Source organism: Pseudomonas sp. RL_5y_Pfl2_69, assembly GCF_963970465.1.
Taxonomy (GTDB): domain Bacteria; phylum Pseudomonadota; class Gammaproteobacteria; order Pseudomonadales; family Pseudomonadaceae; genus Aquipseudomonas.
The window spans coordinates 226121-281049 of sequence record NZ_CAXAOU010000006.1; the positions used below are offsets into that span (position 1 = coordinate 226121).

Genomic DNA, 54929 nt, shown 5'->3' on the forward strand with positions numbered 1-54929 from the left:
TTCATGTCGTCACCGACTTGACCAGAGAGGTAAACAGTACCGTTATGGGCAACGATCTGGCTCATGCGTTCATTGGTGAGCTGGCGCTGGATTGCCATGTTTTGCAGTCTCCTGGTGGTTGCCGTAGCGGGAAATATCAAGGCCTTCGGCGCTGATTTGTGGTGTCTTTCTGGCCATCACATCCGCAAGGAAGCGACCGGAGCCGCAGGCCATGGTCCAACCGAGCGTGCCATGACCGGTGTTCAGGAACAGGTTTTTGAACGGGGTCGCACCCACAATCGGCGTGCCGTCCGGCGTAGTAGGACGCAAGCCGGTCCAGAAGCTGGCCTGGCTCAAGTCACCGCCCTGAGGATAAAGGTCGTTGACGATCATCTCCAGGGTTTCGCGTCGGCGTGGGTTCAGCGACAGATCGAAGCCGGCGATTTCAGCCATGCCGCCAACGCGGATACGGTTGTCGAAACGGGTGATCGCGACCTTGTAGGTCTCGTCGAGAATAGTCGACGTCGGGGCCATGTCCGGATTGGTGATCGGGATGGTCAGCGAGTAACCCTTGAGCGGGTAAACCGGGGCCTTGATGCCCAGCGGCTTGAGCATCTGCGGCGAGTAGCTGCCCAGTGCCAGCACGTAGCGATCAGCGGTTTCGAGCTTGCCGTCGATCATTACGCCATTGATGCGGTCGCCTGCGTAGTCCAGACGCTGGATGTCCTGACCGAAGCGGAATTCAACACCCAGGTTCTTGGCCATTTCGGCCAGGCGGGTGGTAAACATCTGACAGTCGCCGGTCTGGTCATTGGGCAGACGCAGGGCGCCGGCCAGAATGTCGGTCACGTTGGCCAGTGCGGGTTCAACCCGGGCGATGCCTGCGCGGTCGAGCAGTTCGAACGGAACGCCGGACTCCTTGAGAACCGCGATGTCCTTGGCCGCGCCATCCAGTTGGGCCTGGGTGCGGAACAATTGAGTGGTGCCCAGGTTGCGAGCCTCGTAGGCGATGCCGGTTTCGGCGCGCAGCTCGTCGAGGCAGTCACGGCTGTACTCGGACAGGCGAACCATGCGCTCCTTGTTCACGGCATAGCGGCTGGCGGTGCAGTTGCGCAGCATTTGCGCCATCCACAGGTATTGGTCGATGTTGGCAGTGGCCTTGATTGCCAAGGGCGCGTGGCGCTCCAGCAGCCATTTGATTGCCTTCAGCGGCACACCCGGCGCTGCCCACGGGGAAGCGTAGCCTGGTGACACCTGGCCGGCGTTGGCAAAGCTGGTTTCCATTGCAACGGCTGGCTGACGGTCAACGACGACCACATCGAAACCGGCTCGGGCCAGATAATAGGCGCTGGCAGTACCAATAACGCCGCCACCCAATACCATAACTCGCATATTCATATCCCTCATCGCGGCCAGCCGCAGACGTTTATTGTTCAGAGCGAAGATGAGCGCAGTATATGAAGCATTGAGTAGTGGAATTCACTGTATAAGCAGCTATATTTGGCGACAATTCTCGGGCACAACCCTTTTCACGGAGGAGAATCTCCTATGCGTACAAATCACCAAACAAAACGTGAATTGGACAAGATTGACCGCAATATTTTGCGCATCCTTCAGGTCGATGGCCGCATCTCGTTTACCGAGCTGGGAGAGAAGGTCGGGCTGTCCACTACGCCCTGCACAGAACGGGTACGAAGGCTGGAACGTGAAGGCATCATCATGGGCTATAACGCCCGGCTCAACCCGCAGCACTTGCAGGGCAGCCTGCTGGTTTTTGTTGAGATCAGCCTGGACTACAAGTCTGGCGACACCTTTGATGAATTTCGCCGCGCGGTGCTGAAGTTACCTCACGTGCTGGAGTGCCATCTGGTGTCGGGGGATTTCGACTATCTGGTCAAGGCGCGGATCAGCGAGATGGCTTCATACCGCAAGTTGCTGGGCGACATCCTGCTCAAATTGCCCCACGTGCGTGAGTCCAAGAGCTATATCGTGATGGAAGAAGTGAAAGAGAGCCTGAACCTGCCGATTGCCGATTGAACCCTGCGGGCTTAAACCAGCACCTGGCGCGTACTGGCGATGTATTCATGCACCAGCTTCTCAGCGCTGGGATGAATCATTTCCACCGGGCGTCGGCCGTTGGGGCACGGCAGTGTGGGCGTGGTGCCGAACAGGCGACAGATCAATGGTCGCTCTTCATACACCGTGCAGCCATTGGGCCCCAGGTGCACGCAGTCAAGCTCGTCCATCGCGGCTTCCTGCTCGGCGGCAGTCTTGCGCGGCAAGCGGGCCATTTCTTCGGAGGAGGTGGTCACCGGTCCGCAGCAGTCATGGCAACCCGGCACGCAGTCAAACGAGGGGATTTGCTGCCTGAGAAAGCGGATCTTGTGACTGTTGCAGCTCATCCAGAACGTACCGATTTTGAAAAGGCCGCAAAGTCTGCCTGAAAACCCCGGCTCTAGACAGGGCCGTCCAGCTGTTCTTGCCCCGTGGGAATGGCCCGGCTTATGCTCCGTCAAATTTTCCAAACATCAATAATCAGGATTCGCCCATGAGCGCCCCGGTTCAGCGCAGCCAGCACACCGCCTCTTATTACGCCGCCAGCAGCCTGCCGCAGCCCGATCATCCGGTGCTGCAGGGGGATGTGGTGGCTGATGTGTGCGTGGTGGGCGGCGGCTTTTCCGGGCTCAACACCGCGTTGGAGCTTGCCGAGCGCGGCATGAGCGTCGTTTTGCTCGAGGCTCACAAGATCGGTTGGGGCGCCAGCGGGCGCAATGGCGGCCAATTGATTCGCGGTGTCGGCCATGGCCTTGAGCAGTTTGAAGGGGTTATCGGCAAAGACGGCGTACGGCAGATGAAGTTGATGGGGCTGGAGGCGGTGGAAATCGTTCGCCGTCGCGTAGAGCGCTTCAATATCGCCTGCGACCTGACATGGGGCTACTGCGATCTGGCCAACAAGCCGCGTGACCTTGAAGGTTTTGCCGAAGAAGCCCAGGAACTGCGGGGTTTGGGCTATCGCCACGAAATCCGTCTGCTGCAAGCCAGCGAGGTGCATAGCGTGGTGGGCTCGGATCGTTATGTCGGCGGCCTGATCGATATGGGCTCGGGGCATTTGCATCCACTCAACCTGGCGCTGGGCGAAGCGGCGGCAGCTGCGCAGCTGGGCGTGAAGCTATTTGAAAACTCCGCCGTGACCCGTATCGATTATGGCCCTGAAGTAAGGGTACACACGGCGCAGGGCTCGGTACGGGCCAAAAGCCTGGTGCTGGGCTGCAACGCCTATTTAAAAGACCTGAATCCGCAACTCAGTGGCAAGGTACTGCCTGCGGGCAGCTACATCATCGCCACCGAGCCGCTGAGCGAAGCCCAGGCCCACGCCTTGCTGCCGCAGAACATGGCGGTGTGTGATCAGCGGGTGGCGCTGGATTACTACAGGTTATCGGCGGATCGACGTTTGCTGTTTGGGGGGGCTTGTCACTATTCGGGTCGCGATCCTCAAGACATTGCGGCGTATATGCGGCCCAAAATGCTTGAGGTGTTCCCGCACCTCAACAACGTGAAAATCGATTACCAGTGGGGCGGCATGATCGGCATTGGCGCCAACCGCTTGCCACAGATCGGCCGCCTGCAAGAGCAGCCCAATGTGTATTACGCCCAGGCGTATTCAGGGCATGGGGTCAACGCGACTCACCTGGCGGGCAGATTGCTGGCCGAAGCCATCAGTGGTCAGCACAGCGACGGTTTTGATCTGTTCGCCAAAGTCCCGCACATCACCTTCCCTGGCGGCAAATACCTGCGCTCGCCGTTGCTGGCGCTGGGGATGCTGTGGCATCGGCTCAAAGAGCTGCGTTAAAACGGTGGGAGCGGACTTGCTCGCGATTCAGGCGCCGCAGTGCGCCTGATACAACGCGGCGCTTGAATCGCGAGCAAGCTCCCTTGCATACAGCGCAGTATTCACGAACGCCAAAAAGGTTTGCAGCCTTCGCGTCGGGCCATTTCGCGGCTCAGGCCCACGTCACGCAGTTGATTCTCGTCCAGGTTGAGCAGCACGCGGCGGCTGCGTGCGCGGTGCCAGAACAGGCTCCAGCGCCCCAGCGCTGCAGGGGCGTTAACGATTTCCCTGGCCTCGTGTTCGGCCAGTAATTGTTGGCTGTGCAGCGTCAGGCGGACATCGCTCAAACCATTCATCAGACAGCTCCTTTTGACTCGATTACCATGAGTCAGCATGATGGCCTTACGCTCAAAACCATGACAGATTCAGCAAAGTCATTTTATATACATACAGATACGGCCTTTTAGACGCTGAATCCTCGGTTTTCAGCTCATCTGTACTGGTCAGCACTCCTGGAGTCCGGCAATGTCCCTTTACGTCAATCTCGCTGACCTGCTCGGTACGCGCATCGAACAGGGCTTTTATCGTCCTGGCGACCGCTTGCCATCAGTGCGGGCGCTAAGCGCCGAGCATGGCGTGAGCCTGAGCACGGTGCAGCAGGCGTATCGGTTGCTGGAAGACAATGGGCTGGCTTCACCACGCCCCAAGTCCGGGTACTTCGTGCCAATGGAACGTGAGCTGCCTGCCTTGCCGGGCATGGGTAAACCGGCTCAGCGGCCGGTGGAAATTTCCCAGTGGGAACAAGTGCTGGAACTGGTGCGTTCCGTGCCGCAGAAGGACGTGATCCAGTTGGGACGGGGCATGCCTGACGTCACTACGCCAACCATCAAGCCGCTGTTGCGCAGCCTGGCGCAAATCAGTCGTCGCCTGGATTTGCCCGGTCTGTATTACGACAACGTGTACGGGGTGCTGGGCCTGCGTGAGCAGTTGGCGCGCCTGTTGCTCGATTCGGGCTGCCAGCTGGGTGCTGAAGACCTGGTGATCACTACCGGCTGCCATGAGGCGCTGTCGTGCAGTATTCGCGCGGTGTGTGAGCCGGGTGACATCGTGGCGGTCGATTCGCCGAGTTTTCATGGCGCCATGCAAACCCTCAAGGGGTTGGGCATGAAGGCGCTCGAGATCCCTACCGATCCGCTGACCGGCATCAGTCTCGAGGCGCTGGAGCTGGCGCTGGAGCAGTGGCCGATCAAGGCGATCCAGATTACGCCCAGCTGTAACAACCCGCTGGGCTACATCATGCCCGAGGCTCGCAAGCGGGCGCTGGTGACACTGGCTCAGCGTTTCGATGTGGCGATTATCGAAGACGATGTGTACGGCGAACTGGCTTATACCTATCCCCGTCCGCGTACGATCAAATCCTTCGACGATGATGGGCGGGTCTTGCTGTGCAGCTCATTTTCCAAAACCCTAGCCCCCGGCTTGCGCGTTGGCTGGGTTGCGCCGGGTCGTTATCTGGAGCGGGTGCTGCACATGAAATACATCAGCACCGGTTCCACAGCGCCACAGCCGCAACTGGCCATTGCCGACTTTTTAAAGAACGGCCATTTCGAGCCGCACCTGCGCAAAATGCGCAGCCAATATCAGCGCAATCGAGACCTGATGCTGGGCTGGATCAGTCGCTACTTTCCACCCGGCACTCGCGCCAGTCGGCCTCAAGGCAGTTTTATGCTCTGGCTGGAGCTGCCGGAAGGGTTTGACAGCTTGCGCCTCAACCGCGCGCTGCTGGATCAGGGGGTGCAGATTGCGGTGGGCAGTATTTTCTCTGCCTCGGGCAAATACCGTAACTGCTTGCGCATGAACTACGCTGCAAAGCCTACGCCTCAGGTTGAAGAGGCGGTGCGCAAGGTCGGGATGGCGGCCAGTAAACTGTTGGCAGAAGCTGTTTAATCACCCTGTGACGTCCGGCCCGAGGCTCTACACGTTGAAATCACTCTGTGCATTGTTTTTGGCTGTATTGCTGGGAGGTTGTGTCACTTTGGACGTGCCCCGTGAGCCAACCCAGGCGTTGCCAGCGGCAGACTCGGCCTTTGGCCGCTCCATCCAGGCCCAGGCCGCGCCCTATCAGGGCCGCTCCGGATTTCGCCTGCTGCCCAACAGCGGCGAAGCGTTCAGGGCCCGTGCAGAGCTGATCCGCAACGCGCAAAGCAGCCTCGACTTGCAGTACTACATCGTCCACGACGGGTTGAGTACGCGCATGCTGATTGATGAACTGCTCAAGGCGGCAGATCGCGGCGTGCGCGTGCGGATCCTGCTCGATGACACCGCCAGTGATGGCCTGGACGATATCCTGGCGACACTTGCGGCCCATCCCAATATCCAGATCCGGCTGTTCAATCCTCTGCAGTTGGGACGCAGCACGGGCGTGACCCGAGCCATGGGGCGGCTGTTCAACCTCTCGCGCCAGCACCGGCGCATGCACAACAAACTCTGGCTGGCCGATAACAGCGTGGCGATTGTGGGTGGGCGCAATCTGGGCGATGAGTATTTCGATGCCAAGCCCGAGCTGAACTTCACCGATATCGACTTGCTCAGCGTTGGCCCGGTAGCAGAACAATTGGGGCACGGTTTCGATCAATACTGGAACAGCGCCCTCAGCCAGCCGATTGGTGATTTTGTCTCGTCGAAACTGTCTGTGCATGAGTTGGGCAAGGCGCGTAAAAAACTCGAGGCCTCGCTCAAGCGGGCGCAGCAACGCAACCCGGCGCTTTATCAAGAGCTGGCATCCTATGAGACCAACCCGCAGCTGGATGTTTGGCGCAAAGAGCTGATCTGGGCCTGGAATCAGGCGCTGTGGGATGCGCCGAGCAAGGTGCTGGCCAGGGGGGAGCCAGACTCCCACTTGTTGCTGACCACGCAGTTGGCGCCGGAGCTGGCGGGAGTGAACCAGGAGCTGATCCTGATCTCGGCCTATTTTGTGCCGGGTGAAACCGGGTTGGTGTACCTGACGGGTCGAGCGGATGCGGGGGTCGATGTACGTTTATTGACCAACTCACTGGAAGCGACGGACGTACCCGCTGTTCACGGCGGCTACGCCCCTTACCGCAAAGCGTTGCTGGAGCACGGGGTCAAACTGTTTGAACTGCGTCGCCAGCCGGGTAGCAAGGGAGGCAGTGGACTGCACCTGTTCAAGCACGGGATGAGTTCGGATTCGAGCCTGCACAGCAAGGCGATGATTTTTGACCAGCAGAAATCATTTATTGGCTCTTTCAATTTCGACCCGCGTTCGGGGTTGTGGAACACCGAGGTCGGTGTGTTGGTGGACAGCCCGGAACTGGCCGCCGAAGCCCGCAAACTGGCCCTGCAAGGCATGGCTCCGGCCTTGAGCTATGAGCCACGGCTTGAGCAGGGCAAGCTTGTCTGGGTGACTGAAGACAACGGCCAGTTGCACACCTTGCATCGCGAGCCGGGCAACTGGTGGCGCCGGCTCAATGCCTGGTTCAGCAAGCGTGTGGGGCTGGAAAAGATGCTATGAAGCCGTTGCTTGCTCCGCGCCGAATGCTCCCTGGCGCAACACCAGAATCACCAGTACCAGCGCGCCTGCGGCCATGAACAGCGGCAAGGCGTGCCCGCTGATCCACTGGCTGCCCGCACCGGCGGCCAATGGCCCGATCAGGCAGCCGATACCCCACAGTTGCGCGACGTGGGCGTTGGCGCGCACCAGGGCATCGTCACGGTAGCGTTCGCCGATCAGGATCAGCGACAAGGTGAACAAGCCGCCGGCACTGGCACCGAAGATCACCCACAGCGGCCAGATCAGCAGGGTATTGAGCAAGAACGGCACCGCCAGGCTCGACAGCATCAGCAGGACTGCGCAGCCGGTAAACAGCGAACGGCGGGACAGACGGTCGGCCAGCGCTCCTATCGGCAATTGCAGCAGGGCATCACCCACCACAACGGTGCTGACCATCGCCAGCGCAATGTCAGCGGTAAAGCCCTGGCGCAGGCAGTAGATGGGCAGAAGCGTAAGAATCATCGCCTCAAAAGCAGCAAACAGCGCTACGGCCCACGCAATAGCCGGTAAGCCTCGACAGAATCCCAGTAAATCCTTGAAGGTCACGCTGCAGGATTCGGTGGTGGGTGCACCATCGCGACCCATGAGCAGTAAAGGCGCGAGCGTCAGCAATGCAACGCCGATCCAGAATCCGTAGTCATCTTCAGAGCCGACCAGGCCCAGCAGCAGTGGCCCGGACAATTGGCTCAAGGCATAGGCCGAGCCATACAGCGCGACCAGGCGGCCGCGCCATTGCTCGACCACCAACTGGTTGATCCAGCTTTCGCCGAGAATAAAGATAATCGTGAGTACCACGCCGATCAGCAGCCGCAGCACCAGCCACACCGGATAGCTGGGCAGTAACGCCAGCAGCCCGATGGACAGCGCCCCACACCACAGACACAGGCGCATCAGGGCGGGTGTGCCAAAGCGTGCAGCCAGCTTGCTTGCCAGGCTGGCGCCGACCAGTACACCTATCGCCGGCATGGCGGCCATGACGCCAATTGCGAACCCGCCATAACCCCAGCTTTCAAGCCTGAACGATACCAGCGGCATGCTCACGCCCAGTGCCAGGCCGACACTGAGAACCGAGGCCAGAACGGCGAAATACGTCGCCCAACGCATGTCTGTGCTCCAAATGTGTGGTGTAAAAACCAGTGTGGGAGCGGGCTTGGCCGCGATGAAGGCACCGGGGTCTGTCAGTCAGACCTCGATGCTGCCATCGCGGGCAAGCCCGCTCCCACAGGGTGTTGCGTTAAGGCTGTTACAGCTTGATCCAGGTGGATTTCAGCTCGGTGTATTTGTCGAACGCGTGCAACGACTTGTCACGCCCGTTGCCCGACTGTTTAAAGCCGCCAAACGGTGCGGTCATGTCGCCGCCATCGTACTGGTTGACCCACACGCTGCCGGCGCGCAGGGCTTTGGCGGTCAGGTGAGCCTTGGAGATGTCAGCTGTCCACACTGCTGCGGCCAGGCCGTAGGGCGTGTCGTTGGCGATCTGGATGGCTTCTTCGGCACTGTCGAAGGTGATCACCGACAGCACGGGACCGAAGATTTCTTCCTGGGCGATTTTCATCGCATTGCTCACACCATCGAAAATCGTCGGTTCAACGTAGGTGCCGCCGGTTTCCTGCAGGATTTGTTTGCCGCCTGCTACCAGTTTTGCGCCTTCGCTGTGGCCGGACTCGATGTACGACAGCACGGTGTTCATTTGCTGGGTATCAACCAGAGCGCCCACGGTGGTTTCCGGGTCCAGCGGGTTGCCGGGCTTCCAGCCTTTGAGGGCCTGGATCACCAGCGGCAGGAATTTGTCCTTGATCGAGCGCTCCACCAGCAGGCGCGAACCGGCTGTGCACACTTCACCCTGGTTGAAGGCAATGGCGCTGGCAGCGGATTCGGCCGCAGCCTGCAGGTCCGGTGCATCGGCGAAGACGATGTTCGGGCTCTTGCCACCCGCTTCAAGCCAGACGCGCTTCATGTTGGATTCGCCGGAATAGATCATCAGTTGCTTGGCGATCTTGGTCGAGCCGGTGAATACCAGGGTGTCGACATCCATGTGCAGGGCCAGGGCCTTGCCGACGGTATGGCCATAGCCTGGCAGCACGTTGAGCACGCCCGCAGGAATGCCGGCTTCAACGGCCAGAGCTGCGATACGGATGGCAGTCAGTGGGGATTTTTCAGACGGCTTGAGGATTACCGAGTTACCGGTCGACAGAGCCGGACCGAGTTTCCAGCAGGCCATCATCAACGGGAAGTTCCACGGTACGATCGCGGCGACAACGCCAACGGCTTCGCGGGTCACCAGGCCCAGTTGGTTGTGGGGGGTGGCAGCGACTTCGTCGTAGATTTTGTCGATGGCTTCACCGCTCCAGCTCAGCGCGCCGGCGGCACCTGGCACGTCGATGCCCAGGGAGTCACTGATCGGCTTGCCCATATCCAGGGTTTCAAGCAGGGCCAGTTCTTCGGCGTTTTGTTTCAGCAGGCCGGCAAAGCGGATCATCGTGGCCTTGCGCTTGGCCGGGGCCAGGCGGGACCAGACACCGGACTCAAACGTCTGGCGTGCATTGTCTACGGCTCTCTGGGCATCAGCGCTATCGCAGCTGGCAATTTTGCCCAGCAAACGGCCATCGACCGGGCTCAGACACTCGAACGTTTCATTGGAGACCGCATCGGTGTACTCACCATTGATGTAGGCGCGACCTTCGATTTTCAGCTCTTGGGCCCGTTGTTCCCAATCAGCACGCGTCAGGGTGGTCATTCGAGTGTCCTCCTCTTATTGAAATGGAAGCGTCACCCTAAACCAGTGGCCCAGGAACTTTCAATATATTTGACACATGAGTCGCAAACGGCATGGCTTGTTCGTTTTAATAAACATAGACTTTGGTTTTTCTGGCCACATACACCGCAATTTCGGGGGGACAAGAACCATGAGCATCGCAACCATCGTCGATTTCAGCACTGCCAACACCCAGGCTGACCGCTTCAGCCCGGCACCGGAAAAGGTGCTCAAGGGCGCTCCCGAACAAGTTATCCACAACCATTACAACAGTCCGTGCGGACAAATGAATGCGGGCGTGTGGGAAGGTGCTGTGGGTCAGTGGACGGTCAATTACACCGAGCATGAATACTGCGAGATTGTGCAGGGCGTTTCTGTCTTGCGTGACCATGAGGGTAACGCCAAGACCCTCCGGGCCGGTGATCGTTTTGTCATCCCGGCAGGGTTTCGCGGGACGTGGGAAGTGCTTGAACCATGTCGGAAGATTTACGTGGTGTTTGAACAGAAGGTTTGAAAGCACTGATCCAGAGCGCTTTAAGAGCCCTGCCTGATATTGAAGGCGGGGCTTTTTTATGGGCATTTGCCGCACCTTGAAAGACAAACCAGGAAACACGTCGCCGCGGATGCGGGCGTCAAAGTGAGCCAGTCTTTGGAGGGCAGGGAATTGCGGTGCCAAACACTCATGGACGAGCAGGCACTGTCAGCCCCCGCACTCACAATGGATTTTTTAACAAGGATGAATCATGTCGAAGACTACTGTTTCCAAAAGTGCCGCGCTGGCGGCAAGCATGATGCTCGCAGCGTTTTCACTGCCTGCGATGGCTGCTGAAGAGGGCCTGTGCGATAAGAATCTGGCGCTCAACTATGTGGTTGCACCAGAAGTGACGCCGCAGTTGGTGGAGTTGTGGCGCAACACTTACGGCGCTCGGGAGGTCCGCGTGGAGGTCCCTGGCAAGGGCTATACCAAGGAGTTCAACATCTATCGCCTTAGGGTGTTGGTCAATGAAGGCAACAAGCTCAGCTCGCTGAGCTGTGGTTGAACAGGGTGCGGTAACGGTGCGTAAGTGCAGCTAAACCGCAGGCAACAAAAAAGGCCCGTATCGTGAGATATGGGCCTTTTTTGTAAGAAGAAAAACCAATTACTTGATTTTGGCTTCTTTGTAGATCACGTGCTTGCGAACCCGCGGATCGAATTTTTTGATTTCGATTTTGTCCGGAGTGGTGCGCTTGTTCTTATCAGTGGTGTAGAAATGGCCTGTACCAGCGCTCGACACCAAACGGATCAATTCACGCATGATTAGCTCCCTTAGATCTTGCCAGCACGGCGGATTTCGGCCAGCACGACAGTAATGCCACGCTTGTCGATGATACGCATGCCTTTAGCAGATACGCGCAGACGAACAAAACGTTTCTCTTCTTCAACCCAGAAGCGGTGATGCTGCAGGTTCGGCAGGAAACGACGACGGGTTTTGTTATTTGCGTGGGAAATGTTATTCCCAGTCACCGGACCCTTACCGGTAACTTGACAGACTCTCGACATGCCTCAGCCCTCTAAAACCACATGCCCAACCCGGCATGGGTTGGCCGCTTAATCTCTCAGTCATGGCGCCAGGCGCCGCGTTTCTTTAAGGGTCTTACCGGCTACACCTACAAACGCAGGAACCGGGCCCCTAGAAAAGAGCGCTGCTTTATACCAGAAAGACTAAAGAGCAACAACAGGCAGTGTGATTTGCTGTAATTAATGAAGCCGCCATTTTAACGCCAATCCACGCGGCGTCTATGCCTTAAAGCGTTTTACCGCTCGTCGCGGGGAGAAGATTTTCAGGCGAAGTGTGTACCTGTAGTGGCTGCCGAAGGCTGCGTAAAGGTCCGTACAGACCCGGGAAAACGGGTTGCTTCGCAACCCTTCGCAGCCTTCGGCAGCGACTACGGGGCTTCAAACGCTATTAAAAAGTAGTCATTTGAGTAGCGGAACACTAGGGTAGGACTTTTCCAGACTGCACTTGCAGATGGGCCTCATCGACTTGTAAAGGAAACAGATCATGCGCCTCGCTGCCGTCCCCTTTTTGCTCACCTTTTGCCTGACCCCCCTGGTACAGGCGGCCACTTTGAGCGTTTGCACCGAGGCCAGCCCCGAAGGGTTCGATGTGGTGCAGTACAACTCGCTCAGTACCACCAATGCCTCGGCAGACGTGCTGATGAACCGCCTGGTGGACTTTGACGCCCAAGCAGCCAAGCTGGTGCCGGGTTTGGCGCAAAGCTGGTCAGTGTCCCCTGATGGCCTTGTGTACGACTTTAAGCTGCGTCCTGGCGTCAAGTTTCACAGCACGCCCTATTTCACCCCGAGCCGGGCGTTGAATGCCGATGACGTGCGTTTCAGCTTCGAGCGCATGCTCGACCCTGCTAATCCGTGGCACAAGGTGGCTCAAAGCGGTTTCCCCCATGCCCAGTCCTTGCAGTTGCCTGAGCTGATAAAAAAGATCGAAACGCCGGACCCGCTGACGGTTCGTTTCACTCTCAGCCGTCCTGACTCCACCTTTCTGCCAGCACTGAGCATGGGGTTTGCGTCGATCTACTCGGCCGAATACGCCGACAAACTGATGAAAGCCGGCACTCCGGAGCTGATGAACAGTCAGCCGATCGGCACCGGGCCTTTTATATTCAGCCGTTTCCAGAAAGATGCGGTAGTGCGTTACAAGGCCAATCCTGACTACTTCGCAGGCAAACCCGCTGTGGATGGGCTGATTTTTGCCATCACGCCGGACGCCAACGTGCGGCTACAAAAATTGCGCCGCAATGAGTGCCAGATTGCGCTATCGCCCAAGCCACTGGACGTGGCGGCAGCGATCAAAGACCCCGCGTTGTCGGTCACGCAAACCCCTGCCTTCATGACCGCGTTTGTGGCCATCAACAGCCAGCATCCGCCTCTGGACAAGCCTGAGGTGCGCCAGGCCATAAACCTGGCTTTCGACAAGGACACTTATCTCAAGGCCGTGTTTGAAAACAGCGCCCAGGCGGCCAACGGTATTTACCCGGCCACAACCTGGAGCTTCGCCAAGGATTTGCCGGGGTATGCCCACGACCCTCAAAAAGCCCGCGAACTCCTGGCCAAGGCTGGCTTCAAGGACGGTTTTAAAACCACCATCTGGACGCGTCCGACGGGCAGCGTGCTCAATCCGAACCCAAGTCTGGGGGCGCAGTTGTTGCAGGCCGATCTGGCCAAGATCGGTATCCAGGCCGACATTCGAGTGATCGAGTGGGGTGAGCTGATTCGCCGCGCCAAGGCGGGTGAGCACGACCTGCTGTTTATGGGCTGGGCCGGTGATAACGGCGACCCTGACAATTTCCTGACGCCACAGTTTTCATGTGCGGCGGTGAAGTCCGGGACCAACTTTGCCCGTTATTGCGACAAGGCTCTGGACAGTTTGATCAGCGAAGGCAAAACCCTGACCGATCAGGACAAACGCAGTGCCTTGTATCAAAAGGCCCAGGCGCAGATCCAGCAGCAGGCGCTGTGGCTGCCGCTGGCGCATCCGACAGCCTACGCACTCACCCGTAAAGACGTTCAGGGCTATCAGGTGAGTCCTTTTGGGCGTCAGGACTTTTCGACGGTCAGCGTTAAGCCTTGAACGCTACATCCAGCCGTGTTCAACCATTGAAAGGGGTTGGCCGTCGCCGATAATGAAATGATCCAGCACCCGCACTTCGATCAGATCCAGCGCCTGGATCAAGCGTTTGGTCAACGTGCGGTCGGCCTGGCTGGGCTCGCTGATGCCTGAAGGGTGGTTGTGGCAAAAAATTACCGCTGCCGCGTTGTGTGTGAGGGCCCGCTTGACCACTTGGCGCGGGTAAACACTGGCGCTGTCGATTGAGCCTCTGAAGAGCACTTCGAAGGCGAGCATGCGGTGTTTGGAGTCCAGAAACAGGCAGCCAAAGACCTCATGAGGCTCATGGCGCAGCAGCGATTTCAGATAATCCCGTACCGCTTGCGGGCTCTCCAGGGCGCTGTCCCGGCGCAGGCGTTCTGCCAGGTGGCGACGGCTCATTTCGAGTACCGCCTGCAACTGGCTGAACTTGGCGGGCCCCAGCCCGAGATGGCGGCAGAATCCGCGAAGGTCGGCTTCCAGCAAGGCCCGCAAACTGCCGAATTCAGTGAGTAAATGACGGGCCAGGTCGACTGCGCTTTTGCCTGAAACCCCCGTGCGCAAGAAAATGGCCAGCAACTCGGCGTCGGAAAGACTGGATGAGCCGTGCTCCAAAAGTTTCTCTCGCGGGCGCTCCGCCGCAGGCCAATTACGAATGCTCATAACACCTCCTTGTGAGTGGGCGCCGCTGTTCCCTGGCAGGCGCTGTGTTATCTTAGCCCATCATTTTTGCGTGGCATTTGGCCATTTTCCACGCAGTCATCATCGAACTAAAAGGCAGGCCTATGCAGCGGCTGTATCGAAAACGCATTGTTTTGGGCGTCGGCGGCGGCATCGCGGCTTACAAGAGTGCAGAGCTGGTTCGTCGTCTGCTGGACCAAGGCGCAGAAGTACGGGTTGTCATGACCCGCGGCGGCAGCGAATTCATTACGCCTCTGACCATGCAGGCGTTATCCGGGCACCCCGTTCATCTGGATTTGCTCGACCCTGCGGCTGAAGCAGCCATGGGCCACATCGAGCTGGCCAAGTGGGCCGATCTGGTGCTGATTGCACCTGCGACCGCTGACCTGATCGCCCGCCTTGCCCAAGGCCTGGCGAATGACCTGTTGACTACGCTGGTGCTCGCCACTGATGCAACGGTGGCCATTGCGCCTGCGATGAACCAGGCCATGTGGCGTGATCCGGCCACCCAGGCCAATACACGGCTGCTTGAAAGCCGTGGTCTGCGTGTGTTTGGCCCAGCCTCCGGGAGCCAGGCCTGTGGCGATGTGGGCTTTGGCCGCATGCTCGAAGCCGATGATCTGGTGCACTGCGCCGCCGAGTGTTTCCAGCGTCAGCTGCTGACCGGCAGGCACGTACTGATTACCGCAGGCCCGACCCAGGAAAACATCGACCCGGTGCGTTACATCACCAACCACAGCTCCGGGAAAATGGGCTTTGCCCTGGCCGAAGCGGCGGTTGAAGCGGGTGCCCGCGTGACCCTGATTACCGGCCCGGTTCATTTGCCGACCCCTGATCGGGTCAGCCGCATCGACGTGGTCAGTGCCCGTGACATGCTCGCTGCCTGTGAGGCGGCGATTCCTTGTGACGTGTTTATCGCTTCTGCTGCTGTTGCGGACTACCGACCGGAAGTAGTCGCCCCGCAAAAACTCAAGAAAGACCCTACCAAGGGCGACGGCCTGTTGCTGCAGATGGTGCGCAATCCAGACATTCTGGCCACCATCGCTTCGCGTCCTGATCGCCCTTTTAGTGTTGGCTTCGCCGCAGAAACCGAGCATCTGCTCGATTACGCTGCCCGCAAGCTCAAAGACAAAAACCTCGACCTGATTGTTGCCAACGATGTGGCTAACCCCAGCATTGGCTTCAATAGTGAGGAGAACGCGTGCAGCGTGATTGACCGCGAACTGCACGCCACTGTGTTTGCCCAGACCAGCAAGGGCAAGATTGCCCGCCAGCTGATCACTTTTATCGCCGAACGTCTGAACCAGGTTTAACTCGTATGCACGCTTTGCAAGCCAAGATCCTCGATCCACGCATTGGTAACGAATTCCCGCTGCCGCAGTACGCCACTCCCGGCTCCGCAGGCCTGGACCTGCGCGCCATGCTTAAACAAGACACCGTTCTGGAGCCAGGCCAGACCCTGCTGATCCCGACGGGCCTGTCGGTCTATATCGGCGATCCCGGCCTTGCCGCACTGATCCTTCCGCGCTCGGGCCTGGGCCACAAGCATGGCATCGTGCTGGGCAACCTGGTCGGCCTGATCGACTCCGATTACCAGGGCGAACTGATGGTGTCGTGCTGGAACCGTGGCCAGACCGCCTTCAACATCACTATCGGCGAGCGCATTGCTCAATTGGTACTGGTGCCGGTGGTGCAGGCGCACTTTGAGCTGGTCGAAGAGTTCGACGAAAGCCAGCGCGGTGCTGGCGGCTTTGGTCACTCAGGCAAGCTCTGACCGTGCAATATCAGGTCAGGCGCTCTGCCTGACCTTCAGCGCCCTCCTGAATCCTCTGAGCGTGGAGTCCCCTTGCAATGAGTAGCCCAGCTTCAGTCCCGCCCAGTTTCCCTGACAGCATTTTTCGCGCTTACGATATTCGTGGCGTGGTCCCTCACACCCTGACTGCTGAAACCGCGTACTGGATTGGCCGTGCCATTGGTGCAGAGAGTCTGGCCAAGGGCGAGCCCCAGGTGTCGGTGGGTCGGGACGGACGCTTGTCCGGTCCTCAGTTGGTCGAGGGTTTGATCCAGGGTGTGGCTGACAGTGGTTGTACGGTTAGTGATGTGGGCCTGGTGCCGACGCCTGCGCTGTATTACGCCACTCACGAATTGGCGGGCCAGTCGGGCGTGATGCTCACGGGGAGCCACAATCCGCCCGATTACAACGGTTTCAAAATCGTGATTGCGGGCGATACGCTGGCCGACGAGCAGATCAAGGCACTGCATACGCGCCTCAAGACCAACGATCTGACGTGGGGCGAAGGCAGCATCGAGCGCGTTGATATTTTGCCGCGCTACGCCGATGTGATCACCCGTGACATCCAGCTCGCCAGACGCATGAAGGTGGTAGTGGATTGCGGCAACGGGGTTGCCGGCGTGATCGCGCCTCAGTTGATCGAGGCCTTGGGCTGTGAAGTGATCCCGATGTTCTGCGAGGTGGACGGTAACTTCCCCAACCATCACCCGGACCCCAGCAAGCCGGAAAACTTGCGGGATCTGATCGCCAGGGTCAAGGAAACCAATGCCGATATCGGGCTGGCCTTTGATGGCGATGCCGACCGGGTAGGCGTGGTGACCAATACGGGCACGATGGTGTTTGCGGATCGCTTGCTGATGCTGTTTGCCCAGGATGTGCTTGAGCGCAACCCGGCGGCCGAGATCATCTTCGATGTGAAGTGCACGCGTCGCCTGACTCCGTTGATCAGGGAAAATGGTGGTCGGCCACTGATGTGGAAAACCGGCCACTCGTTGATCAAAAAGAAGATGAAGGAAACCGGTGCCCTGCTGGCAGGCGAGATGAGCGGGCATATCTTTTTCAAGGAGCGCTGGTTCGGTTTCGACGACGGCATTTACAGCGCTGCGCGCCTGCTGGAGATCCTCAGCAAGCGCCAGGAGACGGCTGAAGAGCTGTTTGAGGCCTTCCCGAACGATATTTCTACGCCAGAGATCAATATCGATGTGACGGATGAGAGCAAATTCAGCATCATTGACGCTCTGCACGACGCCCAATGGGGTGACGCCGCCGAGCTGACATCCATTGATGGTGTGCGGGTTGATTACCCTCATGGCTGGGGCCTGGTTCGCGCATCCAACACCACTCCGGTGCTGGTGCTGCGATTCGAGGCCCAAACCGAGGCCGAACTGCAACGCATCAAGGACGTCTTTCACGCTCAACTGAAGCGTGTGGCCCCTGATCTTCCACTACCGTTTTGATCGACTTGTTCTACCGGAGCCCTGAATGACCCTCGAACGTGATGCCGCCTCCAACGTCGCCAAGGTTTTGTCCGAAGCGCTGCCCTACATTCGCCGTTACGTCGGCAAGACGCTGGTGATCAAGTACGGCGGCAACGCTATGGAAAACGACGAACTGAAAACCGGTTTTGCCCGTGACATCGTGTTGATGAAGGCCGTGGGTATCAACCCGGTCGTGGTACACGGTGGCGGTCCGCAAATCGGTGATTTGCTCAAGCGTTTGTCCATCGAAAGTCATTTCATCGACGGGATGCGCGTGACTGACTCGCAAACCATGGATGTGGTGGAGATGGTGCTTGGCGGTCATGTGAACAAAGAAATCGTTAACCTGATCAACCGTCATGGCGGCAGCGCCATCGGTCTGACCGGCAAGGACGCGACCCTGATTCGCGCCAAGAAAATGGTCGTGACCCGTCAAACGCCAGAAATGACCAAGCCTGAAATCATCGACTTCGGTCATGTGGGCGAGGTCATCGACATCAATACCGACCTGTTGCACATGCTGACCAAGGGCGATTTCATCCCGGTCATCGCGCCAATCGGCGTGGGCGCCAATGGCGAGTCCTACAACATCAACGCTGATCTGGTGGCGGGCAAGGTTGCCGAAGCCCTCAAGGCCGAGAAGCTGATGCTGCTGACCAACATTGCTGGCTTGATGGACAAGGAAGGCAAGGTGCTGACCGGTCTGACGACTGCTCAGGTGGATGACCTGATTGCCGACGGCACCATTTACGGCGGCATGCTGCCAAAAATCCGCTGCGCGCTGGAAGCCGTGCAAGGTGGCGTGACGACTGCGCATATTGTTGACGGTCGTGTACCGAATGCCGTGTTGCTGGAAATCTTCACCGACACCGGTGTGGGCACGCTGATCACCAACAGCAAACCGCTGTAGGCAGAACTGAAAAAGCCCCGCCCGGCGATTGCCGGGCGGGGCTTTTTTATGGGCGGGGGGGTTAAATCCCGTACTGCGCCCGGTACGCTTCAACCGCTGGCAGGTACTGCTTGAGCGTTTCGTCTTCGGCCAGGAACTGCAGAACCTGGTTCAACGAAACGATGCTGATCACCGGAATGCCGAAGTCACGCTCGACTTCCTGGATGGCCGACAGCTCGCCATTGCCGCGCTCCTGGCGGTTCAAGGCAATCATCACGCCTGCTGCCTTGGCGCCTTGGGCCTGAATGATCTGCATGACTTCACGGATGGCGGTGCCGGCCGTGATCACGTCGTCGATGATCAGGATATCGCCTTCGAGCGGCGAGCCAACCAGGCTGCCACCTTCGCCGTGGGCCTTGGCTTCCTTGCGGTTGAAGCACCACGGCATGTCGCGGTCGTGGTGCTCGGCCAGTGCTACGGCCGTGGTCGCAGCCAAGGGAATACCCTTGTAGGCCGGGCCAAAGAGCACATCGAAGGAAATGCCGCTGTCAACGATGGCAGCCGCATAGAAGCGCCCCAGTTGAGCCAGCGCAGAACCTGTATTGAACAGGCCGGCATTGAAGAAGTAAGGACTGGTACGCCCCGACTTCAGGGTGAACTCACCGAAGCGCAGGACGCCGCGATCGATGGCAAAACGGATGAAGTCGCGCTGATACGCTTGCATGAAAAAAGCCCCAGATACCACGGATTTAGCTAATTAGTAAGACCGCGTGTATCATACACGCACGTGATTTTTGGGGCCATTTATGCGGATCATCAGTGTGAACGTCAATGGTATTCAGACGGCAGTCGAGCGCGGTTTGCTCAGTTGGCTGCAAGCTCAGAATGCCGACGTTATCTGCCTGCAGGACACCCGCGCCTCCGCCTTTGAACTGGACGATCCAGCTTACCAGCTCGATGGCTACTTTCTTTATGCCTGCGAAGCTGAAGTCCCTGCCCAAGGCGGTGTGGCTTTGTATTCGCGGTTGCAACCGAAAGCAGTCATCACTGGGCTTGGCTTCGAGACGGCCGATCGCTACGGGCGCTACCTGCAAGCCGATTTCGATAAGGTCAGCATCGCGACCTTGTTGCTCCCTTCGGGGCAGAATGGCGATGAAGACTTGAACCAGAAGTTCAAGCTAATGGACGACTTTGCGCGCTACCTTGATAAGCAGCGTCGCAAGCGTCGTGAGTACATCTACTGCGGCTCGTTGTATGTGGCGCAGCAGAAACTCGACATTAAAAACTGGCGTGACAGCCAGCAATCTCCTGGTTTCCTGGCGCCTGAACGGGCCTGGATGGATGAGATTGTCGGCAACATGGGCTATGTCGATGCCCTGCGCGAAGTCAGTCGTGAGGGCGATCAGTACAGCTGGTGGCCGGACAACGAACAAGCCGAGATGCTTAATCTGGGCTGGCGTTTCGACTACCAGTTGCTGACACCAGGCTTGCGTCGCTTTGTACGAAGCGCTCGCTTGCCGCGTCAGCCACGGTTTTCGCAACATGCGCCATTGATCGTGGACTACGACTGGACACTGACTATCTAAGTGTTTGTCGCCGTCATAAAAAATGCCCGTATCGAAAGATACGGGCATTTTTTTGTGCGCAACCCACAAGGTCAGTGTGTTACTTCAATGGGCGCCAGGTGAAGGGGTAGCGGTACACCACCCCGTCATTGGCCTTCACGCCTGCGATCACCACCAGCACCACGGCACCGATCAGCACCAGGCCGAGCAAGGCGAAGCCGACCAGTATGAACATCAGCACGTAGCAAATGGCAGACGCAATCGCCACGGTGATCTGAAAGTTCAGTGCTTCCTTGCCCTGGTCGTCGATAAAGGGATCGCTTTCACGCTTGAGCTGCCACAGGATCAGTGGGCCGATCAGGCTGCCAAACGGAAACCACATCCCGAGAAACGCCGAAAAGTGACAAAACATGGCCCATTTACGAGCGTCGCGGCTCGGTTGGGGTTTTGAAAGGTCCAGCTCACTCATAGCGTTCTCCGGTGGGTCGTTTGAAGGCTTTGACAATCAATCCGGCTGTTTAGTCCGCCAATGCCGCCTGCTGCAGGGCGAAAATTTCATTCATGCCTTTTTGAGCCAGTGCGAGCATGGCATTCAGCTCTTCAGGCTGGAACGGCGCGCCTTCTGCGGTGCCCTGAACTTCGATGAAACCACCGCTGCTGGTCATCACAACGTTGAGATCGGTTTCGGCTGCCGAGTCTTCAGGGTAGTCCAGGTCAAGGACCGGTACGCCCTGGTACATGCCGACCGATACCGCTGCGATCATTTGCTTGATAGGGTCGCCGCCTTTGAGGCCGCCACGCTTTTTGATGATTTTCAGTGCGTCTACCAGTGCAACCATGGCGCCGGTGATGGACGCAGTGCGGGTGCCGCCATCTGCCTGGATCACGTCGCAGTCGACGTACAGCGTGATATCGCCCAGCTTGGACATATCCAGCGCTGCGCGCAGGGAGCGGCCGATCAGGCGCTGGATTTCCAGGGTGCGCCCGCCTTGCTTGCCGCGGCTGGCTTCGCGTTGGTTACGGTCGCCGGTGGCGCGTGGCAGCATGCCGTATTCGGCAGTCAACCAGCCCTGGCCCTGGCCTTTAAGGAAGCGCGGTACGCCGTTCTCGACGCTGACGGTGCAGATGACTTTGGTGTCACCGAACTCGACCAGTACAGAACCCTCTGCGTGTTTGGTGTAGTTGCGGGTGATGCGGATCGGACGGAGCTGATCGGCAACGCGACCACTTGGACGTTTCATGTGGGATACCTGTACGGGACGGAAAACTGCCGAACATTATAAAGGAAAGGCTATGGCGGTGCAGGACGCGTCGGTTTGTCATCAGGTTGAACGTATTTACGACCGACGTCATTTGGGGCCACCCGCTGCACTGCGTTACAATCGGCGGTCTTAATTGCCGTCAGGCTTAATTCATTGAATCGCGAGGTACCGTCCATGGTGCATAGCATGACCGCCTTTGCCCGCGTCGAAAGCGCCGGCACTCAGGGCACCCTGAGTTGGGAGCTGCGCTCGGTCAACAGCCGCTACCTGGAGCCGCACCTGCGACTGCCTGAATCTTTCCGTGACCTCGAAGGTGCGGTGCGTGAAGCGCTGCGTCAGGGGATTTCCCGGGGAAAGCTGGAATGCACATTGCGTTTCACCGAAGAAACCACTGGCAAGCCGCTGCAGGTCGACCGTGAACGTGCCGCGCAACTGGTGGCCGCAGCCGAGACCATTGCCAGCCTGATCAAGCAGCCAGCACCGCTCAATCCACTGGAAGTGCTGGCCTGGCCCGGCGTTCTGGTGGCGGATGCAAGCGACCCGCAAGCCTTGAATACCCAGGCCCTTGCATTGTTCAAGCAAGGTCTGCAAGAGCTCAAGAACGGCCGCGAGCGCGAAGGCGCGGAGCTGGCCCGCTTGATCAGCGAGCGTTTGACGGCGATTGAAGGCGACGTCGAAACCTTGCGTGAGCTGGTGCCACAGATGCTCGCCACCCAGCGCCAAAAGGTGCTCGATCGTTTTACCGATATGAAGGCCGAGCTTGATCCGCAGCGTCTTGAGCAAGAAATGGTCATGCTGGCGCAAAAAAGCGACGTGGCCGAAGAGCTGGACCGCCTGAGCACTCACATTCTTGAAGTGCGGCGTGTGCTCAAGTCGGGTGGTGCTGCGGGTCGCCGTCTGGACTTCCTGATGCAAGAACTGAATCGCGAGGCCAATACCCTGGGCTCCAAGGCATTCGATCCACGCAGCACTCAAGCGGCGGTCAACCTCAAGGTGTTGATCGAGCAGATGCGTGAACAAGTACAGAATATTGAGTAAGGCATCCCCTGACATGAACCACAGCACTGGCACCCTTTATATCGTTTCTGCCCCTTCTGGCGCAGGCAAGACCAGCCTGGTCAAAGCGTTGATCGACGTTGAGCCGCAGATCCGGGTTTCGGTTTCGCACACGACCCGCGCCATGCGCCCAGGTGAAGTGAATGGCGTGAACTATCATTTCGTCGAGCGTGAAGAGTTCGTGAAAATGATCGAACACGGTGACTTCCTGGAGCGCGCTGAAGTCTTCGGCAACCTTTACGGCACCTCGCAAAGCCATTTGCAGCAGACGCTGGATGAAGGTCACGACCTGATTCTGGAAATCGACTGGCAGGGTGCGGAGCAGGTCCGCAAGTTGATGCCGCAGGCGCGTTCGATCTTTATCCTGCCGCCAAGCCAGGAAGCCCTGCGTCAGCGTCTGGACAACCGTGGTCAGGACAGCGACGAAATCATTGATGGCCGGATGCGCGAAGCCGTGAGTGAAATGAGCCACTATGTCGACTATGACTATCTGATCATCAATGACGATTTTGCTCTGGCACTCGAGGACCTGAAGGCCATTTTCCGCGCCAATCGGCTCCAGCAAAAACGTCAACAGCAGCGTTTTGGCAAATTACTGGCCGAACTGCTCGGTTAAACAGCACTTCCCAAAACCCCTGTAAGGGCTTTACATTGGCGCTTACAGAGGTTTTTGGGACAGTGGCCGAAAAATCAGCGCTTCCCTAATGGCTGGTGATTTTTTAAACTGTTCAGTCCGCTCGCCCATCCGGGCAGCGCGCATATTGCATTTGCTACGAGGAAGACCATGGCCCGCGTAACCGTTGAAGACTGTCTAGAACACGTGGATAACCGCTTTGAGCTGGTCATGCTCTCTACCAAGCGTGCCCGTCAACTGGCCACCGGCGGTAAAGAGCCACTGGTGCAGTGGGAAAACGACAAGCCTACCGTTGTTGCCCTGCGTGAAATCGCAGAAGGCCTGATGAGCTACGAGTTTATCGCCAACGCTGAAATCGTCGAAGACGAACCGCTGTTCGCAGCGTTCGAGGACGAGTCCAACGAGGCGAACTAAGCCTATGCCCGGTCGACGTAGCACGGCGAAGGGTAAAAAGTTTTGGCAGGAGGTTTCCTCATGCCGAGCATAGACGCCCTCGCCGATCGCTTGTCGGCGTACCTCGGCCCGGACCAGGTCAATCTGGTCCGCCGGGCGTACTTCTACGCAGAACAAGCCCACGACGGCCAACGCCGACGTAGCGGCGAGCCTTATGTCACGCACCCGCTGGCAGTGGCAAACATCCTTGCCGACATGCATATGGACCATCAAAGCCTGATGGCGGCCATGCTGCATGACGTGATTGAAGACACCGGTATTGCCAAGGAAGCGCTGGTAGCGCAGTTCGGCGAAACCGTGGCCGATCTGGTCGATGGAGTCAGCAAGCTGACTCAGATGAACTTCGAAACCAAGGCCGAAGCCCAGGCTGAAAACTTCCAGAAGATGGCCATGGCCATGGCGCGCGATATCCGCGTGATCCTGGTTAAGCTGGCCGATCGTCTGCACAACATGCGTACCCTCGAAGTGCTGTCCGGCGAAAAACGCCGACGGATTGCCAAGGAAACCCTGGAAATCTACGCGCCCATTGCCAATCGGCTGGGTATGCACAGCATTCGTATCGAATTCGAAGACCTCGGTTTCAAGGCGATGTACCCGATGCGCTCCGCGCGCATTTATCAGGCGGTAAAGCGCGCCCGGGGCAATCGCAAGGAAATCGTCAACAAAATTGAAGAGTCGCTCAGCCACTGCCTGGCCATCGATGGCATTCAGGGCGAAGTCAGCGGCCGTCAAAAACACATCTACGGCATCTACAAGAAGATGCGCGGCAAGCGCCGGGCCTTCAACGAGATCATGGATGTTTACGCGTTCCGGATCATCGTAGACAAGGTCGATACCTGCTACCGCGTGCTGGGAGCTGTACATAATTTGTACAAACCCCTGCCGGGGCGTTTCAAGGACTACATCGCCATTCCCAAGGCCAACGGCTATCAGTCGTTGCATACCACGCTGTTTGGCATGCATGGCGTACCGATCGAAATTCAGATCCGTACCCGTGAAATGGAAGAAATGGCCAACAACGGTATCGCTGCCCACTGGTTGTACAAATCCAGTGGCGACGAGCAGCACACGGGCACTCACGCCCGGGCGCGGCAGTGGGTCAAGGGCGTGCTGGAAATGCAGCAGCGCGCAGGCAACTCCCTCGAATTTATCGAAAGCGTGAAGATCGACCTGTTCCCGGACGAGGTCTACGTGTTCACGCCCAAAGGCCGGATCATGGAGCTGCCCAAAGGCTCCACAGCGGTCGATTTTGCTTACGCGGTGCACACCGATGTCGGCAACAGCTGCATTGCGTGCCGGATCAACCGTCGTCTCGCGCCGCTGTCCGAGCCGCTGCAAAGTGGCTCCACGGTCGAAATCGTCAGTGCTCCCGGTGCCCGTCCAAACCCGGCCTGGCTCAATTTTGTGGTGACTGGCAAGGCGCGTACGCACATTCGTCATGCCCTCAAGCTGCAACGCCGCTCCGAGTCGGTCAATCTGGGCGAGCGCTTGCTGAACAAGGTGCTTAACGGCTTCAACAGCTCGCTGGACAAAATTGCGGCCGAGCGCGTTCAGGCGATGCTCCAGGAATACCGCCTGGAACAAATCGAAGACCTGCTCGAAGACATCGGGCTGGGCAATCGCATGGCCTACGTGGTTGCCCGGCGTCTGCTGGGCGAAGGCGAGGCGCTGCCGAGCCCTGAAGGTCCGCTGGCGATTCGCGGTACAGAAGGTTTGGTGCTCAGCTACGCCAAATGCTGTACGCCGATCCCGGGGGATCCGATTGTTGGCCATCTGTCAGCAGGCAAAGGCATGGTTGTGCACCTGGACAACTGCCGCAATATCAGTGAAATCCGCCACAACCCCGAAAAGTGCATCCAGCTGTCGTGGGCCAAGGACGTTACCGGCGAATTCAACGTCGAATTGCGCGTCGAGCTGGAACACCAGCGCGGCCTGATTGCGCTGCTGGCCAGTAGCGTCAACGCCGCCGACGGCAACATCGAAAAGATCAGCATGGACGAACGCGATGGTCGCATCAGCGTGGTCCAACTGGTGGTCAGCGTGCACGACCGTGTGCACCTGGCTCGCGTGATCAAAAAACTGCGCGCCCTTACCGGGGTTATCCGCATCACTCGTATGCGTGCGTAGCCATCTAATTACAAGGAGTCACCCATGTCCAAGACTGTTATCACCAGCGACAAGGCACCTGCTGCAATCGGTACTTACTCTCAGGCGATCAAAGCTGGCAATACTGTCTACATGTCCGGTCAAATCCCGCTGGACCCAAAAACCATGGAACTGGTTGAAGGTTTTGAAGCCCAGACCATTCAGGTATTCGAAAACCTGAAGTCGGTAGCTGAAGCCGCTGGTGGTTCGTTCAAGGACATCGTCAAGCTGAACATCTTCCTGACTGACCTGAGCCACTTCGCCAAGGTCAACGAGATCATGGGCACTTACTTCGAACAGCCTTACCCGGCCCGCGCCGCTATCGGTGTTGCCGCCCTGCCAAAGGGTTCGCAGGTAGAGATGGACGCTATTCTGGTAATCGAGTAACACCCTCGGCGCAGCGTTTTCATGCTGCGCCACCCCCCGCTCTTCCTTGTTTCAAAAGGACCCCGCCATGCGCAAAGCGCTCGTGTTGTCACTGCTCACTTTTGTTTTGGGTGGTTGTGCCAGCGTACCCGCCCACCGCGACATCAGTGGTGTCTGGATCAATCAGGCCGCGATCGACGCAGCTGCCAATGGTGGCAACTTGCGCGAAGCCCTGCTGGCCTATGGGCCGAACCTGGAATGGGACATCGACGTCAAAAACGCCACCGCTCACTACACCAACGGCTTTGAGTCAGTGGAAGGCAAACTGCTGCCTGCCGATGATGGCATGTGGCAAGTCAGCTTGTATGGCAGTGAATCCACCGGCTTGAGCCTGGAAGGTGAAACGCTGATCCAGGCCGAGACGGATGCAGAGCCGCGCCAGCCTTTTGTGCGTTCGCAGGTCAACGTTGCAAGCGACGCGCCACTGGGTACGAGTTTTGAGGCGGCGCTCAACTCCGCTTATATGGGCGGGCAGTGGCGTGTCGTCAGTGGTGCGGGCCAGGGCAACCCTGTGACGTTTTCAGCGGACGGTCAGGTCAAGGGCCTGCCCAATATCCAGCGTTACGTGTTGTGCCTGGCGGGCGATTGCGCCTCGATGAGCGGCGAGTACGACAGCCTCTGGTTGCAGCAGGGTGAGTTGGGTGCGGCGCACATTTTTGTCCGCGATGGCCGCAAACTGGAAATCTTCCAGGCGCTGGATGCTTCTGCTCCGGATGACATGCCCCAGTTTTACCCGGGCAAGCGCGAGTGGTTGTTAGAGAAACTGTTGCCCAATTAAATGCTGTGTGGGAGCGGGCTTGCTCGCGATGATATCGCCGCCATTTGTCTGGCAGACCGCGCCGACTGCATCGCGAGCAAGCCCGCTCCCACAAAGAACCCAGCCAACATCAAGACTCAGCCCTTATCCCCCAGAATCTCGGCATACCCCTCGCGAAAGCTTGAGTAGCGCGGCTCCCAGCCCAGCGCCTTGGCGCGTGCGTTGCTGCAACGCTTGCTGCCTGCCCGGCGGGCGCTTGTCTCGGCAGCCCATTCAGTCACGCCCAGGCGCTCGCGCAGCCAGCTCACTACCTCGGCCAGTGGCACCGGCGCGTTATCGACACCGATGTAGCAGTCATCCAGGGCTTTACCCTGGCGGTCTGCCTCAAGCAAAAAGGCCAGAAGCCCGCCTGCGTCATCGGCATGGATACGGTTGCCATACATCGGCGGGTCGGTGGGCACGCGATAACCTTTGCGCACCTGCCCCAGCATCCATTCACGGCCAGGCCCGTAGATCCCGGTCAGGCGCACGACGCTGGCCGCGATACCGCTGCTGATTGCCACCTGCTCAGCCTCGAGCATGATCCGCCCCGAGTAGGCTGTCGCCTGGGCTGGGGACGTTTCGTCCACCCACTCCCCATCCTTTTGGGCAAAAACGCTGCTGCTGGACACAAACAACAGGCGCTTTGGCCGCTGGCCGTTCTGTTCAAGCCAGCCCAGGGTGTTTTTCAATCCGTCGACATAGGCCGCCTGATAACCCGCCTCGTCATGATCGGTCGCAGCCGCGCTGTACACCAGATAGTCGATCTGGCCGGTTGGCCATTGCGCCGGGCATTGCTCGCTGAACAAGTCGCCCGCCACCCCGATGACACCCGTAGGTAAACGGTCGATGGAGCGTCGCAGGCCATACACCTGCCAGTCATCACCGAGCAACTGAGTGGCCAGGCGGCTGCCGATATCACCGCATCCGGCGATCAATACAGAAGCTTTTGGCATCGCAAAATTCCTAATGAAAAGTTACAAAACGACGTGATTTGACACGACCTAAGTCGTGACTTTCGAAAAAAACAGATGCTATTGCTTTTGTTAACAAGAATTACTTGCAATAATAACGCATCATTTTGCCCTTGGTCTTACACCGCGTTGTAGGGCATTACCTCATTACTTTCCTCAGGTCCGGCTAGCATGACACGCAATCATCCCACCGCTTCGCCAACCCAGCCTTTGAGCCCAACACGCGTCTGGCGTGGGGTTGCGGCGCTGATGTTCAGCTTGATGTTGGCACCTGTCGCGGCCTTTGCCGACGAGCCTGCTGCCCCTGCCGTTCAGGCTGCTACTGAAGCCGCTGCTCCAGCACCTGTTGCTACACCGGGTGCGACTGATCCTACACTGGTTGAGGGCGCTGTTGCCCCGGCCGATGACGCGCCGCAAATTGTTGCCGAAGAAGAAAACAGCCTGGGCATGGCCCATGACCTGTCGCCTTGGGGCATGTACAAGAACGCGGACATCGTCGTCAAAATCGTGATGATCGGTCTGGCTATCGCTTCGATCATCACCTGGACCATCTGGATTGCCAAAGGCTTTGAAGTGCTGGGCGCCAAGCGTCGTCTGCGCGTTGAAATCGCCAACCTGAAAAAAGCCCGCACCCTTAAAGAAGCCAGCGACACTGCGGCCAAGGAAGGCACGCTGGCCCACCTGCTGGTCCAGGACGCCCTTGAAGAAATGCGCCTGTCGGCCAATAGCCGCGAAAAAGAAGGCATCAAGGAGCGTGTGAGCTTCCGTCTTGAGCGTTTGGTAGCCGCGTGCGGTCGTAACATGAGCAGCGGCACGGGCGTACTCGCCACCATTGGTTCCACTGCACCGTTCGTAGGTCTGTTCGGTACGGTATGGGGCATCATGAACAGCTTCATCGGTATCGCCAAAACCCAGACCACCAACCTGGCCGTTGTTGCGCCGGGTATTGCCGAAGCCCTGCTGGCCACGGCACTGGGTCTGGTTGCCGCGATCCCTGCCGTAGTGATTTACAACGTTTTCGCCCGCTCCATCACCGGCTACAAAGCCCAGGTGGCTGATGCGTCTGCTGAAGTGTTGCTGTTGGTTAGCCGTGACCTCGATCACCTGCCGCCTGAGCGTAGCTCGCAACCGCACATGGTGAAAGTGGGGTAATCGGCCATGGGCCTGCATTTAAAAGAAGGCGATGACGATCTCGCCGAGAACCATGAAATTAACGTCACCCCTTTTATCGACGTGATGCTGGTACTGCTGATCATCTTCATGGTGGCAGCACCGCTGGCCACTGTGGATATCAAGGTTGACCTGCCCGCTTCGACCGCCAAACCGGCGCCTCGCCCCGAGAAACCCGTGTTCCTCAGCGTCAAGGCTGACCAGCGGCTGTATCTGGGCGAAGAACCGGTCACGGTTGAAGCGTTGGGCCCGACCCTGGATGCCAGGACCCACAACAACAAAGACACGACGATCTTCTTCCAGGCCGACAAGGGCGTGGACTACGGTGACTTGATGAGCGTGATGGATGCTTTGCGCGCAGCCGGTTACTTGAAGGTGGGTCTGGTCGGACTTGAGACGGCAGCCAAGAAATGACCATAGCGCGCCAAAAGATGACGCGTTACGCAACCAGCCTGGCCGTGGTATTGGGTGTCCATGCAGTGGCAGTGATTCTTGCCCTGCAATGGTCCAGCCCGCGCGCGATCGAACTTCCGCCGCAAGCGATGATGGTTGATCTGGCACCAATGCCGGCACCGCCTCCTCCTGCGCCGCCAAAAGTGGTGACACCGCCACAACCGCCGGCGCCAGTGGAAGAGTTGCCGATACCCAAGCTGGCCGAAGCGCCCAAGCCGAAGATTTCTGTACCCAAGCCGGTCAAGCCCAAGCAAAAGCCTCAGCCGCCCAAGCCTGTGGAAAAACCGGACCCGGTCAAAGAGAAGCCTTCAGAAGAGAAACCCAGCGACGCGACGCCGACCAAGAACACCAGCGAGAAATCCGCTGCACCGGCCCCGGGGCCGTCTGCGCAACAACTGGCGGCCAAAGCCAGTTGGGAAGGCACCTTGCTCAGTCACTTGGGCAAGTACAAGAAGTACCCGCCTGCTGCGCAATCCCGTGGCAAGGAAGGCCTGAACCGTCTGCGCTTCGTGGTGGATGCTGAAGGCAAGGTACTGTCCTACGAGTTGGTAGGGCGTTCCGGCAATGCTGATCTGGACAGGGCGACCCTGGAAATGATTCGCCGGGCACAGCCATTGCCCAAGCCGCCGCCCGAGATGCTGACCAATGGCAGCATCGAGATCGTGGCGCCCTTCGTTTATTCCATCGATAAACGTCGGCGATAACACCGCAAAGGGCACCTCAGGGTGCCCTTTGTGCATCTGCGAGCAAGATAAATCAGCCCTGCCTTTGATTAGCGACTGTAGCTCTTGGGGCAATGTCTGATAACGTGCGTCTATCGATTGCAGCCGCTATGCTTGGCCCGCAACCACAGGGACGCACGCTATGACGCTTACAGAATTACGCTACATCGTTACCCTCGCCCAAGAGCAACATTTCGGCCACGCTGCCGAACGTTGCCACGTCAGCCAGCCGACCCTGTCGGTGGGTGTGAAAAAACTGGAAGACGAACTCGGTGTGCTGATTTTCGAGCGCAGCAAAAGTGCGGTACGCGTAACCCCGGTGGGTGAAAGTATCGTGGCCCAGGCACAAAAAGTGCTGGAGCAGGCGCAAGGTATTCGCGAGTTGGCACAGGCGGGCAAAAATCAGCTGACGGCCCCGCTCAAGGTCGGCGCGATCTACACCGTGGGCCCGTACCTGTTCCCGCACCTGATTCCACAACTGCACCGGGTTGCCCCGCAGATGCCGTTGTATATCGAAGAAAACTTCACCCACGTCCTGCGCGACAAGCTGCGTAACGGTGAGCTGGACGCGATTATCATCGCGCTGCCGTTCCAGGAAGCCGACGTGCTGACCTTGCCGCTGTACGACGAGCCGTTTTACGTGCTGATGCCCAGTGAGCACCCGTGGACCAAAAAAGAGACCATCGACGCCAGCCTGCTGAACGACAAGAGCCTGCTGTTGCTGGGCGAAGGTCACTGTTTCCGCGATCAGGTCCTGGAAGCGTGCCCGACCGTGGCCAAAGGCAATGATGGCGCCATGCACACGACGGTTGAGTCCAGCTCGCTGGAAACCATCCGCCACATGGTCGCGTCCGGTCTGGGTATCTCGATTCTTCCGTTGTCGGCCGTCGACAGTCACCACTACGCACCCGGTATCCTGGCCGTGCGCCCTTTGACCCCGCCGGTGCCGTTCCGAACCGTCGCCATTGCCTGGCGCGCCAGCTTCCCGCGGCCCAAGGCAATTGAAATCCTCGCCGACTCGATCCGCCTGTGCTCGGTGGCCAAGCCGCCTGCTGAGAAGTAATTACGCCGATGACCGAGTTGTCGAAAGTGTCGGTCACTGCGCTCAAGGGCGTGGGCGAGGCCATGGCCGAGAAACTGGCCAAGGTCGGACTGGAAAACGTCCAGGACGTGCTGTTCCATTTGCCGCTGCGCTATCAGGACCGGACCCGCGTGGTGCCGATTGGCGCCTTGCGCCCCGGTCAGGACGCGGTGGTTGAAGGACGGGTTATCGGTGCCGATGTGGTCATGGGCAAGCGCCGCAGCTTGCTGGTGCGCATCAACGATGGCACTGGCGGCCTGAGCCTGCGCTTCTATCACTTCAGCAATGCGCAAAAGGAAAGCCTCAAGCGCGGCACTGAAGTGCGCTGCTATGGCGAGGCCCGGCCAGGAGCCTCGGGGCTGGAAATCTACCACCCCGAATACCGCGCCATTACCGGTGACGAACCGCCGCCCGTCGATACCACCCTGACGCCGATTTATCCCACCACCGAAGGCCTGACCCAGCAGCGCCTGCGCCAGTTAAGCCAGCAAAGCCTGGCCATGCTTGGCCCGAGCAGCCTGCCCGACTGGTTGCCGCCGGAACTGGCCAAGGACTATCAGCTTGCCCCACTGGACCAGGCCATTCGTTATCTGCATCAGCCGCCCGCCGATGCCGATGTTGAAGAACTTGCCTTGGGCCATCACTGGGCGCAGCACCGTCTGGCCTTTGAAGAGCTGTTGACTCATCAACTGTCCCAGCAGCGTTTGCGCGAGAGCCTGCGCTCCCAGCAGGCGCCCGCACTGCCCAAGGCCACAAAACTGCCGGTGCAGTTTCTTGCCAATCTGGGCTTCCCGCCGACGGGAGCCCAGGCTCGGGTCGGCAACGAAATTGCCTATGACCTCAGTCAGCCCGAACCCATGCTGCGCCTGATTCAGGGCGACGTAGGCTCCGGCAAGACGGTGGTTGCGGCGATGGCGGCATTGCAGGCGCTTGAGGCGGGATATCAGGTGGCATTGATGGCACCGACTGAAATCCTTGCCGAGCAGCACTTCATCAACTTCAAACGCTGGCTGGAGCCTCTTGGGCTGGAGGTCGCGTGGCTGGCCGGCAAGCTCAAAGGCAAGGCTCGCGTGACGGCGATGGAGCAAATCGCCAGTGGCGTGCCCATGGTCGTGGGTACCCATGCGTTGTTTCAGGAGCATGTGCAGTTCCACAATCTGGCGCTGGTCATCATCGACGAACAGCACCGCTTTGGCGTGCAGCAACGTCTGGCCCTGCGCAACAAGGGGGTGGGCGGTGTGATGTGTCCGCACCAGTTGATCATGACCGCTACCCCTATTCCGCGCACTCTGGCCATGAGCGCTTACGCCGACCTCGACACCTCTATTCTCGACGAACTGCCCCCTGGTCGAACCCCGGTCAACACCGTGCTGGTGGTCGACACGCGCCGCATCGAAGTGATTGAGCGAGTGCGTGCCGCCTGCGCGCAGGGGCGACAGGCCTACTGGGTCTGCACCTTGATCGAAGAATCCGAAGAGATGACCTGTCAGGCCGCCGAAACCACCTTTGAAGACCTTTCCAGTGCCTTGGGAGAGTTGCGCGTGGGTCTGATCCACGGGCGCATGAAAGCGGCTGAAAAAGCGGCTGTCATGGCCCAGTTCAAGGCCGGTGAGCTGCAGTTGCTGGTGGCGACCACGGTCATTGAAGTGGGCGTCGACGTGCCCAATGCCAGCTTGATGATTATCGAAAACCCTGAGCGGCTGGGCCTGTCACAACTTCACCAACTGCGTGGGCGTGTAGGCCGTGGCAGCGCCGCGAGCCATTGCGTGCTGCTGTATCACCCGCCGCTGTCGCAAATTGGACGCCAGCGTCTGGGCATCATGCGCGAGACCAACGACGGCTTTGTGATCGCCGAAAAAGACCTGGAACTGCGCGGCCCTGGAGAAATGCTGGGCACCCGCCAGACTGGCCTTCTGCAATTCAAGGTTGCCGACCTGATGCGCGATGCCGACCTGCTGCCCGCCGTGCGGGAGGCCGCCCAGGCATTGATTGAGCGCTGGCCTGGGCATGTCAGCCCCTTGCTGGATCGGTGGCTGCGTCACGGCCAGCAATACGGACAGGTTTAAAACACTATTCAGTAAATGGTCCGGCTGCCGATCTAGTAACGGCTTATCAAATTTGAGTTGTACAGAACGGAAGCAGACCATGACTGAAGTTGCCAGCGCCCCTGCCGTTGCGAGTACGCCGTCTGTTATCGGGCGCTTGCTCGGTGACTTGGCTATCGCTTATCGCGAAGTCCCTGACCACCCGGCGCTCGATCCCGCGCGCAAGGTCCAGGCTGTACTGCTCGATGACGCGGTCGGCATCCTCATGGTGCTGTTCACGCAGAGCCATTTGCTGGATCTGAACCGTCTGGCTGACTTGATCGGGCGCCGCATGACCGCCGTTGCCCCCGATCGCCTCCAGGCCATGCTCGACAAACATGGCCTGAGCCTGTTGCCAGGGCTGCCAGCGCTGATCAACTCGCCCTGCCTGTACGAAGAGCAATTGCTGCAACAACCCACACTGCTGATTAGCGCTGGTGAACCGGGGCGGTTGCTGGAAATCACTCGGGAAGATTTCAAATACCTGCTCAAAAATGCCAGCGTCGGTCGCTTTGGCGAGCCCCTGAGTGCGATCAAACTTGATTACACAGGGGACGATGGCGAGGCCATCACCCGAGCCGTTCAGGCATTCACGGCGCGCCGGATTCAGCAGCGGCTCGAAGCGACCATCGAATTGCCGCCGTTGGCTGAGAGCGTGCGCAGAATGATGCGGCTGCGTTCCGATCCCGATGTCACCATCGATGAGATCACCAGTGTTGTTGAAACCGACCCGGCACTCGCGGCACAAGTCATGAGCTGGGCGTCGTCGTCGTACTACGCATCACAAAGCAAGATTCGCTCGGTCGAAGACGCCATTGTGCGAGTGCTGGGGGTCGATCTGGTGATCAACCTGGCGCTCAGCCTGTCGTTGGGCAAAAGTCTGAGCCTGCCCAAGGACAATCCGCAATCGAGCACACCCTACTGGCAACAATCGATCTATACCGCAGCGGTGATTGAAGGGCTGACCCGCGCCATGCCTCGGGAACTGCGTCCTGAAGTCGGCATGACTTACCTGGGCGGGCTGTTGCACAACTTTGGTTACTTGCTCTTGGCCTATGTGTTTCCGCCGCATTTTTCGCTGATCTGCCGTCATCTCGAGGTTAACCCGCATGTCAGCCATAGCCTGATTGAACAGCATTTGCTGGGCATCAGCCGTGAGCAAATGGGGGCCTGGTTGATGCGGTTTTGGGGCATGCCTGAGGAGCTGGCGATTGCGGTGCGCTTTCAACATGATCCGGCCTACATCGGTACCGATGCCCACTATCCGAATCTGGTGTGCGTAGCGCTGGGGTTACTGCAAAACCGCGGAATTGGGCATGGTGCGTGTGCGCCGCTGCCAGATGCGTTGTTTGAGCGTTTGGGGGTATCGCGGGACAAGGCCGAAGCGGTCGTCAGCAAAGTACTGGAGGCTGAAGTGTTGCTGCGTGAAATGGCAGCGCAGTTCGGTCAGGCCTGAAGCCCGGTCTGCACCATTTCAGTAGCCGCTGAGGAGCGAAGCGAGGCTGCGATCGGCTGCGAAGCAGTCGTAAAGCCAACCTCCACTATTTGTCAGGAAAATCGCGTACTCAGGTTTTGCGATCGCTGCGCAATCGATCGCAGCCTCGCGGAGCTCGTCAGCGGCTACAAATATCCGAGACCTACGCCTTCGTCTTCTTACGCGGCTTGAGGTATTTGGTCAGGCCCTGGAACCAGATCACCAGCGCCGGGTTGCCCTTGATCTGAATCGACTTGTCCTGAATCCCGGTCATGAACGCCAGTTGCTTGTTCTTCGCTTGCAGCGTGGCGAAGCCGTAGGCGGCATCCTTAAAGGCGATGGCAAACGCAGGCTCGGGGTACAGGCCGCCGTGGCTGGTGATGCGCTGGTTTTTGACCTTGAAATGACGGGCCACTTTGCCATCGAGGGTTTGCAGCTGGAACACCAGATCCTTGTCAGCAAGCTGTTGCTGGAAAGCAGGATTCTTACGGCTGGCTTTGCCCATTAGAAAGCCAAGCATCCAGAGCAGAAAACGAAATTTCATGTACGCGGCCTCGGGGGAATAAAAAATGGCCGGCGCAGTGTAACGATTTGAGCGAAGAACGCCACATGTCTGCATGGATGGGCGTAGATGGGGTAGGTTTTGCCACTTATGGCCGCATAATCGACCCGGTTTCAGTCAAGAATGGGCCGCCAGGATCGCCAGCTTGCCCATTCTTCATGTCGCCAAGGGCTTAAGGATTAACGCTGTCCTTGAGGAACTTGCCCGGCTTGAACGCTACCGTGTTGCTGGCCTTGATGGTGACCGGCTGACCGGTTTGCGGGTTTTGTCCGGTACGGGCACCGCGATGACGCTGAATAAAGGTACCAAAGCCGACCAGCGTGACGCTGTCTTTGCGATGCAGGGCCTGGGTGATTTCTTCTAGCACTGCATTGAGTACGCGGTTGGCTTGTTCTTTGGTGAGGTCGGCCTTTTCAGCAATAGCGGCGGCGAGATCTGGTTTACGCATGATGAAGCCTCATTGACGGTTTTTTGTTGTTATGTCCGTGCTGCTCTCTATGGAGCAGCGCCCAAGGCGCCGCAGGCTCTAAACTGCGGCAGACCGGTGTGAGAATGGCATGCGGTCAAGGCCGGCGCCAGCCTCTGCACAGGCTTTGTTGAGTCAAGGCAGTGCTATATCCGACAGAGTGCGCCGTGTTTACGCCAAAAGTGCAGGCAGCTCTTTGTTCAGTGCGAGTTTTTCGCGAACGGCTTCGCCGGTCAGGGCATAGCCGAGCAATTTGCCATCGGCATCGCGGCACAGCGCCTTGATATCGGCGCCCTGACCTTCCACGGTCCACACGCCGTCTCGGCCGCGCGGCACAGGTGATACCACCAGCGGGCAAACCGGGGTCTTAACGGTAATGGGCATAGCGCCATAACTGACCGTCGTCGGGTTGCCTGCCAGCGTTTGCGCCAGTGCACGGGCGCAACTCATGAGCGGCATCACGTACAACAGATTCAAGCCATCGACCTCGGCACAGTCACCCAGTGCGTAGATGTTGGGGTGGGATGTTTGAAGCTGGCGATCGACTTCGACCCCGCGATTGACCTTGATCCCGGCTGCGGCCGCCATATCGATGCGTGGGCGCAAACCGATGGCTGACACAACGACATCACACTGGACTACGCTGCCATCCGACAAATGCGCGTCGAGCCCGGCATCGGTGCGTTGCAGTCGAGTCAACACCGGCCCCAGATGAAAGCGTGCCCCCAGGCTCTCAAGGCCTGACTGGACCGCAGCCGCGGCTGCGGGATGCAGCAGGGTTGGCATCACTTGCTCGCATGGCGCGACCAGATCGACCTCATAGCCCCCTGCGATCAGGTCATTGGCAAACTCACAGCCGATCAAGCCAGCCCCCAGGATCAGTACCCGGCGCTTGCCTGCCGCTGCGACCCGAAAGCGCGCGTAATCTTCAAGATCATTGATCGGGAAAATGGCGTCCTGGGCATCGCCCTCTACCGGCACCTGCACCGTTTGTGCGCCCCACGCCAGGATCAGGTCGCGATAGGGCACGGCTTCTTCGCCGATCCACAATTGCTTGTGGCCCGGGTCGATACCGCTGATGCGAGTGTGGGTGCGCACCTGGGCCTTGAGTTGTTCGGCCATCGCCTGGGGCGTTGCCATGCTCAGGCCATCGGCTTCCTTGTTCTTGCCAAAGCCGGTGGACAGCATGGGCTTGGAGTAGGAGCGCCCGTCATCGGCCGTGATCAGCAGCAGCGGGGTTTCGCTGTCCAGCTTGCGAAACTCGCGGGCCAGGTTATAGCCAGCCAGCCCGGTGCCAACGATCACGACAGGTGCGTTCATTCCAATCTCCAAAGGTGAATCAGGTTTTAAAAGGGTCGATCAGTTGATTTCAATCATCTCGAAATCCATTTTGCCGACGCCGCAGTCCGGGCACAGCCAGTCTTCAGGTACGTCTTGCCACAGGGTGCCCGGGGCGATGCCATCGTCCGGCCAGCCGTCGGCTTCGTTATAAATCAGTCCACATACAATGCATTGCCACTTTTTCATCGGGGTACTTCCTAAAGGTTCAGGCTTGGACGAGACCACAGACTTATCAACACCCGCCGAGTTGCTCGTCAAATTCAGGGCGTTTTGTACTGATGACCACAGGCAGATGCAAGCACCAATACTGCCAAAAGGCCCAAGGCCGCTCAATCAAGGACCGGCGTGATAAGCTCGCCGACCTCAATGGCTGCCAATTATGACCCACTGTGCCGCACATAACTTCTGCGCTTGTCTCCCCCGTCTGGCTTGAGCAAGGCCAACTTCCTGCCCTGCCTGACGCACAAACGTTCGACTGGCTGTTTGATGAGGGTTCTCTGACCCGGCGTCTCACTGCGATTTCAGACGATTCCTTCAGCGTGCTTCCGCTTTTTGAGGGCTGGCAGGTGTTGCGCCCGGACGAATGTGCTGCACTTGAACTGCCCCAGGGCATTCAGGGCTGGGTGCGTGAAGTGTATTTGCGCGGGCACGGCCAGCCGTGGGTGTTTGCTCGCAGCGTGGCGGCCAAAAGCTCGCTGCAAGCTGGCGGCCTGAATATGGACGAGCTGGGCACCCGCTCATTGGGCGAGTTGCTGTTTAGCGATCAGGCCTTTGAGCGTGGGGCGCTGCAGGTGTGTCACTACCCGCGCCACTGGTTGCCACGGGTCGACCAGGTCGATCACCTGTGGGCCCGCCGCTCGCGCTTTGTTCGCGGGGCACTGAGCGTGCTGGTGGCCGAAGTGTTTTTACCCAAACTGTGGACCGCCCTCAGTGCCCGGTCGGAGAACAACTGATGTACATGCGCCTGCTCAAATCACTCAACCGGTTGAACCCTCGCGCCTGGGACTTCATCCAGCTGACCCGCATGGACAAGCCCATCGGCATCTACCTGCTGCTGTGGCCGACCCTGTGGGCACTGTGGGTTGCCGCCAAAGGTGTGCCCTCGCTAAGCAATCTGCTGATCTTTGTATTCGGCGTGATCCTGACGCGAGCGGGGGGCTGCGTGATCAACGACTTCGCCGATCGCAAGGTGGATGGTCACGTAAAACGGACGGAACAACGGCCGATGGCCAGCGGAAAAATCAGCAGCAAAGAGGCGTTGGTGTTTTTTGCCCTGCTGATGGGGCTCAGCTTCCTGCTGGTGCTGTGCACCAATGCACCGACCATCTGGTTGTCATTCGGCGCGCTGGCACTGGCCGCGACCTACCCGTTCATGAAGCGCTATACCTACTACCCGCAAGTGGTACTGGGTGCTGCGTTTTCGTGGGGCATCCCGATGGCCTTCACCGCCGAAACCGGCAGTTTGCCTGCTGCGGCATGGTTGCTGTACATCGCCAACCTGCTGTGGACGGTGGGCTACGACACTTACTACGCCATGACCGACCGCGAAGACGACCTGAAAATCGGTGTCAAATCCACGGCGATCCTGTTTGGCGATGCTGATCGCGTGATTATCCTGAGCCTGCAGGGTCTGGCCCTGGGCTGTCTGCTGCTGGCAGGTTCGCACTTTGAACTGGGCGGCTGGTTCCACCTTGGGCTGTTGGGCGCGGCGGCGTGTTTTGTGTGGGAGTTCTGGTACACCCGCGACCGTGATCCGCAGCGCTGCTTTAAAGCTTTCCTGCACAACCACTGGGCAGGCTTGTCGATTTTTGTGGGGATCGTGCTGGATTATGCACTGCGCTAGCCAAAAGTGATGTGTAGCCGCTGAGGAGCGCAGCGACCGTAAACCCTCTATCCGGGTATTCCTGAAACGGTGCAGTGTCCGGTTTTACGACGGCTACGCCGCCGAACGCAGCCTCGCTGCGTTCTTCAGCGGCTACACAACATTTGCCACCCAACTCACCGCACCGGCATCAGCCGCAAGGTGCTGCGGGTGTTGAGCTGGATTTCGGCTTCGTCCATATGAGGCTTGTCGTAGTCGCCTTCGATGTAGGACTCGGCCTGATCACGGTAGTGTTTGTCGAAGGGCACGCCGCTTTGACCCACCGGGTTGATGGTCAGCCCGTGGGCCGGGTCGGCAAAGTCGATCAAGCGCCGCGTTGATGGGCCGTAGGTCACCGGCCACGGTGCGTTGCCGAGTTTGGCGCTGAGGTTGTTCGGCACTTCGTGGCTGCCGGGAGCGGCGAAGGGACCGACGTTGAACAGCCAGTCCAGAGGCTTTTGTCGCCCCAGCGGGTGCTCGTGGGTCAGGGTGTGGGCCCGGCCCCAGCGCCATTGTCCGGGGTCGTCGCCCAGGACGGCCTTCAAGTGGGCAATGCTGGCCTGCCAGGCCACTTTGACCGTGTCAGCGCGGCTCTCTTTTTGCGCTGTCGTGCGGTTGTCCCACCACGGCGAGTCCGGGCTTGCGGCCAGGCGTGGCAAGGCAGCATCAACCACTCGCGTCGTCAGCAGGGTGTCAAAAAAGGCGTCGCCCAATTTGTCACGCATGGTGGCTTCAGTGAGGCTGTACAAGAACTGGTTGAACACAGTGGCGGCAATCGAATCGAGCGGGTAATCACCTGTCCATTGCGCCAGTTGTTCTACCAGTTTGCGCTCGGCTGGAACCGTGACGACTTCGCGCAGTACGGGCAACAGGGGTTTGAGCACTCGCTGGCCGTAGTCTGTGGCGGTTCCCAGTTGCAGGGCCTGACTGTTTTTGAGGTTCCACTTCACGCTGTTATCGCTGAGCTGGCGATTTAGCTGCTGGCCACGGTCCGCCAGGTTGTAGTAACCGGGAATCTCGATGCCAGCAGGGGATAACGGCTGGAAGTTGGCTGACACGATATAGCCTCGTGCCGGGTTTTCTTCCTGGGGGTTGGCGCTGAACGGGTAGAAACCGTCCTTGTCGGCCTGGTTGGTGCTGCCGTCCAGAATGAACGTCGGGTTGACCCCGGCCGGGCGCTTGGGTAATTGCGCCGCTGCCCACCAACCGATATCGCCCTTGGCGTTGGCCCATAGCAGATTGAGCCCCGGCGCCTGAATAAAGGTTGCGGCCGTGCGCGCCTTGCTCAGGCTGTCGGCACGGTTGAGCTGATAGAAGCCTTCCAGGATCGGATTTTTCGTTTCCAGAAAACCCCACCACATCGCGATCGGCGTGTTGCCCGCCGTTGCGCCCAGCACGTCATTGATGATCGGCCCGTGGGGTGATTGGCGCAGTGTAAGCGTGACCGGTGCCTCGCCCTTGACGGCAATCTGCTGCTCGGTGCGGGTCATGTCGACCCACTGACCGTGGTACCAGACCTGATTGGGATTGTCGGGGTTGGTCTTCTCGGCGATCAGGTCCAGATCGTCGTTCTGGAACATGGTCAGGCTCCAGCCGAAATCCCGGTTGTTGCCCAAAAAGGCGAACGGAACCAGGGCCTGATGGTAGCCATACAGCTCAAAATCCGGTGCCGAAAGCTGGGCCTCGTACCACACCGAGGGTGCCGAAAAGCGGATGTGCGGGTCGCCTGCCAGCAGCGGTTTGCCACTTTGGGTGCGTTTGCCCGCCACCACCCATGCATTGCTGCCCTCGAACTGTGGCAAGCCGGCCTGGCTCAGGGCCTGATCGCTCAGTCGGGCCAGCGCTCCCAGGGTTTTCCAGTCGTTGGCCGCCAGTGCCGGGGCCAATACGCCCTGGGGTTGCCAGTCGAGGTCGAAGATTTTCAGGTAGTCGCTGCCCAGTTCATCGCGCACATACGTCAGTAGCGGTTCAGTACGAAAGGCGGCGGCAAAACTGTAGGCCATGTAACCGGCAACGCTGATGGTGTCTTCGGCGGTAAAGGGCCGTGGCGTGATGCCCAGCAGGTCGAACTCCACGGGTTTGGGATTGTTGGCCTGGAACTGATTGATCCCGTCCAGATACGCCTGCAAGGCCAGGAAAGCCGGGGATTGAGGATCCAGCTCCGTCAGGTAACTGGCAGCCCGCTCGCGGATGCGCAGGCTGCGAAACAGTTTGTCGGTATCGACCAGCTTGGGCCCCAGCACCTCGGCCAGCTCACCCCGTGCCAGGCGACGCATGATTTCCATCTGAAACAGCCGGTCCTGGGCCTGCACATAGCCCAGGGCGCGATACAGGTCAGCCTGGTTGCCAGCCCGAATATGCGGCACCCCGCGCTCGTCATAACGCACCGTGACCGGCCCCTGCAGTGCAGCAAGCCCGACCTGGCCCTGGCGTGTCGGCAGTTTGCTTTGCACGTACCAGAACCCGCCGCCTGCGATGGACGCGACGACAAGAGCGATAAGGGTCAGGCTGCGTTTCATGGAACTACTCCTTGTTCTGCTCAAGTGCACCAGGACGCTATCAACGTGCGGCGTTATCAGCCTGCCACGGGCAATAGCAGCCCACGGCCATGGTGTGGGTGGCCTTGACCGGACGGCCTTCGCTCAGGGCTTGCAGGATGGGTTCGATAAAGCTGTTGCTGGCGTTGCAGGTGGCACCTTCGCTGTAGGGACCGAAGTAGGCCAGTTGGCCGCTGCGGTCCCAGATGGCCACGGCCGGGCTGGCGCCCAGGCGTTCGGCGCCGGGCAGGCTGGCCAAGGGCTTGATGGCGCCCAGGGTGGAGGGCAACTGGCCTTGAGTGCCGGGCTTTTTCACTGAGTAGAACTCGACACCTTGCGGGACGTAATGGGCCAGCAGTTCACCGAGATGCTGCTGGTTGCCAACGTTACACGGGCAGGCCGGGTCCCAGAAATGCACCACGCGAATCGCACCCGGGCCGGACAGTTCGCCGGGCAGGCTCAGTACGTCGCCTGCAAATAGCGCGGTTTGATCGCTGAAGGCGCGAATGTAGCGGCCCTGGAACCAGTCGTAAGCGAGCCACAACCCCACTGCGCAGATCAGCGTCAGCAGGCAGGCCAACAGGGTTTTCAGCGTGGGCACCGGCATGCAAAAGCTCCTTGAAGGTCGCGTAGCTTGCCATGCCTGACCTGACAGATGAATATCGATGGTCTATAAAGCCTGTTTTGCGCTTGTGCGCCCTGTCTGGAAGCCCTTATGCCTGCCCCGTTTGCCCCCGATTCCTTGCGCGCCAGCTTGCAGCCGTTGGCCGCGGCTCAACCGTTATCGAGAGAGGGCCTGGCGTATCAGCACTTTTATGGGCTGGATTTTCCTCTGCGTCCGGCTGTGGTCAAACGCCAGTTGGGCCGCTTTAGCGCAGGCGGCTTCGAACTGGTCAGTCAGGTGTGGTGGCCCGACACCCCGCCTGTGGCGACCCTGTTTGTGATTCACGGTTTTTATGACCACATGGGGCTGTATCGGCATGTGATCGAGTGGGGATTGAACCGAGGGTTTGTCGTGATTGCCTGTGACCTGCCGGGGCATGGGCTGTCGAGTGGAGAACGGGCCAGCATCGATGATTTCACGCAGTACCAGGCAGTCCTGCAAGGGTTGTTTATCGAGGCGCAATCGTTGCAATTACCCCAGCCTTGGCACCTGTGCGGGCAAAGCACGGGCGGGGCGATTGTCCTCGATCACTTGCTGCACCACGGGGAGCACAGCCCGGCTCAAGGGCAGGCCATTTTGCTCTCGCCACTGGTTCGCCCCAAAGGCTGGGGCTGGTCAAAGTTCAGTTATTACTTGCTGCGCCCTTTCGTCAAAGGGATTGCCCGACGCTTTAGCGAGAACTCCAACGACCCGAATTTCCTGGCATTTCTGCAAGCCGATCCGCTGCAGCCGGTACGTTTGCCAACGGCGTGGGTGGGGGCACTGGCGCGCTGGATTCCGCGTATTGAAGGCGCATCACCGAGTGCCCGCCAGCCGTTGGTGATTCAGGGCGAAGCCGACAAGACGGTGGACTGGCAACATAACCTTGAGGTATTGAACGCCAGGTTCAAGCAGCCGCAGATACTGCTATTACCTGAAGCGCGCCACCATCTGGCGAATGAAACGGCAGAAATCCGCGCGAGGTATTTTGCGTTTCTGGATAAGTTCTTTTGAACTTGATAGTGAGCCTGTAGGGCTTAAGCCTACTGACTCAGGTTTGAGGTACTTTGCCCGACTGCCAACCCGGCGCGGATCGCGGCCAGAGCGGCCTGGTAATAGGTCTTGCCTTCAGGTGACTCAGCAAAGGTGACGAATTCTTCCAGCTCCGGGTCAGACAGGTCGCGATACACGTAGAGCAACGTGTTATCCAGCTCACCGGCGATCTGGTCCATCAACCGCTGGCGCTGGCCATTCAACATGCTTTGGGCCTGCCCGCCACCCAGCAGCCCCGGGATCATCGAGCTCAAGCTGTCGGCGGCAACGCCAGCAATGGCCAGGCTGACTTCAGCTCCGGCTTCACGGGCAGGCAGTGCGCGGGATAAATGATTGATCAGCAACTGACGGGTGGCGCTGGCTTCCATGCGCGGCAAGCCTTGTGCGTGCTTGGCCAGTTGATCGCGGCGGGTGGCCAGCAGTTCGGCGGCCACGATCTTGCGACCCAGCGGCGACTGAAAAAAGGCCAGGGCAGGATCAGGATCTGGCAGGTGTTTACGCATCTGGTCCCTGGCCCGTTGGTCCATTGCATCAGGCGCAAAACGCTGGTTGCTGTTGTTGACCAGTGCCTGATAGACCGCAGGCGGCAAGTTGTTGCTGTAGCGCTGTTGAGCGGCGCTCAGGGCATCATTGAAATGCGCGCGTTGCTGCGGCCAGCCGGCGACCGTAAACAGATCATCAAGGTTATCTGCCCATGCGGGTAACGTACAAAACATCATTAACAGTAAAAACAAGCGGCGCATGAGGGGCTCCTGTCTGCAGGGCGCTATTGTCCGGGTGTGGCGTAGGACTTGTCGAGAATTCGTCTCGCTCTAATGGGCTTTAAATGCACAGGTGAAATTTTTCGACGTTGCCAGCCAGACGGAGCTGTCAGATTTTGAGGCGGCTCGATACTATGCGCGCCATGCCAATACCCTCTGATCACCCGCTGTTTCTACGCATCGTCGACGACCTGTACGCGCAGGGATGGTCACAGCAAACTATTTTCCTGCCCGAGGCTTTGACCCTCGAGCTGGCGGCCGAGTGCCATAAACGTTCTGCTGAAGGTGAACTCACTCCCGCAGCGGTTGGACGCGGCCTGACCCAGGAGGTTCGCGAGGGTATACGGGGTGACCATATCCAATGGTTGGAGCCGGGAGAGGCTTTGGCCTGTGACAGTTATCTGGAGCTAATGGAAAGCCTGCGAATCGCCATGAATCGCAGGCTTTTTTTGGGCCTGGAGGACTTTGAAAGTCACTTTGCGCTGTACCCGCCCGGTGCGTTCTACCTCAAGCACCTGGACCGCTTTCGCGACGATGACAGGCGCATGGTGTCGGCCGTGGTGTACCTCAATCAGAGCTGGCTGCCCGAGCACGGTGGGCATTTGCGCATGTACCTCGAAGGAAATGTCGACTATGACGTGTTGCCGACCGGTGGTTGTCTGGTGGTGTTCCTCTCGGGTGAGATCCCCCACGAAGTGATGCCAGCGACCCGTGACCGTTTGTCGTTGACCGGTTGGTTTCGTCGTCGTGCCACCGAGATAGTTCTATGAGCCACAAACTGTTGATCAGCCGCTGCCTGCTGGGCCATCCCGTGCGCTACGACGGCGGGGCCAGCGGCCCGTATGCGCAATTGGCCCGGTGGCAGGCTGAAGGTCGGGTCATTGCCTTGTGCCCGGAAGTGGCGGGTGGTTTGCCGACACCCCGTGCGCCGGCAGAAATCCCCGGCGGCCAAGGGGTTGAAGTGCTTGCGGGCAGAGCGCCGGTGATGACGGTCGAAGGCGAGGATGTGACCGCAGCCTTTTTATCCGGGGCCCGGCAGGCGCTGGCACTGGTGACGCAGCACGGCATCCGCATCGCTATCCTCAAGGCCAACAGCCCGTCTTGCGGCAATGTGCAGACGTATGACGGCAGTTTTGGCGGCGTGAAGGTCGACGGTCAGGGCGTGACCGCGGCGTTATTGATTGGTGCCGGGGTTCAGGTGTTCAGTGAACTGGAGCTGGAAGACGCGGCAAAAGCGCTGGCAGCCCTGGATTTGTAGTCCGTTGCTGAAAGTTGCTACGGGTTGTGTATTTTCAGCAGGATTTGAGTTCAGGTAACATTCGTCTCCACTTTGCCCAGGGATATACCGATGACTGACAAGCCTAAACCACAGCCCTCGGCCGCGGCTGAAAGTGCTGATACAGCACTGCACCATATCGTTGATGGCTTTCTGCACTTTCATCACGAAATCTTCCCTGAACAAGAAGCCTTTTTCAAAAAACTCGCCACGGCACAAAGCCCGCGTGCGATGTTTATCGCCTGCGCCGATTCGCGAATCGTGCCGGAGCTGATTACCCAGAGCGCGCCGGGTGATTTGTTCGTGACCCGTAACGTTGGCAACGTCGTACCGCCATACGGTCAGATGAACGGCGGTGTTTCGACGGCCATCGAGTACGCGGTGCTGGCACTGGGCGTGCAGCACATCATCATTTGCGGGCATTCCGATTGTGGCGCGATGCGTGCAGTGCTCAACCCCGCCAGCCTGAAAAAAATGCCGACGGTAAAAGCCTGGTTGCACCACGTTGAAGTGGCCAAGACCATGGTTCAGGACAATTGCAATTGCGCCAACGAAGCCGAAAGCATGCACGTACTGACCGAAGAGAACGTGATTGCCCAGTTGCAGCACTTGCGCACGCATCCGTCGGTGGCGTCACGCATGGCCAACGGGCATCTGTTTATTCATGGCTGGGTTTACGATATCGAAACCAGTCAGATCAAGGCCTACGACGCCGACAAGGGCGCCTTCCTGCCGCTGGATGGCACCACTGCGATCCCGAGCGCGACGCCTAAAGCACGTTTTTAAACGGCGCGACACTTGTAGCCGCTGACGAGGCACGAAGGCTGCGATCGGCGGCGTAGCCGTCGTAAAGACGAATTGCACAGTGTGTCAGGCAGAACTTGCACTCAGGATCTGCGGCGGCTGCGCCGCCGAACGCAGCCTCGCTACGCTCCTCAGCGGCTACAAGCTTGTGGTTACAACGCCAAGCCGACACCCAATTGCTTGGACAGGCAAGGCCAGCGCTTCCAGGCCGCGCCGGTCTCGGGGCTGGTCAGGCGCTCGCGGTAGGCCTCGACCGATTCCAGAGCGAAGCTCTCGTCGTTGAGCATCAGGTCAACAGCGTGATGCACGGCGGCGTCCAGCTGGTTGGCAAAGTCTTCGCCAATCAATTGGTGGGCAATCAGGTTGGCCACCGTCATGTCCAGCGGGATCAGTGGCTGCTGGAAGTGCTTGATGTAGAGGTCGTTGACCTCTTCGACCAGACGGTGCGCCAGGTAAGCCTCATCCAGCAAACCCTCAAGGCCTTCGTGACCCGCGAGCAGTGGCAGTGGCTGGGCAAAAAACTGTTCGGCGATTTTCAGTATCGGCTTGATTTGCGATTCGATACCGGCCTCGCGAGCAACCTCATTGGCCGCATCGAGCAAGTCGGGCACCTGGTCGATGTAGGCGCTGACGAAACGTGTCATCACCAGATTGCGGTCGACTTCAGGCAGTTGAATGGCGGTGTGAAGGTGTGGCAATTGAGCGGCCAGATGCTTGGCGAGCAGGCCCGTTTCGGCCTCATGTTCTTGGGCACGCGAGATCTGCACGCGGATGGCTGCGGTGTTCATTGGAACTCCAGGGGGGGGTGCTAGGCAGGGAAGTACTTTAAAAGTAGCCCTCCTCAAGTCAAGGAGAGGCTTTTTTTCAGGGGGAGTATTGTTATTCATTTTATGACCGGGCAGTGAGTGCCATTTGTCGATGGGGGGTTATTTCATTGTTTTTGCCCCTTCCATTGCGGGGTTGGGCTCGGTGTCTATACTCGTTTTTGTAACCGTTTTTTGATGACGCCCGACTGCTTGAGCAGACGAGGCTCGGCGGTAAGAGTTCGCAGGTTTTGAAACCGCCCCCTTGTAGCGCTGCCCGTAACACAGATGCAGACCGGCGCAATAACAAGAAAAATAAAGGGGAGCACCGCGATGCGACATCCACATCTATGGATGGGTTTGCTGTTGTGGTCAGTGTTCGGCCAGGCTCACGCGGCCTGGACAGTGAACATGTCGCCTGGGGCGACCGAAGTCAGTCATGCGGTCTTCGACCTGCACATGATCATCTTCTGGATCTGCGTGGTGATCGGCATCATCGTCTTCGGTGCCATGTTCTGGTCAATGATCGTTCACCGTCGCTCCACCGGCCAGGTGGCGGCCAAGTTCCATGAGAGCACCACGGTCGAAATTCTCTGGACCGTAATCCCTCTGGTCATCCTGATCGCGATGGCTGTGCCTGCGACCAGGACCCTGATCAATATCTATGACAGCAGTGATTCGGATGTGGATATCCAGGTCACCGGCTATCAGTGGAAGTGGCATTACAAATACCTGGGCCAGGACGTCGAATTCTTCAGCAACCTGGCCACACCCGCCGATCAAATCCATAACCAGGCCCCCAAGGGCGAGCACTACTTGCTCGAAGTCGATGAGCCACTGGTGTTGCCCATTGGCGCCAAAGTGCGGTTTTTGGTGACCTCCGCCGACGTTATCCACTCCTGGTGGGTGCCTGCCTTTGCGGTCAAGCGTGATGCCATTCCGGGCTTTATCAACGAAGCCTGGACCCGCGTCGAGAAGCCCGGCATCTATCGCGGCCAATGCGCCGAGCTGTGCGGCAAGGACCACGGGTTTATGCCGATTGTGGTCGATGTCAAAACCCGTGCGGACTACGACGCCTGGCTGGCCGAGCGCAAGGCCCAGGCCGCGCAGCTCAAGGAGCTGACCAGCAAGGACTGGACCCTCGACGAGCTGGTGTCTCGTGGCGACAAGGTCTATCACACCGCCTGCGTAGCCTGTCACCAGGCCGAAGGCCAGGGGCTGCCGCCCATGTTCCCGGCGCTCAAGGGTTCGCCGATTGCCACCGGCCCGGCCGCCGATCACCTGCACCGCGTCTTCTTCGGCAAGCCGGGCACGGCAATGGCCGCTTTCGGCAAGCAGTTGTCCGAAGTGGATATCGCCGCCGTCGTGACCTATGAACGCAACGCCTGGGGCAACAACAAGGGCGACATGGTGACGCCAAAAGACGTGCTGGCGCTCAAACAGGCGCAAGGCAAGTGAGCCGCTCAGTGAAGTGCGCACGCAACGGTCGGGGGCAATGTGCCGCTGGCTTCTTGGTCCAGCTGTTTGCAGGAGTCAGGACATGAGTGCTGTTATCGATGACCACGGACATGCAGACGGCCAGGCCCATGGTCCGGCCAAAGGCCTGATGCGCTGGGTGTTGACCACCAACCACAAAGACATCGGTACCTTGTACCTGTGGTTCAGCTTCTGCATGTTCCTGCTCGGCGGCTCGTTTGCGATGGTCATTCGCGCCGAGCTGTTCCAGCCCGGCCTGCAGATTGTGGCTCCGGCCTTTTTCAACCAGATGACCACCATGCATGGGCTGATCATGGTGTTCGGCGCGGTGATGCCCGCGTTTGTCGGCCTGGCCAACTGGATGATTCCGTTGATGATCGGCGCACCCGACATGGCCCTGCCGAGGATGAACAACTTCAGTTTCTGGCTGCTCCCCGCAGCGTTCCTGCTGCTGGTATCGACCTTGTTTACCGCCGGTGGCGGGCCCAATTTCGGCTGGACGTTCTATGCGCCACTGTCCACAACGTACGCACCCGAAAGCGTGACTTACTTTATTTTTGCCATTCATTTGATGGGTATCAGTTCAATCATGGGCGCGATTAACGTGATCGCCACTATCCTGAATTTGCGTGCCCCCGGCATGACCTTGATGAAAATGCCGCTGTTTGTCTGGACCTGGCTGATCACGGCCTTCTTGCTGATCGCGGTCATGCCGGTGCTGGCGGGCGTGGTGACCATGATGTTGATGGACATCCACTTTGGCACCAGCTTTTTCAGCGCGGCCGGTGGTGGAGACCCGGTGTTGTTCCAGCACGTGTTCTGGTTCTTCGGGCACCCCGAGGTGTACATCATGATCCTGCCGGCCTTCGGTGCCGTCAGCTCGATCATCCCGACCTTCTCGCGCAAGCCGCTGTTCGGCTATACCTCGATGGTCTACGCCACGGCCAGCATCGCGTTCCTGTCGTTTATCGTGTGGGCGCACCACATGTTTGTGGTCGGCATTCCGTTGGTGGGCGAACTGTTCTTCATGTACGCCACGTTGCTGATCGCGGTGCCGACCGGGGTCAAGGTGTTCAACTGGGCCAGCACCATGTGGCAAGGCTCGCTGACCTTTGAAACACCGATGCTGTTCGCCGTGGCCTTTGTGATCCTGTTCACCATTGGCGGGTTTTCCGGGTTGATGCTGGCCATTGCCCCTGCGGACTTCCAGTACCACGACACCTATTTCGTGGTGGCGCATTTCCACTATGTGCTAGTACCGGGAGCAATCTTCGGAATCTTCGCGTCGACCTACTACTGGTTGCCGAAATGGACCGGTCACATGTACGACGAAACCTTGGGCAAGCTGCATTTCTGGCTGTCGTTTGTGGGCATGAACCTGACCTTCTTCCCGATGCACTTTGTGGGGCTGGCGGGCATGCCGCGGCGGATTCCGGACTACAACCTGCAATTTGCCGACTTCAACATGGTGTCGTCGATTGGCGGATTCATGTTTGGCGTTACGCAGTTTCTGTTCCTGTTTATCGTCATCAAATGCATTCGCGGCGGCCCGAAAGCACCGGCCAAACCGTGGGACGGTGCCGAGGGTCTGGAGTGGAGCGTGCCTTCACCTGCGCCTTACCACACCTTTACGACGCCTCCGGAGATCAAGTGAACATCCCTGCAGGAGAAGGTCATGACTGAGTCCTCTTCCATCAAGCGTCTGGTCCTGCGCCTGTCACTGATGGTGGTGGTGATGTTCGCCTTCGGCTTTGCGCTGGTACCTATTTACGATGTGATGTGCAGGGCCTTCGGTATCAACGGCAAGACTGCCGGGCAGTACGAAGGTGAGCAGGTGGTGGACCCGAGTCGTCAGGTACGGGTGCAGTTTCTGTCCACCAATGCCATCGACATGGTGTGGGACTTTTATCCCAAGGGCGATCAGTTGGTGGTCAACCCCGGCTCGGTCAACGAGATGGTCTTTGTGGCCTACAACCCCACCGACCACCCCATGTCGGCGCAGGCGGTGCCGAGTATTTCTCCCGCCGAAGCGGCTCAGTACTTTCACAAAACCGAGTGTTTTTGCTTTACCCAGCAGGTGCTGCAACCGGGTGAACGGATCGAGATGCCGATGCGCTTTATCGTCGATCGGGCCATGCCCAAGGATGTGAAACACCTGACGCTGGCCTACACGCTGTTCGATATCACCGCTCGCCATCCGCCCGTCGCCGCTATCGCTGGCAAGGACGCTGACCAGCCTTCCCGATAAGGAGAAAGCCCCATGGCAACTCATGATCAGTACTACGTCCCGGCGCAAAGCAAGTGGCCGATCATTGCCACGATCGGCTTGCTGGTCACGGTGTATGGCCTGGGGACCTGGTTCAACGATCTGAAGGCGGCGCGGCCTGAATCCCATGGCCCGCTGATCTTCTTTGTCGGCGCCCTGATAGTGGCCTACATGATGTTTGGCTGGTTCGGCGCGGTTATCAAGGAGAGCCGCGCCGGGCTCTACAGCTCGCAACTGGACCGTTCGTTCCGTTGGGGCATGACCTGGTTTATTTTTTCCGAAGTGATGTTCTTTCTCGCGTTTTTTGGCGCGCTGTTTTATGTACGCCACTTTGCGGGCCCCTGGCTGGGTGGCGAAGGCAGCAAGGGCGTGGCGCACATGTTGTGGCCTGACTTTCAATTTGCCTGGCCGCTGCTGCACACCCCCGACCCGACCCTCTACCCGCCGCCCAAAGGCACCATCAGCCCTTGGGGCTTGCCACTGCTCAACACAGTGCTGCTGGTCAGTTCCAGCATCACGCTCACCATTGCCCACTACGCACTGAACAAAGGTCATCGCGGGGCACTCAAGTTCTGGCTGGCCGTCACGGTGCTGCTGGGCGCCGGTTTTCTGGGGTTCCAGGCCGAGGAGTATGTCCACGCGTACAAAGAACTGGGGCTAACCCTGGGCTCCGGGATCTACGGCGCGACTTTCTTCATGCTCACCGGTTTTCACGGCGCCCACGTGACCATTGGTGCACTGATTTTGCTGATCATGCTGATTCGCATCGTTCGAGGGCATTTCACTGCCGAGCACCAGTTCGGCTTCCAGGCCGCAACGTGGTACTGGCACTTTGTGGACGTGGTCTGGCTCGGCCTGTTCTTGTTTGTCTACGTGCTATGACGCGCTTTCGTCCCGGTGTTGCACCCACCCTGGTGGTGCTGGCACTGCTGCCTGTGCTGGTGTTTCTGGGGTTCTGGCAGCTTGGCCGCGGTGAGCAGAAACGCGTGTTGCTCGACAGCTACGCCGAGCGCCAGGTGGCCGCGCCGGTAACGGTCGGGCAACTGCTGACCCTGGACGGCCCGGCCTTTCGCCGCGTGCAGTTGCGCGGGCATCTGGATGGGCAACACAGCCTGTTGCTGGACAACCGCGTACGGGACGGCAAGGTCGGCGTCGAGCTGCTGCAACCTTTTCAGGATCAGGCCAGCGGTCAGTGGCTGCTGCTCAATCGTGGCTGGTTGCCGTGGCCGAGCCGCCAGACACCGCCCGTGTTCACCACCCCCGATCAGATACTGGACGTTCAGGCCTGGGTCTATGAGTCTCCGGGCACGCCCTTTCAGTTACACGCCGATCCGTCGGACGCGCCCTGGCCACGACTGGTAACGGCTGTGATGCCTGACAAATTGTGGGCCGAGCTGGGCCGCGAAGGTTTTGCCGATGAGGTGCGTATCGCTCCGGGCCCCGCAGCGTATCAGGCCGACTGGCCGCTGATCTCCACGGGCATGGGCCCGGAGAAACACACCGCTTATGCCGTGCAGTGGTTCGCGATGGCGCTGGCCTTGCTCGGTCTTTATCTGTACCTCGGTTGGCACACTGCTCAGGAGAAACGCCATGGGAACGGCCATCAATCAGCCTGATACCGCACGCGTCCCGTCCCCGGCTACACGTCGGCGCGGACGGTTGCAGCTGATCCTTATTTTGCTGCTTACCGTTGGCCCCATGGTGTTGGCCACGGGCATGTACAAACTCAAATTCTGGGTGCCCGACAGCCGTAGCTATCACGGTGAGCTGATTGGCGACGGGCAAAGCCGGGCCGCCCTTGGGGTGGCGGCCGATGAGCAACGCTGGCAATTGCTGGTGACCGCGCCACAGGCCTGCGATGCGGATTGCCAGCAACTGGTGTATCTGGCCCGCCAACTGCAAATCGGCCTGGGCCGCGATGCGTCCCGTGCAACCCACGGGCTGGCGGTCGCACAGCCGGTGGACGCGGCCTACGCCGCCAAGCTGCAACTCGAGTATCCGCAGTTACAGCGCTACACCCTGGACGTGCCGACTTATACACAGGGCGCCGAGGGCAACGGTGCTGCGCAACTGTGGATCATCGACCCCCACGGCAATCTGGTGCTGCGCTACGGCCCCGGGGTTATTGGCAAGGACGTGCTCAACGACCTGCGCCTGCTGCTCAAGCTGTCCAATATCGGATAGGGGCTCTGTCATGGCCAAAGCTGGATTTCGCCTCGCGTTGTTTGCCACCTTGCTGGCGCTGGTGGTGGTGCTGCTCGGCGCCTACACCCGCCTGACCCACGCCGGGCTCGGTTGCCCTGACTGGCCCGGCTGCTATGGCTTTATCAGCGTGCCCAAGACCGAGGCGCAACTGGCACATGCCGAACTGCACTTTCCCGATACTCCGGTGGAGGCTGACAAGGGCTGGAGCGAGATGACCCATCGTTATTTCGCAGGCACGCTGGGCTTATTGATCGTGCTGTTGGCGGCACGGGCCTGGCGGCAACGGCATGTGCCGGATCAACCGCTCAAGCTGCCGCTGTTCATTTTGCTGGTGGTGATTGCCCAAGCGGCTTTTGGCATGTGGACGGTGACGCTCAAATTATGGCCGCAGGTGGTCACGGGCCATTTGCTGGGCGGTTTTGCGACCTTGAGCCTGCTGTTTTTGCTGACCCTGCGCTTGTCCGGAGTCTTGCCCGCGCTGGCTGTGCCCCGTCGCTTGCAGCGCTGGGCCACGGCCGGGTTGGTGCTGGCGATCATGCAAATCGCGCTGGGGGGGTGGGTCAGTTCCAACTATGCCGCGGTGGCCTGTGTCGACGTACCGACCTGTCACGGCCAGTGGTGGCCCGAAGCTGACTTTGCCAATGGCTTTCACCTGACTCAGCACATCGGTCCCAACTACCTTGGCGGGCAACTGGACAGTGAGGCACGTACGGCAATTCACCTCACCCATCGTCTGGGCGCGTTGTTGCTGACCCTGGTGTTGCTGGGCCTGGCCTGGCAGTTGCGCAGGGTCGGCATGACCCGCCTGGCGGGGTTGCTGCTGGTGGCGCTGGCGGTGCAAATCAGTCTGGGGCTCAGCAATGTACTGTTTGGCTTGCCGCTGGCGGTGGCGGTGGCACACAACGCCGGTGGCGCGGCGTTACTGATGACGCTGGTGCTGGTCAACTACCACGCGCGTACGGCCCTGGTCAGGGTCAGGGCCCCGCGCTTTGCCCGCTGGACCTACAGCCTGAAAGGAGAACAGCCGTGGCGACCTTGATTGGCGAACGGGCGCAGCAAGCGTTGTGGCGCGATTATCTGGAACTGACCAAACCCAAAGTGCTGGTACTGATGTTGATTACCTCGCTGGTGGGCATGTTCTTGGCGACCCGTGCCGGAGTGCCCTGGACAGTGCTGATCTTCGGAAACCTGGGGATTGGACTGTGTGCAGGCGGGGCTGCGGCGGTCAATCATGTGGTGGACCGGCGCATTGACGCCGTCATGGCCCGCACCCATAAACGCCCGCTGGCGCAGGGGCGTGTGTCACCGCTTGGCGCGCTGTCATTCGCCCTGTTGCTGGCCTTGGCGGGCATGGGGCTGCTGCTGACGTTTACCAATCCCCTCACCGCCTGGCTGACGCTGGCGTCTTTGCTGGGTTACGCGGTGATTTACACCGGTTTTTTGAAGCGGGCCACGCCGCAGAATATTGTGATCGGCGGGCTGGCCGGTGCGGCGCCGCCATTGTTGGGGTGGGTGGCAGTCACGGGGCACGTCACCGCCGAGCCGCTGCTGCTGGTGCTGATTATCTTCGCCTGGACCCCGCCGCATTTTTGGGCGCTGGCCATTCATCGCAAGGAGGAATACGCCAAGGCTGATATCCCGATGTTGCCGGTGACCCATGGCGAGCACTACACCAAGGTGCATATCGTGCTGTACACCTTCGTGCTGCTGGCAGTCAGCCTGCTGCCGTTTGTGATTCACATGAGCGGCTTGCTCTATCTGGCGTGTGCGCTAGGGTTGGGCGCACGCTTTCTGCATTGGGCGTGGGTGTTGTACCGTGGCACCCAGCCGCACGCGGCGATCAACACGTTCAAGTACTCTATCTATTACCTGTTCTTGCTGTTTATCGCGCTGCTTGTCGATCACTACCTAGTGTTGAACCTATGACTAAAACTCAAAAAACCGTCTATATCCTCGTTGCGC

59 protein-coding genes and 1 pseudogene (2 of these 60 running past the window's edge) are annotated in these 54929 nt (G+C 59.1%); 39 read left to right on the forward strand and 21 right to left on the reverse strand.

Features of this window, described 5'->3' with window-relative positions; translation table 11 throughout:
• Both AACY07_RS12885 and dadA read right to left on the reverse strand, forming a co-directional pair.
• Positions 1-98, reverse strand: partial view of a RidA family protein gene (locus tag AACY07_RS12885; RefSeq protein WP_326398749.1) — the 5' end (the start) only. The gene continues 256 nt to the left of window position 1, outside the view; only the first 98 of its 354 coding nucleotides appear in the window; it begins with the start codon at positions 96-98; its stop codon lies beyond the left edge, outside the window.
• Positions 70-1371: a D-amino acid dehydrogenase gene (gene dadA / locus AACY07_RS12890; RefSeq protein WP_133075049.1), complete on the reverse strand. Its 1302-nt coding sequence runs from the start codon at positions 1369-1371 to the stop codon at positions 70-72. Before dadA ends, AACY07_RS12885 begins: the two co-directional genes overlap by 29 nt.
• 156 nt (positions 1372-1527) lie before the next feature.
• Between dadA and AACY07_RS12895 the strand changes: the two genes are divergently transcribed.
• The gene (locus AACY07_RS12895; RefSeq protein WP_016782681.1) at positions 1528-2016 is read left to right on the forward strand and encodes an Lrp/AsnC ligand binding domain-containing protein; all 489 of its coding nucleotides are present in this window, start codon (positions 1528-1530) and stop codon (positions 2014-2016) included.
• An 11-nt stretch (positions 2017-2027) separates the two neighbouring features.
• On the opposite strand, the gene AACY07_RS12900 is transcribed toward AACY07_RS12895, so the two are convergent.
• Positions 2028-2381 (reverse strand): YkgJ family cysteine cluster protein, encoded by a 354-nt coding sequence (locus tag AACY07_RS12900; RefSeq protein ID WP_133075050.1) that lies wholly within the window; start codon positions 2379-2381, stop codon positions 2028-2030.
• Between the two features lie 146 nt (positions 2382-2527).
• Here AACY07_RS12900 and AACY07_RS12905 point away from each other — a divergent pair, with 146 nt between their 5' ends.
• Positions 2528-3829, forward strand: coding sequence for an NAD(P)/FAD-dependent oxidoreductase (locus AACY07_RS12905; protein ID WP_339475079.1), 1302 nt, complete (start codon positions 2528-2530; stop codon positions 3827-3829).
• Positions 3830-3930: 101 nt separating this feature from the next.
• Here AACY07_RS12905 and AACY07_RS12910 read toward each other — a convergent pair whose 3' ends face one another.
• Positions 3931-4164, reverse strand: coding sequence for a DUF1127 domain-containing protein (locus AACY07_RS12910; protein ID WP_339475082.1), 234 nt, complete (start codon positions 4162-4164; stop codon positions 3931-3933).
• A 169-nt stretch (positions 4165-4333) separates the two neighbouring features.
• On the opposite strand from AACY07_RS12910, the gene AACY07_RS12915 reads away from it, so the two are divergent.
• Positions 4334-5755, forward strand: coding sequence for an aminotransferase-like domain-containing protein (locus AACY07_RS12915; RefSeq protein WP_339475084.1), 1422 nt, complete (start codon positions 4334-4336; stop codon positions 5753-5755).
• A 34-nt stretch (positions 5756-5789) separates the two neighbouring features.
• Complete coding sequence (locus tag AACY07_RS12920; RefSeq protein ID WP_339475086.1) at positions 5790-7340, forward strand: phospholipase D family protein; 1551 nt, start codon at positions 5790-5792, stop codon at positions 7338-7340.
• Here the strand turns inward: AACY07_RS12920 and AACY07_RS12925 are convergent.
• A complete protein-coding gene (locus tag AACY07_RS12925) occupies positions 7335-8483 on the reverse strand; it encodes an MFS transporter (RefSeq protein ID WP_339475089.1) in 1149 nt (382 codons plus the stop codon). The two genes, AACY07_RS12920 and AACY07_RS12925, sit on opposite strands and share 6 nt — an antisense overlap.
• 139 nt (positions 8484-8622) lie before the next feature.
• Positions 8623-10116, reverse strand: coding sequence for an aldehyde dehydrogenase (locus tag AACY07_RS12930; RefSeq protein WP_133075056.1), 1494 nt, complete (start codon positions 10114-10116; stop codon positions 8623-8625).
• A 169-nt stretch (positions 10117-10285) separates the two neighbouring features.
• On the opposite strand from AACY07_RS12930, the gene AACY07_RS12935 reads away from it, so the two are divergent.
• Both AACY07_RS12935 and AACY07_RS12940 read left to right on the forward strand, forming a co-directional pair.
• A complete protein-coding gene (locus tag AACY07_RS12935; protein ID WP_339475092.1) occupies positions 10286-10648 on the forward strand; it encodes a cupin domain-containing protein in 363 nt (120 codons plus the stop codon).
• A 229-nt stretch (positions 10649-10877) separates the two neighbouring features.
• Positions 10878-11174: an I78 family peptidase inhibitor gene (locus tag AACY07_RS12940; RefSeq protein WP_339475094.1), complete on the forward strand. Its 297-nt coding sequence runs from the start codon at positions 10878-10880 to the stop codon at positions 11172-11174.
• A 99-nt stretch (positions 11175-11273) separates the two neighbouring features.
• Here the strand turns inward: AACY07_RS12940 and rpmG are convergent, their stop codons facing one another.
• Complete coding sequence (rpmG, locus tag AACY07_RS12945) at positions 11274-11429, reverse strand: 50S ribosomal protein L33 (protein ID WP_003437824.1); 156 nt, start codon at positions 11427-11429, stop codon at positions 11274-11276.
• A gap of 11 nt (positions 11430-11440) precedes the next feature.
• The gene (gene rpmB, locus AACY07_RS12950) at positions 11441-11674 is read right to left on the reverse strand and encodes a 50S ribosomal protein L28 (RefSeq protein ID WP_019410280.1); all 234 of its coding nucleotides are present in this window, start codon (positions 11672-11674) and stop codon (positions 11441-11443) included.
• A 502-nt stretch (positions 11675-12176) separates the two neighbouring features.
• Between rpmB and AACY07_RS12955 the strand changes: the two genes are divergently transcribed.
• Complete coding sequence (locus AACY07_RS12955) at positions 12177-13763, forward strand: ABC transporter substrate-binding protein (RefSeq protein ID WP_133075059.1); 1587 nt, start codon at positions 12177-12179, stop codon at positions 13761-13763.
• Positions 13764-13766: 3 nt separating this feature from the next.
• On the opposite strand, the gene radC is transcribed toward AACY07_RS12955, so the two are convergent.
• Complete coding sequence (radC, locus tag AACY07_RS12960) at positions 13767-14441, reverse strand: RadC family protein (protein WP_219262017.1); 675 nt, start codon at positions 14439-14441, stop codon at positions 13767-13769.
• 122 nt (positions 14442-14563) lie between these two features.
• On the opposite strand from radC, the gene coaBC reads away from it, so the two are divergent.
• From coaBC to argB, 4 genes and pseudogenes are all read left to right on the forward strand, one after another.
• Positions 14564-15772 carry a bifunctional phosphopantothenoylcysteine decarboxylase/phosphopantothenate--cysteine ligase CoaBC gene (gene coaBC, locus AACY07_RS12965; RefSeq protein ID WP_133075061.1) on the forward strand — a complete coding sequence of 403 codons (1209 nt, stop codon included), beginning with the start codon at positions 14564-14566 and terminating at the stop codon, positions 15770-15772.
• Positions 15773-15777: 5 nt separating this feature from the next.
• Positions 15778-16233: a dUTP diphosphatase gene (gene dut / locus AACY07_RS12970; protein ID WP_019828201.1), complete on the forward strand. Its 456-nt coding sequence runs from the start codon at positions 15778-15780 to the stop codon at positions 16231-16233.
• A gap of 101 nt (positions 16234-16334) precedes the next feature.
• A pseudogene (locus tag AACY07_RS12975) lies at positions 16335-17708 on the forward strand (phosphomannomutase/phosphoglucomutase); the annotation flags it as partial.
• Between the two features lie 25 nt (positions 17709-17733).
• Complete coding sequence (gene argB / locus AACY07_RS12980; protein ID WP_019828199.1) at positions 17734-18639, forward strand: acetylglutamate kinase; 906 nt, start codon at positions 17734-17736, stop codon at positions 18637-18639.
• A 61-nt stretch (positions 18640-18700) separates the two neighbouring features.
• Here argB and pyrE read toward each other — a convergent pair whose 3' ends face one another.
• A complete protein-coding gene (pyrE, locus tag AACY07_RS12985) occupies positions 18701-19342 on the reverse strand; it encodes an orotate phosphoribosyltransferase (protein WP_133075063.1) in 642 nt (213 codons plus the stop codon).
• An 82-nt stretch (positions 19343-19424) separates the two neighbouring features.
• Here pyrE and AACY07_RS12990 point away from each other — a divergent pair, with 82 nt between their 5' ends.
• On the forward strand, positions 19425-20204 hold the full coding sequence (locus AACY07_RS12990; protein ID WP_003437806.1) for an exodeoxyribonuclease III: 780 nt from the start codon (positions 19425-19427) through the stop codon (positions 20202-20204).
• A gap of 79 nt (positions 20205-20283) precedes the next feature.
• Here AACY07_RS12990 and AACY07_RS12995 read toward each other — a convergent pair whose 3' ends face one another.
• Both AACY07_RS12995 and rph read right to left on the reverse strand, forming a co-directional pair.
• Positions 20284-20652: a DUF4870 domain-containing protein gene (locus tag AACY07_RS12995; RefSeq protein WP_019828196.1), complete on the reverse strand. Its 369-nt coding sequence runs from the start codon at positions 20650-20652 to the stop codon at positions 20284-20286.
• Positions 20653-20701: 49 nt separating this feature from the next.
• Complete coding sequence (gene rph / locus AACY07_RS13000; protein WP_016782701.1) at positions 20702-21424, reverse strand: ribonuclease PH; 723 nt, start codon at positions 21422-21424, stop codon at positions 20702-20704.
• Positions 21425-21619: 195 nt separating this feature from the next.
• Between rph and AACY07_RS13005 the strand changes: the two genes are divergently transcribed.
• The 6 genes from AACY07_RS13005 to AACY07_RS13030 all read left to right on the forward strand — a co-directional run bounded on the left by AACY07_RS13005 (position 21620) and on the right by AACY07_RS13030 (position 26937).
• A complete protein-coding gene (locus AACY07_RS13005) occupies positions 21620-22483 on the forward strand; it encodes a YicC/YloC family endoribonuclease (protein WP_339475100.1) in 864 nt (287 codons plus the stop codon).
• A 13-nt stretch (positions 22484-22496) separates the two neighbouring features.
• Entirely contained in the window at positions 22497-23117 is a 621-nt protein-coding gene (gene gmk / locus AACY07_RS13010) for a guanylate kinase (RefSeq protein WP_019828193.1), read from the forward strand.
• A gap of 168 nt (positions 23118-23285) precedes the next feature.
• Positions 23286-23549 carry a DNA-directed RNA polymerase subunit omega gene (rpoZ, locus tag AACY07_RS13015; protein WP_016782707.1) on the forward strand — a complete coding sequence of 88 codons (264 nt, stop codon included), beginning with the start codon at positions 23286-23288 and terminating at the stop codon, positions 23547-23549.
• Between the two features lie 60 nt (positions 23550-23609).
• Entirely contained in the window at positions 23610-25715 is a 2106-nt protein-coding gene (gene spoT, locus AACY07_RS13020) for a bifunctional GTP diphosphokinase/guanosine-3',5'-bis pyrophosphate 3'-pyrophosphohydrolase (protein ID WP_133075066.1), read from the forward strand.
• 24 nt (positions 25716-25739) lie between these two features.
• Positions 25740-26120: a RidA family protein gene (locus AACY07_RS13025; protein ID WP_016782709.1), complete on the forward strand. Its 381-nt coding sequence runs from the start codon at positions 25740-25742 to the stop codon at positions 26118-26120.
• Positions 26121-26187: 67 nt separating this feature from the next.
• The gene (locus AACY07_RS13030; RefSeq protein WP_339475103.1) at positions 26188-26937 is read left to right on the forward strand and encodes a hypothetical protein; all 750 of its coding nucleotides are present in this window, start codon (positions 26188-26190) and stop codon (positions 26935-26937) included.
• A gap of 116 nt (positions 26938-27053) precedes the next feature.
• On the opposite strand, the gene AACY07_RS13035 is transcribed toward AACY07_RS13030, so the two are convergent.
• Complete coding sequence (locus tag AACY07_RS13035) at positions 27054-27911, reverse strand: SDR family oxidoreductase (RefSeq protein WP_339475106.1); 858 nt, start codon at positions 27909-27911, stop codon at positions 27054-27056.
• A gap of 189 nt (positions 27912-28100) precedes the next feature.
• Between AACY07_RS13035 and exbB the strand changes: the two genes are divergently transcribed.
• The 6 genes from exbB to AACY07_RS13065 all read left to right on the forward strand — a co-directional run bounded on the left by exbB (position 28101) and on the right by AACY07_RS13065 (position 34895).
• Positions 28101-29081, forward strand: coding sequence for a tonB-system energizer ExbB (gene exbB / locus AACY07_RS13040; RefSeq protein WP_339475108.1), 981 nt, complete (start codon positions 28101-28103; stop codon positions 29079-29081).
• A gap of 6 nt (positions 29082-29087) precedes the next feature.
• Positions 29088-29513, forward strand: coding sequence for a TonB system transport protein ExbD (gene exbD / locus AACY07_RS13045; RefSeq protein ID WP_019828186.1), 426 nt, complete (start codon positions 29088-29090; stop codon positions 29511-29513).
• A complete protein-coding gene (locus AACY07_RS13050; protein WP_339475111.1) occupies positions 29510-30256 on the forward strand; it encodes an energy transducer TonB in 747 nt (248 codons plus the stop codon). Before exbD ends, AACY07_RS13050 begins: the two co-directional genes overlap by 4 nt.
• Before the next feature lie 160 nt (positions 30257-30416).
• Entirely contained in the window at positions 30417-31337 is a 921-nt protein-coding gene (locus AACY07_RS13055; protein WP_133075070.1) for a hydrogen peroxide-inducible genes activator, read from the forward strand.
• An 8-nt stretch (positions 31338-31345) separates the two neighbouring features.
• Positions 31346-33421, forward strand: coding sequence for an ATP-dependent DNA helicase RecG (recG, locus tag AACY07_RS13060; protein WP_339475114.1), 2076 nt, complete (start codon positions 31346-31348; stop codon positions 33419-33421).
• Positions 33422-33500: 79 nt separating this feature from the next.
• Entirely contained in the window at positions 33501-34895 is a 1395-nt protein-coding gene (locus AACY07_RS13065; RefSeq protein WP_133075072.1) for an aminoacyl-tRNA deacylase and HDOD domain-containing protein, read from the forward strand.
• Positions 34896-35076: 181 nt separating this feature from the next.
• Here AACY07_RS13065 and AACY07_RS13070 read toward each other — a convergent pair whose 3' ends face one another.
• The 4 genes from AACY07_RS13070 to AACY07_RS13085 form a co-directional block, all read right to left on the reverse strand.
• A complete protein-coding gene (locus AACY07_RS13070) occupies positions 35077-35457 on the reverse strand; it encodes a helicase (protein ID WP_339475117.1) in 381 nt (126 codons plus the stop codon).
• A 190-nt stretch (positions 35458-35647) separates the two neighbouring features.
• Positions 35648-35923 (reverse strand): HU family DNA-binding protein, encoded by a 276-nt coding sequence (locus AACY07_RS13075; RefSeq protein ID WP_016782719.1) that lies wholly within the window; start codon positions 35921-35923, stop codon positions 35648-35650.
• 189 nt (positions 35924-36112) lie between these two features.
• Entirely contained in the window at positions 36113-37261 is a 1149-nt protein-coding gene (locus AACY07_RS13080; RefSeq protein ID WP_339475119.1) for an NAD(P)/FAD-dependent oxidoreductase, read from the reverse strand.
• A gap of 39 nt (positions 37262-37300) precedes the next feature.
• Complete coding sequence (locus AACY07_RS13085) at positions 37301-37468, reverse strand: rubredoxin (protein WP_003437744.1); 168 nt, start codon at positions 37466-37468, stop codon at positions 37301-37303.
• Between the two features lie 203 nt (positions 37469-37671).
• Here AACY07_RS13085 and AACY07_RS13090 point away from each other — a divergent pair, with 203 nt between their 5' ends.
• Together AACY07_RS13090 and ubiA are read left to right on the forward strand one after the other, a co-directional pair.
• Positions 37672-38235, forward strand: a complete 564-nt coding sequence (locus AACY07_RS13090; RefSeq protein WP_339475121.1) for a chorismate--pyruvate lyase family protein — start codon at positions 37672-37674, stop codon at positions 38233-38235.
• Entirely contained in the window at positions 38235-39125 is an 891-nt protein-coding gene (ubiA, locus tag AACY07_RS13095; RefSeq protein ID WP_133075076.1) for a 4-hydroxybenzoate octaprenyltransferase, read from the forward strand. The genes AACY07_RS13090 and ubiA overlap by 1 nt, the downstream gene beginning before the upstream one ends.
• Before the next feature lie 155 nt (positions 39126-39280).
• Here ubiA and AACY07_RS13100 read toward each other — a convergent pair whose 3' ends face one another.
• Both AACY07_RS13100 and AACY07_RS13105 read right to left on the reverse strand, forming a co-directional pair.
• Positions 39281-41662, reverse strand: a complete 2382-nt coding sequence (locus AACY07_RS13100) for a penicillin acylase family protein (RefSeq protein ID WP_339475123.1) — start codon at positions 41660-41662, stop codon at positions 39281-39283.
• 40 nt (positions 41663-41702) lie between these two features.
• Positions 41703-42287, reverse strand: a complete 585-nt coding sequence (locus tag AACY07_RS13105) for a DUF6436 domain-containing protein (RefSeq protein ID WP_133075078.1) — start codon at positions 42285-42287, stop codon at positions 41703-41705.
• Positions 42288-42395: 108 nt separating this feature from the next.
• Here AACY07_RS13105 and AACY07_RS13110 point away from each other — a divergent pair, with 108 nt between their 5' ends.
• Positions 42396-43337: an alpha/beta hydrolase gene (locus tag AACY07_RS13110; RefSeq protein WP_339475125.1), complete on the forward strand. Its 942-nt coding sequence runs from the start codon at positions 42396-42398 to the stop codon at positions 43335-43337.
• Between the two features lie 29 nt (positions 43338-43366).
• Here AACY07_RS13110 and AACY07_RS13115 read toward each other — a convergent pair whose 3' ends face one another.
• On the reverse strand, positions 43367-44119 hold the full coding sequence (locus AACY07_RS13115) for a DUF2059 domain-containing protein (protein WP_133075080.1): 753 nt from the start codon (positions 44117-44119) through the stop codon (positions 43367-43369).
• A gap of 152 nt (positions 44120-44271) precedes the next feature.
• On the opposite strand from AACY07_RS13115, the gene AACY07_RS13120 reads away from it, so the two are divergent.
• The 3 genes from AACY07_RS13120 to AACY07_RS13130 all read left to right on the forward strand — a co-directional run bounded on the left by AACY07_RS13120 (position 44272) and on the right by AACY07_RS13130 (position 46199).
• A complete protein-coding gene (locus AACY07_RS13120; protein ID WP_133075081.1) occupies positions 44272-44907 on the forward strand; it encodes a 2OG-Fe(II) oxygenase in 636 nt (211 codons plus the stop codon).
• Entirely contained in the window at positions 44904-45395 is a 492-nt protein-coding gene (locus tag AACY07_RS13125) for a DUF523 domain-containing protein (RefSeq protein WP_339475128.1), read from the forward strand. The genes AACY07_RS13120 and AACY07_RS13125 overlap by 4 nt, the downstream gene beginning before the upstream one ends.
• Positions 45396-45485: 90 nt before the next feature.
• Positions 45486-46199 (forward strand): carbonic anhydrase, encoded by a 714-nt coding sequence (locus tag AACY07_RS13130; RefSeq protein WP_133075083.1) that lies wholly within the window; start codon positions 45486-45488, stop codon positions 46197-46199.
• A gap of 170 nt (positions 46200-46369) precedes the next feature.
• Here AACY07_RS13130 and AACY07_RS13135 read toward each other — a convergent pair whose 3' ends face one another.
• The gene (locus AACY07_RS13135; protein WP_133075084.1) at positions 46370-47005 is read right to left on the reverse strand and encodes a hypothetical protein; all 636 of its coding nucleotides are present in this window, start codon (positions 47003-47005) and stop codon (positions 46370-46372) included.
• 348 nt (positions 47006-47353) lie between these two features.
• On the opposite strand from AACY07_RS13135, the gene coxB reads away from it, so the two are divergent.
• From coxB to AACY07_RS13180, 9 genes are all read left to right on the forward strand, one after another.
• Positions 47354-48478 (forward strand): cytochrome c oxidase subunit II, encoded by a 1125-nt coding sequence (gene coxB, locus AACY07_RS13140; protein ID WP_339475130.1) that lies wholly within the window; start codon positions 47354-47356, stop codon positions 48476-48478.
• An 82-nt stretch (positions 48479-48560) separates the two neighbouring features.
• Entirely contained in the window at positions 48561-50150 is a 1590-nt protein-coding gene (gene ctaD / locus AACY07_RS13145) for a cytochrome c oxidase subunit I (RefSeq protein ID WP_133075086.1), read from the forward strand.
• A gap of 21 nt (positions 50151-50171) precedes the next feature.
• Positions 50172-50744 (forward strand): cytochrome c oxidase assembly protein, encoded by a 573-nt coding sequence (locus tag AACY07_RS13150; RefSeq protein WP_133075087.1) that lies wholly within the window; start codon positions 50172-50174, stop codon positions 50742-50744.
• 12 nt (positions 50745-50756) lie between these two features.
• Positions 50757-51644: a cytochrome c oxidase subunit 3 gene (locus AACY07_RS13155; RefSeq protein WP_339475133.1), complete on the forward strand. Its 888-nt coding sequence runs from the start codon at positions 50757-50759 to the stop codon at positions 51642-51644.
• Positions 51641-52378: an SURF1 family protein gene (locus tag AACY07_RS13160; RefSeq protein ID WP_219262028.1), complete on the forward strand. Its 738-nt coding sequence runs from the start codon at positions 51641-51643 to the stop codon at positions 52376-52378. Before AACY07_RS13155 ends, AACY07_RS13160 begins: the two co-directional genes overlap by 4 nt.
• Positions 52353-52946: a hypothetical protein gene (locus AACY07_RS13165; protein WP_339475135.1), complete on the forward strand. Its 594-nt coding sequence runs from the start codon at positions 52353-52355 to the stop codon at positions 52944-52946. The genes AACY07_RS13160 and AACY07_RS13165 overlap by 26 nt, the downstream gene beginning before the upstream one ends.
• Before the next feature lie 10 nt (positions 52947-52956).
• Positions 52957-54006 carry a COX15/CtaA family protein gene (locus AACY07_RS13170; RefSeq protein WP_133075091.1) on the forward strand — a complete coding sequence of 350 codons (1050 nt, stop codon included), beginning with the start codon at positions 52957-52959 and terminating at the stop codon, positions 54004-54006.
• Positions 53994-54893: a heme o synthase gene (gene cyoE, locus AACY07_RS13175; RefSeq protein ID WP_133075092.1), complete on the forward strand. Its 900-nt coding sequence runs from the start codon at positions 53994-53996 to the stop codon at positions 54891-54893. Before AACY07_RS13170 ends, cyoE begins: the two co-directional genes overlap by 13 nt.
• A protein-coding gene (locus AACY07_RS13180) for an SCO family protein (RefSeq protein WP_339475137.1) crosses the window boundary here: on the forward strand, positions 54890-54929 show its 5' portion. It continues 596 nt past the right edge of the window; the window shows 40 of its 636 coding nt (coding positions 1-40); the start codon lies at positions 54890-54892; the stop codon falls past the right edge of the window. The genes cyoE and AACY07_RS13180 overlap by 4 nt, the downstream gene beginning before the upstream one ends.

Excerpts from the sequence above, each read along its gene's own strand:
- dadA (WP_133075049.1), bottom strand. The coding sequence starts at position 1,371 with ATGCGAGTTATGGTATTGGGTGGCGGCGTTATTGGTACTGCCAGCGCC.
- AACY07_RS12895 (WP_016782681.1), top strand. The coding sequence starts at position 1,528 with ATGCGTACAAATCACCAAACAAAACGTGAATTGGACAAGATTGACCGC.
- AACY07_RS12900 (WP_133075050.1), bottom strand. The coding sequence starts at position 2,381 with ATGAGCTGCAACAGTCACAAGATCCGCTTTCTCAGGCAGCAAATCCCC.
- AACY07_RS12905 (WP_339475079.1), top strand. The coding sequence starts at position 2,528 with ATGAGCGCCCCGGTTCAGCGCAGCCAGCACACCGCCTCTTATTACGCC.
- AACY07_RS12910 (WP_339475082.1), bottom strand. The coding sequence starts at position 4,164 with ATGAATGGTTTGAGCGATGTCCGCCTGACGCTGCACAGCCAACAATTA.
- AACY07_RS12915 (WP_339475084.1), top strand. The coding sequence starts at position 4,334 with ATGTCCCTTTACGTCAATCTCGCTGACCTGCTCGGTACGCGCATCGAA.
- AACY07_RS12925 (WP_339475089.1), bottom strand. The coding sequence starts at position 8,483 with ATGCGTTGGGCGACGTATTTCGCCGTTCTGGCCTCGGTTCTCAGTGTC.
- AACY07_RS12930 (WP_133075056.1), bottom strand. The coding sequence starts at position 10,116 with ATGACCACCCTGACGCGTGCTGATTGGGAACAACGGGCCCAAGAGCTG.
- AACY07_RS12935 (WP_339475092.1), top strand. The coding sequence starts at position 10,286 with ATGAGCATCGCAACCATCGTCGATTTCAGCACTGCCAACACCCAGGCT.
- AACY07_RS12940 (WP_339475094.1), top strand. The coding sequence starts at position 10,878 with ATGTCGAAGACTACTGTTTCCAAAAGTGCCGCGCTGGCGGCAAGCATG.
- rpmG (WP_003437824.1), bottom strand. The coding sequence starts at position 11,429 with ATGCGTGAATTGATCCGTTTGGTGTCGAGCGCTGGTACAGGCCATTTC.
- rpmB (WP_019410280.1), bottom strand. The coding sequence starts at position 11,674 with ATGTCGAGAGTCTGTCAAGTTACCGGTAAGGGTCCGGTGACTGGGAAT.
- AACY07_RS12955 (WP_133075059.1), top strand. The coding sequence starts at position 12,177 with ATGCGCCTCGCTGCCGTCCCCTTTTTGCTCACCTTTTGCCTGACCCCC.
- radC (WP_219262017.1), bottom strand. The coding sequence starts at position 14,441 with ATGAGCATTCGTAATTGGCCTGCGGCGGAGCGCCCGCGAGAGAAACTT.
- coaBC (WP_133075061.1), top strand. The coding sequence starts at position 14,564 with ATGCAGCGGCTGTATCGAAAACGCATTGTTTTGGGCGTCGGCGGCGGC.
- dut (WP_019828201.1), top strand. The coding sequence starts at position 15,778 with ATGCACGCTTTGCAAGCCAAGATCCTCGATCCACGCATTGGTAACGAA.
- argB (WP_019828199.1), top strand. The coding sequence starts at position 17,734 with ATGACCCTCGAACGTGATGCCGCCTCCAACGTCGCCAAGGTTTTGTCC.
- pyrE (WP_133075063.1), bottom strand. The coding sequence starts at position 19,342 with ATGCAAGCGTATCAGCGCGACTTCATCCGTTTTGCCATCGATCGCGGC.
- AACY07_RS12990 (WP_003437806.1), top strand. The coding sequence starts at position 19,425 with ATGCGGATCATCAGTGTGAACGTCAATGGTATTCAGACGGCAGTCGAG.
- AACY07_RS12995 (WP_019828196.1), bottom strand. The coding sequence starts at position 20,652 with ATGAGTGAGCTGGACCTTTCAAAACCCCAACCGAGCCGCGACGCTCGT.
- rph (WP_016782701.1), bottom strand. The coding sequence starts at position 21,424 with ATGAAACGTCCAAGTGGTCGCGTTGCCGATCAGCTCCGTCCGATCCGC.
- AACY07_RS13005 (WP_339475100.1), top strand. The coding sequence starts at position 21,620 with ATGGTGCATAGCATGACCGCCTTTGCCCGCGTCGAAAGCGCCGGCACT.
- gmk (WP_019828193.1), top strand. The coding sequence starts at position 22,497 with ATGAACCACAGCACTGGCACCCTTTATATCGTTTCTGCCCCTTCTGGC.
- rpoZ (WP_016782707.1), top strand. The coding sequence starts at position 23,286 with ATGGCCCGCGTAACCGTTGAAGACTGTCTAGAACACGTGGATAACCGC.
- spoT (WP_133075066.1), top strand. The coding sequence starts at position 23,610 with ATGCCGAGCATAGACGCCCTCGCCGATCGCTTGTCGGCGTACCTCGGC.
- AACY07_RS13025 (WP_016782709.1), top strand. The coding sequence starts at position 25,740 with ATGTCCAAGACTGTTATCACCAGCGACAAGGCACCTGCTGCAATCGGT.
- AACY07_RS13030 (WP_339475103.1), top strand. The coding sequence starts at position 26,188 with ATGCGCAAAGCGCTCGTGTTGTCACTGCTCACTTTTGTTTTGGGTGGT.
- AACY07_RS13035 (WP_339475106.1), bottom strand. The coding sequence starts at position 27,911 with ATGCCAAAAGCTTCTGTATTGATCGCCGGATGCGGTGATATCGGCAGC.
- exbB (WP_339475108.1), top strand. The coding sequence starts at position 28,101 with ATGACACGCAATCATCCCACCGCTTCGCCAACCCAGCCTTTGAGCCCA.
- exbD (WP_019828186.1), top strand. The coding sequence starts at position 29,088 with ATGGGCCTGCATTTAAAAGAAGGCGATGACGATCTCGCCGAGAACCAT.
- AACY07_RS13050 (WP_339475111.1), top strand. The coding sequence starts at position 29,510 with ATGACCATAGCGCGCCAAAAGATGACGCGTTACGCAACCAGCCTGGCC.
- AACY07_RS13055 (WP_133075070.1), top strand. The coding sequence starts at position 30,417 with ATGACGCTTACAGAATTACGCTACATCGTTACCCTCGCCCAAGAGCAA.
- recG (WP_339475114.1), top strand. The coding sequence starts at position 31,346 with ATGACCGAGTTGTCGAAAGTGTCGGTCACTGCGCTCAAGGGCGTGGGC.
- AACY07_RS13065 (WP_133075072.1), top strand. The coding sequence starts at position 33,501 with ATGACTGAAGTTGCCAGCGCCCCTGCCGTTGCGAGTACGCCGTCTGTT.
- AACY07_RS13070 (WP_339475117.1), bottom strand. The coding sequence starts at position 35,457 with ATGAAATTTCGTTTTCTGCTCTGGATGCTTGGCTTTCTAATGGGCAAA.
- AACY07_RS13075 (WP_016782719.1), bottom strand. The coding sequence starts at position 35,923 with ATGCGTAAACCAGATCTCGCCGCCGCTATTGCTGAAAAGGCCGACCTC.
- AACY07_RS13080 (WP_339475119.1), bottom strand. The coding sequence starts at position 37,261 with ATGAACGCACCTGTCGTGATCGTTGGCACCGGGCTGGCTGGCTATAAC.
- AACY07_RS13085 (WP_003437744.1), bottom strand. The coding sequence starts at position 37,468 with ATGAAAAAGTGGCAATGCATTGTATGTGGACTGATTTATAACGAAGCC.
- ubiA (WP_133075076.1), top strand. The coding sequence starts at position 38,235 with ATGTACATGCGCCTGCTCAAATCACTCAACCGGTTGAACCCTCGCGCC.
- AACY07_RS13100 (WP_339475123.1), bottom strand. The coding sequence starts at position 41,662 with ATGAAACGCAGCCTGACCCTTATCGCTCTTGTCGTCGCGTCCATCGCA.
- AACY07_RS13105 (WP_133075078.1), bottom strand. The coding sequence starts at position 42,287 with ATGCCGGTGCCCACGCTGAAAACCCTGTTGGCCTGCCTGCTGACGCTG.
- AACY07_RS13110 (WP_339475125.1), top strand. The coding sequence starts at position 42,396 with ATGCCTGCCCCGTTTGCCCCCGATTCCTTGCGCGCCAGCTTGCAGCCG.
- AACY07_RS13115 (WP_133075080.1), bottom strand. The coding sequence starts at position 44,119 with ATGCGCCGCTTGTTTTTACTGTTAATGATGTTTTGTACGTTACCCGCA.
- AACY07_RS13120 (WP_133075081.1), top strand. The coding sequence starts at position 44,272 with ATGCGCGCCATGCCAATACCCTCTGATCACCCGCTGTTTCTACGCATC.
- AACY07_RS13125 (WP_339475128.1), top strand. The coding sequence starts at position 44,904 with ATGAGCCACAAACTGTTGATCAGCCGCTGCCTGCTGGGCCATCCCGTG.
- AACY07_RS13130 (WP_133075083.1), top strand. The coding sequence starts at position 45,486 with ATGACTGACAAGCCTAAACCACAGCCCTCGGCCGCGGCTGAAAGTGCT.
- AACY07_RS13135 (WP_133075084.1), bottom strand. The coding sequence starts at position 47,005 with ATGAACACCGCAGCCATCCGCGTGCAGATCTCGCGTGCCCAAGAACAT.
- coxB (WP_339475130.1), top strand. The coding sequence starts at position 47,354 with ATGCGACATCCACATCTATGGATGGGTTTGCTGTTGTGGTCAGTGTTC.
- ctaD (WP_133075086.1), top strand. The coding sequence starts at position 48,561 with ATGAGTGCTGTTATCGATGACCACGGACATGCAGACGGCCAGGCCCAT.
- AACY07_RS13150 (WP_133075087.1), top strand. The coding sequence starts at position 50,172 with ATGACTGAGTCCTCTTCCATCAAGCGTCTGGTCCTGCGCCTGTCACTG.
- AACY07_RS13155 (WP_339475133.1), top strand. The coding sequence starts at position 50,757 with ATGGCAACTCATGATCAGTACTACGTCCCGGCGCAAAGCAAGTGGCCG.
- AACY07_RS13160 (WP_219262028.1), top strand. The coding sequence starts at position 51,641 with ATGACGCGCTTTCGTCCCGGTGTTGCACCCACCCTGGTGGTGCTGGCA.
- AACY07_RS13165 (WP_339475135.1), top strand. The coding sequence starts at position 52,353 with ATGGGAACGGCCATCAATCAGCCTGATACCGCACGCGTCCCGTCCCCG.
- AACY07_RS13170 (WP_133075091.1), top strand. The coding sequence starts at position 52,957 with ATGGCCAAAGCTGGATTTCGCCTCGCGTTGTTTGCCACCTTGCTGGCG.